This window comes from Mesorhizobium sp. Cs1321R2N1 (assembly GCF_037179725.1).
Classification (GTDB): Bacteria; Pseudomonadota; Alphaproteobacteria; order Rhizobiales; family Rhizobiaceae; genus Mesorhizobium; species Mesorhizobium salmacidum.
In genome coordinates this window covers 1-55,487 of sequence record NZ_JAPYKP010000010.1, presented here as the reverse complement: position 1 = coordinate 55,487, position 55,487 = coordinate 1, and the positions used below count along the sequence as shown (strand labels likewise).

57 protein-coding genes and 1 tRNA gene (1 of these 58 running past the window's edge) are annotated in these 55,487 nt (G+C 62.0%); 20 read left to right on the top strand and 38 right to left on the bottom strand.

Annotation, left to right across the window (positions count from 1 at the left end; genetic code table 11):
- The 14 genes from O7A61_RS04930 to O7A61_RS04865 all read right to left on the bottom strand — a co-directional run.
- Positions 1-189, bottom strand: the start of a protein-coding gene (locus tag O7A61_RS04930) for a glycosyltransferase family 2 protein (protein WP_337128734.1). Its footprint begins 894 nt before the window's first position; 189 of the gene's 1,083 nt are visible here — the first part of the coding sequence; the start codon lies at positions 187-189; its stop codon lies off the left edge, out of view.
- A gap of 92 nt (positions 190-281) precedes the next feature.
- Positions 282-1,277 carry a glycosyltransferase family 2 protein gene (locus O7A61_RS04925; protein WP_337128731.1) on the bottom strand — a complete coding sequence of 332 codons (996 nt, stop codon included), beginning with the start codon at positions 1,275-1,277 and terminating at the stop codon, positions 282-284.
- A gap of 227 nt (positions 1,278-1,504) precedes the next feature.
- A complete protein-coding gene (locus tag O7A61_RS04920) occupies positions 1,505-1,759 on the bottom strand; it encodes a cytochrome C oxidase subunit IV family protein (protein WP_337128728.1) in 255 nt (84 codons plus the stop codon).
- Entirely contained in the window at positions 1,756-2,394 is a 639-nt protein-coding gene (locus O7A61_RS04915) for a cytochrome c oxidase subunit 3 (protein ID WP_337128725.1), read from the bottom strand. Before O7A61_RS04915 ends, O7A61_RS04920 begins: the two co-directional genes overlap by 4 nt.
- A complete protein-coding gene (gene ctaD, locus O7A61_RS04910; RefSeq protein ID WP_337128722.1) occupies positions 2,394-4,034 on the bottom strand; it encodes a cytochrome c oxidase subunit I in 1,641 nt (546 codons plus the stop codon). The genes O7A61_RS04915 and ctaD overlap by 1 nt, the downstream gene beginning before the upstream one ends.
- Complete coding sequence (gene coxB / locus O7A61_RS04905) at positions 4,031-4,990, bottom strand: cytochrome c oxidase subunit II (RefSeq protein WP_337128720.1); 960 nt, start codon at positions 4,988-4,990, stop codon at positions 4,031-4,033. The genes ctaD and coxB overlap by 4 nt, the downstream gene beginning before the upstream one ends.
- Positions 4,987-5,742, bottom strand: coding sequence for an SCO family protein (locus tag O7A61_RS04900; protein WP_337128718.1), 756 nt, complete (start codon positions 5,740-5,742; stop codon positions 4,987-4,989). Before O7A61_RS04900 ends, coxB begins: the two co-directional genes overlap by 4 nt.
- Positions 5,739-6,236 carry a hypothetical protein gene (locus O7A61_RS04895; protein WP_337128717.1) on the bottom strand — a complete coding sequence of 166 codons (498 nt, stop codon included), beginning with the start codon at positions 6,234-6,236 and terminating at the stop codon, positions 5,739-5,741. The genes O7A61_RS04900 and O7A61_RS04895 overlap by 4 nt, the downstream gene beginning before the upstream one ends.
- Positions 6,229-7,368, bottom strand: coding sequence for a hypothetical protein (locus O7A61_RS04890; RefSeq protein WP_337128716.1), 1,140 nt, complete (start codon positions 7,366-7,368; stop codon positions 6,229-6,231). Before O7A61_RS04890 ends, O7A61_RS04895 begins: the two co-directional genes overlap by 8 nt.
- Positions 7,365-7,904 carry a c-type cytochrome gene (locus O7A61_RS04885; protein ID WP_337128715.1) on the bottom strand — a complete coding sequence of 180 codons (540 nt, stop codon included), beginning with the start codon at positions 7,902-7,904 and terminating at the stop codon, positions 7,365-7,367. Before O7A61_RS04885 ends, O7A61_RS04890 begins: the two co-directional genes overlap by 4 nt.
- Entirely contained in the window at positions 7,901-8,428 is a 528-nt protein-coding gene (locus O7A61_RS04880) for a DUF3341 domain-containing protein (protein ID WP_337128713.1), read from the bottom strand. The genes O7A61_RS04885 and O7A61_RS04880 overlap by 4 nt, the downstream gene beginning before the upstream one ends.
- Positions 8,425-9,804 carry an NrfD/PsrC family molybdoenzyme membrane anchor subunit gene (gene nrfD, locus O7A61_RS04875; protein WP_337128711.1) on the bottom strand — a complete coding sequence of 460 codons (1,380 nt, stop codon included), beginning with the start codon at positions 9,802-9,804 and terminating at the stop codon, positions 8,425-8,427. Before nrfD ends, O7A61_RS04880 begins: the two co-directional genes overlap by 4 nt.
- A complete protein-coding gene (locus O7A61_RS04870) occupies positions 9,797-12,775 on the bottom strand; it encodes a TAT-variant-translocated molybdopterin oxidoreductase (protein WP_337128709.1) in 2,979 nt (992 codons plus the stop codon). The genes nrfD and O7A61_RS04870 overlap by 8 nt, the downstream gene beginning before the upstream one ends.
- Complete coding sequence (locus O7A61_RS04865) at positions 12,759-13,415, bottom strand: cytochrome c3 family protein (protein WP_337128707.1); 657 nt, start codon at positions 13,413-13,415, stop codon at positions 12,759-12,761. The genes O7A61_RS04870 and O7A61_RS04865 overlap by 17 nt, the downstream gene beginning before the upstream one ends.
- 371 nt (positions 13,416-13,786) lie before the next feature.
- On the opposite strand from O7A61_RS04865, the gene O7A61_RS04860 reads away from it, so the two are divergent.
- Positions 13,787-14,905 carry a branched-chain amino acid ABC transporter substrate-binding protein gene (locus tag O7A61_RS04860; protein ID WP_337128706.1) on the top strand — a complete coding sequence of 373 codons (1,119 nt, stop codon included), beginning with the start codon at positions 13,787-13,789 and terminating at the stop codon, positions 14,903-14,905.
- Positions 14,906-14,940: 35 nt separating this feature from the next.
- Here the strand turns inward: O7A61_RS04860 and O7A61_RS04855 are convergent, their stop codons facing one another.
- Positions 14,941-15,861 carry an NADP-dependent oxidoreductase gene (locus O7A61_RS04855; RefSeq protein ID WP_337128785.1) on the bottom strand — a complete coding sequence of 307 codons (921 nt, stop codon included), beginning with the start codon at positions 15,859-15,861 and terminating at the stop codon, positions 14,941-14,943.
- Positions 15,862-16,359: 498 nt separating this feature from the next.
- On the opposite strand from O7A61_RS04855, the gene O7A61_RS04850 reads away from it, so the two are divergent.
- Positions 16,360-17,013, top strand: a complete 654-nt coding sequence (locus O7A61_RS04850) for a hypothetical protein (protein ID WP_337128704.1) — start codon at positions 16,360-16,362, stop codon at positions 17,011-17,013.
- Positions 17,014-17,110: 97 nt separating this feature from the next.
- Here the strand turns inward: O7A61_RS04850 and O7A61_RS04845 are convergent, their stop codons facing one another.
- Positions 17,111-18,286, bottom strand: coding sequence for an acetate/propionate family kinase (locus O7A61_RS04845; RefSeq protein WP_337128703.1), 1,176 nt, complete (start codon positions 18,284-18,286; stop codon positions 17,111-17,113).
- Positions 18,283-20,694 carry a phosphoketolase family protein gene (locus O7A61_RS04840; protein WP_337128701.1) on the bottom strand — a complete coding sequence of 804 codons (2,412 nt, stop codon included), beginning with the start codon at positions 20,692-20,694 and terminating at the stop codon, positions 18,283-18,285. The genes O7A61_RS04845 and O7A61_RS04840 overlap by 4 nt, the downstream gene beginning before the upstream one ends.
- Positions 20,695-20,738: 44 nt before the next feature.
- On the opposite strand from O7A61_RS04840, the gene O7A61_RS04835 reads away from it, so the two are divergent.
- Both O7A61_RS04835 and O7A61_RS04830 read left to right on the top strand, forming a co-directional pair.
- On the top strand, positions 20,739-21,299 hold the full coding sequence (locus O7A61_RS04835) for a hypothetical protein (RefSeq protein ID WP_337128699.1): 561 nt from the start codon (positions 20,739-20,741) through the stop codon (positions 21,297-21,299).
- A 65-nt stretch (positions 21,300-21,364) separates the two neighbouring features.
- On the top strand, positions 21,365-22,555 hold the full coding sequence (locus O7A61_RS04830) for an NADH-quinone oxidoreductase subunit D (protein ID WP_337128697.1): 1,191 nt from the start codon (positions 21,365-21,367) through the stop codon (positions 22,553-22,555).
- A 174-nt stretch (positions 22,556-22,729) separates the two neighbouring features.
- On the opposite strand, the gene O7A61_RS04825 is transcribed toward O7A61_RS04830, so the two are convergent.
- Positions 22,730-22,951, bottom strand: coding sequence for a hypothetical protein (locus tag O7A61_RS04825; RefSeq protein ID WP_337128695.1), 222 nt, complete (start codon positions 22,949-22,951; stop codon positions 22,730-22,732).
- Between the two features lie 200 nt (positions 22,952-23,151).
- On the opposite strand from O7A61_RS04825, the gene O7A61_RS04820 reads away from it, so the two are divergent.
- Positions 23,152-23,640, top strand: coding sequence for an Hsp20 family protein (locus tag O7A61_RS04820; RefSeq protein ID WP_337128693.1), 489 nt, complete (start codon positions 23,152-23,154; stop codon positions 23,638-23,640).
- A gap of 76 nt (positions 23,641-23,716) precedes the next feature.
- Positions 23,717-24,223: an Hsp20/alpha crystallin family protein gene (locus O7A61_RS04815; protein WP_337128692.1), complete on the top strand. Its 507-nt coding sequence runs from the start codon at positions 23,717-23,719 to the stop codon at positions 24,221-24,223.
- A 161-nt stretch (positions 24,224-24,384) separates the two neighbouring features.
- Here O7A61_RS04815 and O7A61_RS04810 read toward each other — a convergent pair whose 3' ends face one another.
- Genes O7A61_RS04810 through O7A61_RS04800 form a run of 3 tightly spaced genes read right to left on the bottom strand, consistent with a single transcriptional unit; the run spans position 24,385 to position 28,116 of the window.
- Positions 24,385-26,595, bottom strand: coding sequence for an amylo-alpha-1,6-glucosidase (locus O7A61_RS04810; RefSeq protein ID WP_337128690.1), 2,211 nt, complete (start codon positions 26,593-26,595; stop codon positions 24,385-24,387).
- The gene (locus O7A61_RS04805) at positions 26,576-27,691 is read right to left on the bottom strand and encodes a glycosyltransferase family 4 protein (protein WP_337128688.1); all 1,116 of its coding nucleotides are present in this window, start codon (positions 27,689-27,691) and stop codon (positions 26,576-26,578) included. The genes O7A61_RS04810 and O7A61_RS04805 overlap by 20 nt, the downstream gene beginning before the upstream one ends.
- Entirely contained in the window at positions 27,688-28,116 is a 429-nt protein-coding gene (locus O7A61_RS04800) for a phosphoribosyltransferase family protein (protein ID WP_337128687.1), read from the bottom strand. Before O7A61_RS04800 ends, O7A61_RS04805 begins: the two co-directional genes overlap by 4 nt.
- 110 nt (positions 28,117-28,226) lie before the next feature.
- Here O7A61_RS04800 and O7A61_RS04795 point away from each other — a divergent pair, with 110 nt between their 5' ends.
- Together O7A61_RS04795 and O7A61_RS04790 are read left to right on the top strand one after the other, a co-directional pair.
- Positions 28,227-28,694, top strand: a complete 468-nt coding sequence (locus O7A61_RS04795) for a YbhB/YbcL family Raf kinase inhibitor-like protein (RefSeq protein ID WP_337128685.1) — start codon at positions 28,227-28,229, stop codon at positions 28,692-28,694.
- Positions 28,691-28,840 (top strand): hypothetical protein, encoded by a 150-nt coding sequence (locus O7A61_RS04790; RefSeq protein WP_337128683.1) that lies wholly within the window; start codon positions 28,691-28,693, stop codon positions 28,838-28,840. Before O7A61_RS04795 ends, O7A61_RS04790 begins: the two co-directional genes overlap by 4 nt.
- Before the next feature lie 12 nt (positions 28,841-28,852).
- Here the strand turns inward: O7A61_RS04790 and O7A61_RS04785 are convergent, their stop codons facing one another.
- From O7A61_RS04785 to ehuB, 5 genes are read right to left on the bottom strand one after another with little or no spacing between them, the layout of a single operon-like run.
- On the bottom strand, positions 28,853-29,584 hold the full coding sequence (locus O7A61_RS04785) for a GntR family transcriptional regulator (RefSeq protein WP_337128681.1): 732 nt from the start codon (positions 29,582-29,584) through the stop codon (positions 28,853-28,855).
- The gene (ehuA, locus tag O7A61_RS04780) at positions 29,581-30,360 is read right to left on the bottom strand and encodes an ectoine/hydroxyectoine ABC transporter ATP-binding protein EhuA (protein ID WP_027146715.1); all 780 of its coding nucleotides are present in this window, start codon (positions 30,358-30,360) and stop codon (positions 29,581-29,583) included. Before ehuA ends, O7A61_RS04785 begins: the two co-directional genes overlap by 4 nt.
- A complete protein-coding gene (gene ehuD, locus O7A61_RS04775) occupies positions 30,357-31,016 on the bottom strand; it encodes an ectoine/hydroxyectoine ABC transporter permease subunit EhuD (RefSeq protein WP_337128680.1) in 660 nt (219 codons plus the stop codon). Before ehuD ends, ehuA begins: the two co-directional genes overlap by 4 nt.
- Positions 31,013-31,741, bottom strand: a complete 729-nt coding sequence (ehuC, locus tag O7A61_RS04770; RefSeq protein ID WP_337128679.1) for an ectoine/hydroxyectoine ABC transporter permease subunit EhuC — start codon at positions 31,739-31,741, stop codon at positions 31,013-31,015. Before ehuC ends, ehuD begins: the two co-directional genes overlap by 4 nt.
- Before the next feature lie 52 nt (positions 31,742-31,793).
- Positions 31,794-32,663, bottom strand: a complete 870-nt coding sequence (gene ehuB, locus O7A61_RS04765; protein WP_337128678.1) for an ectoine/hydroxyectoine ABC transporter substrate-binding protein EhuB — start codon at positions 32,661-32,663, stop codon at positions 31,794-31,796.
- A 370-nt stretch (positions 32,664-33,033) separates the two neighbouring features.
- Here ehuB and O7A61_RS04760 point away from each other — a divergent pair, with 370 nt between their 5' ends.
- The 5 genes from O7A61_RS04760 to O7A61_RS04740 are packed head-to-tail and all read left to right on the top strand — an operon-like array spanning position 33,034 to position 39,185.
- The gene (locus O7A61_RS04760; protein WP_337128676.1) at positions 33,034-34,182 is read left to right on the top strand and encodes a M24 family metallopeptidase; all 1,149 of its coding nucleotides are present in this window, start codon (positions 33,034-33,036) and stop codon (positions 34,180-34,182) included.
- A gap of 9 nt (positions 34,183-34,191) precedes the next feature.
- On the top strand, positions 34,192-35,448 hold the full coding sequence (locus O7A61_RS04755; protein WP_337128675.1) for a sarcosine oxidase subunit beta family protein: 1,257 nt from the start codon (positions 34,192-34,194) through the stop codon (positions 35,446-35,448).
- A 14-nt stretch (positions 35,449-35,462) separates the two neighbouring features.
- The gene (locus tag O7A61_RS04750) at positions 35,463-35,729 is read left to right on the top strand and encodes a sarcosine oxidase subunit delta (RefSeq protein WP_337128674.1); all 267 of its coding nucleotides are present in this window, start codon (positions 35,463-35,465) and stop codon (positions 35,727-35,729) included.
- Entirely contained in the window at positions 35,726-38,680 is a 2,955-nt protein-coding gene (locus O7A61_RS04745; protein ID WP_337128673.1) for a sarcosine oxidase subunit alpha family protein, read from the top strand. The genes O7A61_RS04750 and O7A61_RS04745 overlap by 4 nt, the downstream gene beginning before the upstream one ends.
- Entirely contained in the window at positions 38,673-39,185 is a 513-nt protein-coding gene (locus O7A61_RS04740; RefSeq protein WP_337128672.1) for a sarcosine oxidase subunit gamma, read from the top strand. The genes O7A61_RS04745 and O7A61_RS04740 overlap by 8 nt, the downstream gene beginning before the upstream one ends.
- Positions 39,186-39,759: 574 nt before the next feature.
- Here the strand turns inward: O7A61_RS04740 and O7A61_RS04735 are convergent.
- From O7A61_RS04735 to O7A61_RS04705, 7 genes are all read right to left on the bottom strand, one after another.
- The gene (locus O7A61_RS04735; RefSeq protein WP_337128671.1) at positions 39,760-40,572 is read right to left on the bottom strand and encodes a 3-methyl-2-oxobutanoate hydroxymethyltransferase; all 813 of its coding nucleotides are present in this window, start codon (positions 40,570-40,572) and stop codon (positions 39,760-39,762) included.
- A gap of 9 nt (positions 40,573-40,581) precedes the next feature.
- Positions 40,582-41,364, bottom strand: a complete 783-nt coding sequence (locus O7A61_RS04730) for a hydroxypyruvate isomerase family protein (protein WP_337128669.1) — start codon at positions 41,362-41,364, stop codon at positions 40,582-40,584.
- A 1-nt stretch (position 41,365) separates the two neighbouring features.
- A complete protein-coding gene (locus O7A61_RS04725) occupies positions 41,366-41,677 on the bottom strand; it encodes a MocE family 2Fe-2S type ferredoxin (protein WP_337108742.1) in 312 nt (103 codons plus the stop codon).
- Between the two features lie 109 nt (positions 41,678-41,786).
- Entirely contained in the window at positions 41,787-42,611 is an 825-nt protein-coding gene (locus O7A61_RS04720) for an ATP-binding cassette domain-containing protein (protein WP_337128667.1), read from the bottom strand.
- Complete coding sequence (locus O7A61_RS04715) at positions 42,608-43,612, bottom strand: ABC transporter permease (protein ID WP_337128783.1); 1,005 nt, start codon at positions 43,610-43,612, stop codon at positions 42,608-42,610. Before O7A61_RS04715 ends, O7A61_RS04720 begins: the two co-directional genes overlap by 4 nt.
- A gap of 171 nt (positions 43,613-43,783) precedes the next feature.
- The gene (locus O7A61_RS04710) at positions 43,784-44,764 is read right to left on the bottom strand and encodes a sugar ABC transporter substrate-binding protein (protein ID WP_337128666.1); all 981 of its coding nucleotides are present in this window, start codon (positions 44,762-44,764) and stop codon (positions 43,784-43,786) included.
- Between the two features lie 96 nt (positions 44,765-44,860).
- Positions 44,861-45,880, bottom strand: coding sequence for a sterol desaturase family protein (locus O7A61_RS04705; RefSeq protein WP_337128665.1), 1,020 nt, complete (start codon positions 45,878-45,880; stop codon positions 44,861-44,863).
- Between the two features lie 286 nt (positions 45,881-46,166).
- Between O7A61_RS04705 and O7A61_RS04700 the strand changes: the two genes are divergently transcribed.
- Entirely contained in the window at positions 46,167-47,204 is a 1,038-nt protein-coding gene (locus tag O7A61_RS04700; protein WP_337128664.1) for a LacI family DNA-binding transcriptional regulator, read from the top strand.
- Positions 47,205-47,842: 638 nt separating this feature from the next.
- Here the strand turns inward: O7A61_RS04700 and O7A61_RS04695 are convergent.
- Positions 47,843-47,918: transfer RNA gene (locus O7A61_RS04695), tRNA-Ile, on the bottom strand.
- A 133-nt stretch (positions 47,919-48,051) separates the two neighbouring features.
- On the opposite strand from O7A61_RS04695, the gene O7A61_RS04690 reads away from it, so the two are divergent.
- Entirely contained in the window at positions 48,052-48,762 is a 711-nt protein-coding gene (locus O7A61_RS04690) for an SIMPL domain-containing protein (RefSeq protein WP_337128662.1), read from the top strand.
- A gap of 373 nt (positions 48,763-49,135) precedes the next feature.
- Here O7A61_RS04690 and O7A61_RS04685 read toward each other — a convergent pair whose 3' ends face one another.
- The gene (locus O7A61_RS04685; protein WP_337128660.1) at positions 49,136-49,510 is read right to left on the bottom strand and encodes a hypothetical protein; all 375 of its coding nucleotides are present in this window, start codon (positions 49,508-49,510) and stop codon (positions 49,136-49,138) included.
- A gap of 148 nt (positions 49,511-49,658) precedes the next feature.
- Positions 49,659-50,105: a YcgN family cysteine cluster protein gene (locus tag O7A61_RS04680; RefSeq protein WP_027146015.1), complete on the bottom strand. Its 447-nt coding sequence runs from the start codon at positions 50,103-50,105 to the stop codon at positions 49,659-49,661.
- Between the two features lie 196 nt (positions 50,106-50,301).
- On the opposite strand from O7A61_RS04680, the gene O7A61_RS04675 reads away from it, so the two are divergent.
- The 3 genes from O7A61_RS04675 (at position 50,302) to O7A61_RS04665 (ending at position 53,544) form a co-directional block, all read left to right on the top strand.
- The gene (locus O7A61_RS04675; RefSeq protein WP_337128659.1) at positions 50,302-52,560 is read left to right on the top strand and encodes an OmpA family protein; all 2,259 of its coding nucleotides are present in this window, start codon (positions 50,302-50,304) and stop codon (positions 52,558-52,560) included.
- A 457-nt stretch (positions 52,561-53,017) separates the two neighbouring features.
- Complete coding sequence (locus tag O7A61_RS04670; RefSeq protein ID WP_337128658.1) at positions 53,018-53,251, top strand: type II toxin-antitoxin system ParD family antitoxin; 234 nt, start codon at positions 53,018-53,020, stop codon at positions 53,249-53,251.
- Entirely contained in the window at positions 53,251-53,544 is a 294-nt protein-coding gene (locus O7A61_RS04665; RefSeq protein WP_337128656.1) for a type II toxin-antitoxin system RelE/ParE family toxin, read from the top strand. The genes O7A61_RS04670 and O7A61_RS04665 overlap by 1 nt, the downstream gene beginning before the upstream one ends.
- On the opposite strand, the gene O7A61_RS04660 is transcribed toward O7A61_RS04665, so the two are convergent.
- Positions 53,541-54,407, bottom strand: a complete 867-nt coding sequence (locus tag O7A61_RS04660) for an SDR family oxidoreductase (protein ID WP_337128654.1) — start codon at positions 54,405-54,407, stop codon at positions 53,541-53,543. The two genes, O7A61_RS04665 and O7A61_RS04660, sit on opposite strands and share 4 nt — an antisense overlap.
- Positions 54,408-54,584: 177 nt before the next feature.
- Here O7A61_RS04660 and O7A61_RS04655 point away from each other — a divergent pair, with 177 nt between their 5' ends.
- Both O7A61_RS04655 and O7A61_RS04650 read left to right on the top strand, forming a co-directional pair.
- Positions 54,585-54,851, top strand: a complete 267-nt coding sequence (locus O7A61_RS04655; protein ID WP_140505177.1) for a type II toxin-antitoxin system VapB family antitoxin — start codon at positions 54,585-54,587, stop codon at positions 54,849-54,851.
- A complete protein-coding gene (locus O7A61_RS04650; protein WP_337128653.1) occupies positions 54,848-55,237 on the top strand; it encodes a type II toxin-antitoxin system VapC family toxin in 390 nt (129 codons plus the stop codon). Before O7A61_RS04655 ends, O7A61_RS04650 begins: the two co-directional genes overlap by 4 nt.
- Positions 55,238-55,243: 6 nt before the next feature.
- Here the strand turns inward: O7A61_RS04650 and O7A61_RS04645 are convergent.
- A partial coding sequence (locus O7A61_RS04645) for a response regulator transcription factor (protein WP_337128652.1) occupies positions 55,244-55,487 on the bottom strand: 244 nt, incomplete at its 5' end.

Genomic DNA, 55,487 nt, shown 5'->3' with positions numbered 1-55,487 from the left:
GACCACGCTGGCGCTCGGCAGGTCCAGAACCGGTGCAATCAGGCTTGAGTCTCGAGCGGTCGCCATTGGGGCAATGCGGCACTCCCCGTCGCTCGCCCTGAGCAAATGCCCGACCGGCAGTCCGCCGCGCCACAAGACGATCATGCCGGCATCGCAGCCTTCGGGAGCATCTTGGATGTCCAAATCCACATGGCGGACACCCGCGCAGCCGTCCACGCCAAACATCTCGCGCAGTTCCGCTTTCAGTATATTCGCGTGCCCGTCTGGGGTGGATGACATCTTCACCAGCTAATTTCGCCGTAAACAGGCCGAAACTCGGCGTCCGTGCGTAGCATCCGTTTCATGCCAACCTTGATCCAGCGAGGAACCAGCCTGGCCCGGCAATATGAGTTTACCATGTCGGGCAAACACGAAATCGTCGTGCGCGGGTCCAGGGTGACTGACGTCTTCAACAGGCTGCCGGCCGCGCGAAACCGTCCCTCAATCAAAGCTCTTGTGGCAAGCCACTGGATCATGTCGATCAGATGGGCATCGAGATCGCTTTCGAATTGCGGATATTTTCGACGAAACTCGGCAAGGACGATTTCACAGGAACGAAGCATCTGCATGACATCGCTCGACATGTTGAAATTCGTCATCCGGTAACCCACGAGGTACTGGGGCACGACGCGGAACTCGTAACTTTCCGCTATTCTCAGACACATCAGAAGGTCCTCGCAGCCTTGTGCGCTCCTGGCTCGCAGCGACGGATCGAATTGTCCGGCTCGCTCGAATGCGGAGCGGCGGACAAGCATCGAACTTCCGTTACCGACAAAATTTTGTCTGCACATGCGCTGGAGAACGTGACCTTGGGCATCGGGCTGATTGTGCAGCGAGAACACCCGATCGTCCTCGTCGATATGCGCAAACCAACAATAGGCCAGGCCTGCTGACGAGCCACCGTCCCTCAAGGTGCCCAACTGAAGTGCTATTTTGGATGGAGCCCAAAGATCATCCGCGTCGACAAACGCCAGAAACTCTGCGTCAGTAGAAGCGGCACCGCTGTTGCGAGCGTGCGCGACACCGCCATTTGACTGCCCTATGAGGCGTATGCGCCGATCCCTCTCGGCGCAGGAGGCCACGATCGATGCGGACCCGTCCGTCGATCCATCGTCGACCACGACGATGTCCAATGTCTGGTAGCTCTGCCGGCAGATGCTGGTCAGGGTAGAGCGAATGGTTCGCTCGGCATTGAACATCGGCACCACGACGCCAACTGTGGCTTTGTCCGAGATCATCGGGACTTTGTTTTCTCCGCAAGGGTTGAAAAATTATGCGGGCATGGTCGTCGGTACCGCTCTCGTCAAAGATCGGGGCGAATTCGCGGCGAAACCGCCAGTCCATTAGCTTTTCCTTAACAAGCCAGTCAACCGGAAGGCTCCGGTCGCCGAGTCCTGACCGGTAGCGAATATCCTGGTTGCGCTGTGATTGCGGCGTCGCTGAATCAAATTTGGCAGGCTCGGCCTTATTGTCCGATCAACGTCAAGCCAAACAGAACGGCTAGCCACAGGCCTGTCGCCGCCACCGCCAGCCGGGGCAAGATGCCCTCGCTGGTCAGGCGCATGAACAGAGTGGCGATGATCGCGGCCTTGGCCGCGGCGATCACCAGGTTGAGCGCGGAGTTCAATCCGCCGAGGTCGAGGAACGACGAGCCCACCGTCAATGCCAGCAAGGCCAGCAGCCCGAGATAAGCGACTATAAGTTTGCGGATGTGGCTCATCGGTTGATCAGATAGAGAACGGGAAACAGGAAGACCCAGACGATATCGACGAAATGCCAGTAAAGCCCGATTGCCTGGACACGATGGATGCGGCTGGCCTCCGTGGTTCCTGGCCAAAGCAGCAGCATGCCGGCGATCACGGCGATGCCACATATCAGGTGCAGCGCATGCAGCGATGTCATGGCGAAATAAAGCGCGAAGAAGAACTCGGCGTGGGTCGGATCGGGGCCTGTGAAACTGAACGGCGCCCCAAGAACCGGCGCCAGGCCCTCCTTGAATTCCCTGCCGTACTCGACGGCCTTGACGAATAGAAAAACAATTCCAAGCAGGCTCGTGCAGATCAAGGCCCAGACAGCCGGGCGCCAACGCCGCCTGGCCGTGAACATGTGAGCAAGCACCATTGCAAAGCTGCTGGTCAAAAGAACGGCCGTGTTCAGCGTGCCGAGCGGCAGCGACAGGCGTTGTGAAGCAGCGGCAAAAGCCGTGCCGTAGCTGGTCCTTGCGATCAGGAACACCAGCAGGATCGCGCCGAACAGCATCGCCTCGGACCCGATGAACACCCACATGCCGAACGTGTCGGCGGCCTTCTCGCGGGCCTTTGTATCGAAGGCGACACTTTCGGTGGATGAACGCATCAGGCTTTGTCCTTATGCGGACTGAACGTCTCGTGCTGCAACCCCTTCATCGCATAGTCATAAGCGGGCCGGCTGACGCTCGGCATGGTGTCGAAATTATGTGGTGGCGGTGGTGAAGCCGTCTGCCATTCGAGCCCGGTCGCGCCCCACGGATTGGCGGGCGCTCGCGCACCTCGAAACGTCGACCAGCCGAGATAGAACAACGGCATCAGGTAGCCAAATGCCAGCACCACCGCGCCGGCCGACGACAGGACATGCCAGAATTGAAATTCGGGCGGATAGGTATGATAGCGCCGCGGCATGCCGATAAAACCGAGCACGAATTGCGGGAAGAAGGTCAGGTTGAAGCCGAGGAAGGTGACGGTCGCCGCGATCCGCCCCCACGTCTCGGAATACATGCGGCCGGTCAGCTTCGGCCACCAGAAATGCAGCCCGGCCATGTAGGCCGTCACCATGCCGCCAACCATGATGTAGTGGAAATGCGCCACGACGAAGTAGGTGTCGTGGACGTGGACGTCGATGGCGAGGGCCGCCAGGAACAGACCAGCCAGCCCGCCGAAGGTGAACAGCGCCAGGAAGAACAGCGCGTAAAGCATCGGCGTCTCGAAGGTGATCTCGCCCTTGCGCAGCGTCAGGCTCCAGTTGAACACTTTTATGGCTGAGGGGATGGCGACGCAGAACGACAGGAAAGAGAACAGCACCCCGGCATAGGCCGATTGGCCGGAGACGAACATGTGGTGGCCCCAGACGAGGAAGCCGAACACCGCGATTGCCATTGAGGACAGGGCAACGGCCTTGTAGCCGAACAGCGGCCGGCGGCTGAAGCAGGGCAGCACCTCCGAGACCACGCCCATGCCTGGCAAAATCATGATGTAGACGGCCGGGTGCGAATAGAACCAGAACAGATGCTGGAATAGCAACGGGTCGCCGCCGAGCGCCGGGTTGAAGATGCCGATGCCGAACACCCGCTCAAGCACGATCAGGATCAGCGAGGCCGCCAGCACCGGCGTTGCCAGCACCATCACCAGCGCGGTGGCGTACATCGTCCAGACGAAGATCGGCAGCCGGAACCAGGTCAGTCCCGGCGCGCGCAAGGTGTGGATGGTGACGATGAAATTGATGCCGGTCATGATCGTCGAGAAACCGACGATAAAGACGCCAAGCGCCGCCATGGAGACGAAGCCGTTGGCGTAGAGCGTCGAGAGCGGCGTGTAGAACGTCCAGCCCGTGTCGACGCCGCCGGCGAGCACCGAGGCCAGGGCAAAGGCACTGCCGAGGATGAACACATACCAGCTGGCGAGGTTGAGGCGCGGGAAGGCGAGATCGCGCGCGCCGATCATCAGTGGCAAAAGGAAATTGCCTAATGTCGCCGGGATCGACGGCACCAGGAAAAACCACACCATGATGATGCCGTGCAGGGAGAACAATCGGTTATAGGTATCGTCGGAGACGAGGTCGCCGGCAGGCGTGGCAAGTTCCACGCGCATCAGCACGGCAAAGGCGCCGCCGAGGAAGAAGAAAGCCGTAAGCGACATCAAATAGAGCCAGGCGACGCGCTTGTGGTCGGCGGTCAACAGCCATGCGGCGGGACCGGCGCCCTCGCCAAGATAGCTCGAAGGCCTCAGCGCTTCGGTGCTCATTGGGTCGCCTCGTTCCTGGTTGCCGCCCGCGGTGAAAGCGATTTGAGATAGGCGAGCAGCATCTGCATCTCGCCCTCGTCGACAATTCCATCGAAGCTCGGCATCACCGGATCGTAACCGGCGGCGATTTCCTTCTTCGGCTCGAGGATGGAATCGCGCAGATAGCGTTCGTCGGCGATGACTGTCTGCTGGTTCTCCAACGCCACCGGCCGTCCGAAGATGCCGGCAAGATCCGGAGCCCTCACCTTGCTGGACTTTTCATGGCAGCCGGAACAGCCGAGCGCCCGAAACAGTTTTTCACCATCGGCCGCGAGCGTGTCGCCCTTGCCCTGGTTTCCCAGCCACGCCGCATAATCTTCCGGCGGCATCGCCGTTACCCAGCCACCCATTTCCGAATGCTGCGTGCCGCAATATTGCGCGCAGAACAGATGATAGCGCCCGGGCTCGTCAGCTATGAACCAGACATGGGTGGTGCGCCCCGGCACGGCGTCCTGCTTGACCCGGAAGGCGGGCACGAAGAACGAGTGGATGACATCCTGCGATGCCAGCGAAACGATCACCGTCTTTCCGACCGGCACATGCAGTTCGTTGATCTCGCGCTGGCCGCCGGGATGGCGGAACTCCCACATCCATTGCTTGCCGAGCCCGGCGATTTCGAGCGCGTCGAGCGGCGGATGTTCGCGGCGCAGGAACAGCACGGCGCCCCACCCGAAGATGACGAAAGCGATCAGCAGGCTCGCTGCTGTCCAGGCCACTTCCAGGGGCAGGCTGCGCGCGCGCTCGCCGGTTCGTTCCGCCTTGGAGCCGGCGCGATACTTGATGGCATAGAAGACGACGAGGCTGGCCAGGAAGATCCCCAAGGCCGCGGTGAATGCCAGCAAGGTGTAAAACAACATGTCGACGCTGCCGGCGATCGACGAGGCCTCGGGCGGCGTGAAGGGGATGCCGAAGCTCAAACCCGCCTCCCCCGCGTCAGCATGAAAAGGCTCGCACAGAGCCCCAGCAGCGTTGCCAGCCCCGCTATCTTCAGAACCGCCTGTATCGTCGAGGTGTACTGCCCTTTGGAGCTATCGAAGCCGGCGCAGAGCAGGAAAACATGGTCGGCGATCGATCCCAGCCGCCCCGCCGACGCCTCGACCAGAGCAAGCCTCAAATCGCGCGGCTCGAAAGTCAGCGCCGGCAGCACCTGTGCGATCCGCCCTTGCGGCGTCAGCGCGATGACGGCGATCGGATGGACGTATTGGGCGATGCGGTCACGTCGGTCGAAGGTGATGCCGGCCTCCGATGCAAGGTCGGCACCGCCGCCATCGGCACTGGTCAGAAAGCGCCAGGCCGACAAGCCGGCCTCACCGGCGGACCGCGCGACCTCGCTCCGGACGGAGGCCGCGTCTGCAACGGCCTCGGAAGGATCTATCGAGACGAAAAGCGCGTGATAGGTCGAAGGATCCAGGCCGGTCTTGTTCAGATCCGAGGCCACCGCCTGCTGTGTTACACCGCACAAATTGGGACACTTGTCATAGCCGAAGATGACGAGCGCCGGCCGACCGTCGAGGATAGCAGACAACGGCGCCAGCTTGCCGGAGCTATCTCTGAAAACCCGGTCGAGATCGAGCTGGGCGCCGATTTGCGGATCGAAAGACGGCCGCGCCGAAGCGCTGGCGGCAGCTGGAAGAAGCAACAAGAATACCAGCAGCCCCAAACGCGTCATGGGCTCGCCTCCGGAGCCGGTGCGGCTTGGCTCGGCTGGGGTGCCTTGTCGTTTGGCTGCGCGGTGAATGATCCGGCGTGGCAATCGCTGGCCTGTGGCGCGCGTGGGACCTGGTCTTCGAGCAAGCCGCAATCCTGACCTGGCGAAGCGGCCGCGCCTGCCCAGTCCGGCAGACCTTGCGCTGCAACCAGCTTCATCGCGTCTTGGATTGGAATGCGCGCTATGCCGGCACCGCGATCAACCCAGGCAAGCCTGCCGAGTTCCTCATCTTCCCGCTTGCGGAACGCCGCGAGGTCGGCTCCCGGCAAGCGTTGTAATGCGGGACCTGCTTGGCTGGTCTTCTCGGCATTCACCAAGGGCCAGTATGGCGCCGTGTCGAAAATCAGCTTCAGCGCCAGCGCCGCAAGCGCCAGGAAGACCAGCAGGGCGACCCCGAAGAGCAGCAGGGCGCGTGGCCAGACATCACGCGTTTCGGGATGCGAGGCCTTAGCCACGGACCAGCCTCCTGCGCCACACAGCAATGCGATCTGGCCTCGCCCAGAGATAGAGGAAACACGCGCACCACGCGCCACCCGCCCCTGCAAACGCCGCCAGGTCCGGCCAGGACATCGGCGCGCCTGCTGCCGACAGCGACGGGCGAACGCGCCAGACGACGTCAAGGAAATGTCCGGCAAGAACGGCCGCGCCAAGCCCCAGCAGGCCGCGATGGCTGCGCTTGACCGAACGTATGAGGAAGGCGAAGAAGGGCACCACGAACTGCAGCGCGATCAGCAGCCAGAGCAGATATTGCCAGCCGTTCCGGCCACGAAGGACGTACCAATGGATTTCTTCCGGCAGGTCGCCGGCCCAGACGATCAGCCACTGCATGAAGGACAGGTACGTCCACATCAGCATGAAGCCGAACAGCATGTTGGCGACGTCTTCGCCAAGCGCCACGTCCTCCTCGCCACCGGGCATCGTCTCGATCGCGCGGCTGGCTGCCAACACCACCAGAGCCAATGCACACGCGCCGACGACTTCGGCAGCGGCTTCGAGCAGCGCGTAGATGGTCGACGTGAACTCCGGCTCGATTGACAGCATCCAGTCGATGGCAAGCACTGTTGCTGCCAGGCCGTGGACGACGAGTCCGATCGCATAGCCGGTAGCGGTCCCGCGGCTGGATCTGTCGCCCTCAGGCGCTGTCCAGCCGACGACGAGCCAGGCGAGCACCAGCCACGCCAGTGCACATATCAGGAAGCGACCGATGAAGAATGGCACGTTGAGATAGGCAAGTTTTTGCCGCACCGCTTCCGGCAGCATCGCAGGGTCCGCTCCCGCCCAGGGAAAGACCAGATCGAGCCGGGCGAGGACAGGTAGAAACAACAACAGCCCCACAGGCAGTGTCGCGACGATGGCGCGCAGGGGCGGACGCAGCGCGTCGCCCCAGCGGCCGCCGGTCAGGCCATGGACCATCAGGACAGTCATCGCGCCAAGCGGCAGTCCGAGCAGGAACAGCGCTGTCGTCAGCCAACCGGCAAGCGCTGCCTGCGGATTGAGAAAAAGCCCGATGCCGCAAAGCAGAAGTCCCGCGGCGGCCGCAACAACCATCGGAGCAAAAACACCATCGGGCCATGCGAAACGCCTCATCGCGCGGCCTCCGCATCTAGTTTCGCGCGAAGCGTATCCGGCAGCGCTTTGCCAGGTGCGTAGCGTGAATATTGCAAGGCCCTGATATAGGCGACGATCGCCCATCGATCGGTCGGTGGCACCCGCGCGGCATAGGAATACATCGCGCCATAGCCGTTGGTGATCACGTCGTAGAAATGGCGATCGGATGCCTTGCGCAGCGCGTCCTGATGATAGCTCGGCGGCGCCGGGAAACCGCGCTGGACCACCATCCCATGACCGTCGCCGGTGCGGTCATGGCAGGGCGAGCAGAAGATGTCGAAGCGTTGCTGCCCGCGCTGGAGCAGCGCCATTGTGACCGGGTACGGAAATCGGTCCGGCGTTGCCGCGAGGTCGGTGTCGCGCGCCACGCTGCCATCGACCGGCGTCCGGGCCGACATGCCGTCGGCGAATTGCTTGCTGGCCTCGAGCGGATTGTAGCGTGGCTGGTCGGCCATGTCCTGTTTGCAGCCAGCGAGCAGCAGGATGAATGGCAAGAGCGGCGTCCGCCATCTCATGCCTCCACATCCTCGACTGTCTCCGCGCCAAGCCGGGTCAGCTGCCGCCTGGTGATGCCCTTGCGGTATTTCGGATCGGCGGCTTCGACGAGAAGGTAGAACTTGCCGCCCTGCGCGTAGGTGAACGTTTTGGCGTTGAACACCGGATGGTAATATTGCGGCAAACCGTTCGCGCGGAGCATGCCGACGAAGCCGGCCAGAGCCGCGCCCAGTATGGCTGCCTCGAAGGCGATCACCATGAAAGGCGGCCAGGAATGCAGCGGCCGGCCGCCGACATTGACGGGATAGTCGATCTCGACCGAATAGAGGATCAGTGCATAAACCAGCAGCCCGCCGGCAATGCCGCCCGCCAGCACCGCCCATGGCAGCCGCGTCTTTGGCATGCCCAAAATTTCGCCAAGGCCGCGCACCTCGAAGGGCGAGAACGCATCCATGCGCCGGTAACCCTTGTCGCGCATCGTCCGCGCCGCCTGCGTCAGCGCATCGGGATCGGCGAATGCCGCGATGACGCCATGGAGGCTCATGCGGCCCCGCTTTTCTCTTCGACCAATTCCTCGACCTCGAAGATGGTGATCGCCGGCAGGATGCGGATGAACAGGAAGACCAGCGCGAAGAAGGCACCGATCGAACCGAACAGGATGCCGAAATCGAGCCAGGTCAGAGACTGCTCGCCCCAGGACGACGGCAGGTAGTCACGGCTCGGACCGGTCACCACGATGACATAGCGCTCCAGCCACATGCCGATGTTGATGACCAGCGCGATCGAAAACAAAACCGGCATGTTGAGCCGCACGCGGCGCAGCCAGAGCAGCTGCAGCACGATGCAATTGCAAAACAGCATGATCCAGAACAATGGCGCGTAAGGACCGACTGCGCGCTGGGCCATCATCGCGCGCTCATAGGGCTGCCCGGAATACCAGGCGAAGAATGCCTCCGAGGCGTAGCCGTAGATGACGATCATGCCGGCCGCGATCATCAGCTTGGCGGCGTTCTCCATGTGGCGCAACGTGATCAGGTCTTCGACCGCGAAGGCCCAGCGCAAGGGAATGGCGATGGTCAGCACCATGGCAAAGCCGGAGAGCAGCGCGCCGGCAACGAAGTAAGGCGGGAAGATCGTCGAGTGATAGCCCGGCGTGATGGCATAGGTGAAATCGAGAGCGACGATCGAATGCACCGACACGACGAGCGGTGTGGCAAGCGCCGCCATCAGGAAATAGACGGTCCGATAGCGTGCCCAATGGTAGGCCGAGCCGCGCCAGCCAAGCGCCAGGATGCCGTAGAAGAGTTGGCCGGCGCGCGATCTGGCGCGGTCGCGCAGCACGCCGAGATCCGGCAGCAGTCCCATGTACCAGAACAGCAGCGACACGCTGGCGTAGGTGGAAATCGCGGCAAAATCCCAGACCAGCGGGCTGCGCCATTGTGGCCAATGCATATGGGTGTTGGGCAGGGGCAGCAGCCAGTAGAAGAACCATGGCCGGCCGAGATGCAGGATCGGGTAGAGCCCGGCCATTGCCACGGCAAACAGCGTCATCGCCTCGGCGAAGCGGTTGATCGAGGCACGCCAGGGCTGGCGCAGCAAAAGCAGCACCGCCGAGATCAGCGTGCCGGCATGGCCGATGCCGATCCACCAGACGAAGCTGGAAATCATCGTGCCCCAGACGACAGGAATGTTGACGCCGTAAGCGCCCACGCCGACCGAAATCAGGTAGGTGATGGAATAGAGGAACAGCAGCACGAAGGCGAAGCAGACGAAGAACGCCGCCCAGAAGAAGCGCGGCAGCTTACCTTGCAGGACGATCGCGCTGATACGGCCGCTGATCTCGGGAAAATCATGGCGCCCCCGCAGCACCGGCGCTTGCGGCTGGGCTTTTCCGGCTCTGACGGCGACCGCTTCAGCCATCGCCGGTCTCTGTGCCTGGCTTGCCGCCGATCCCGGCGTTCGGATTGGTGATCTTGCCGAGATAGGTGGTGCGCGGCCGGGTGTTCAGCTGTTCGAGCAGGGCATAGTCATGCGGCGCGGCTTTCTCGCGCGATACCTGAGAACCCTTCCTGTTGAGGTCCCCAAAGGTGATGGCCTGTGTCGGGCATGCCTGCTGGCAAGCGGTGACGACTTCGCCATCGGCGATTTCGCGGTTCTCGATCTGTGCGCGGATGCGCTTTTCGGCAACGCGCTGGACGCAATAAGTGCATTTTTCCATGACGCCGCGCGAGCGCACGGTGACGTCAGGATTATGCACGGCCTGCTGTGGCCCGGCGCTGTCCTTGTCGAACTCCTGGTACTCGAGGAAATTGAAGCGGCGCACCTTGTAAGGGCAGTTCTGCGAACAGTAGCGCGTGCCGATGCAGCGGTTGTAGACCTGCGCGTTCAGGCCGTCATGGGTGTGGATCGTCGCGTTGACCGGACAGACCGCCTCGCAGGGCGCCTTCTCGCAATGCATGCAAGGCACGGGTTGGAAGAAGGTGTCGGGGTCGTCGACCGCGCCGGCGTAGTAACGATCGATGCGCAGCCAATGCATTTCGTGACCGCGGGCGGCTTCATCCGGTCCGACGGTCGCGATGTTGTTCTCGGCCTGGCAGGCCGATACGCAAGCCATGCAGCCGATGCAGGCCGAGAGGTCGATCGACATGCCCCAGGCTTCCTGGTCGTAGGTCCAGTCGCGGTACAGCGATTCCGTCTCCGTCGGCAGCACACCGTCACGCACGAAATGCGGATCTTGCCTGAAGGCGTCGAGCGTCGCGTGCCGCACGATCGCCCTGCCTTCCATCGCCTGGTGGTGCTGGGTCGTCACCACCCGCGCCGACCCGTCGCGCGCGGACAACACGAGGCCATCGGCAAACCACGGAGCCTCTGTGGTACGCAGGATCAAGGCGTCGTAGCCACCGGACAACGCGGCGACCGAACCGATCTTGCGCCCGAACCCGAGCGACAGCGTCACCGTGTCGTCAGGCTGTCCGGGCATGATCCAGGCCGGCGCGTCGAGATCCTTGCCGCCTCGCGCCAGATTGACGATCTGCCCGTTTTCGAGCCCCAGGCGCTGTGCGGTCGCGGGCGAGATCAGGGCCGCATTGCCCCAGACGAGCTTGCTCAGCGGGCGGGGCAACTCCTGCAGCCACGGCGAATTGGCGTTGCGGCCGTCGCGAAGCCAGGGATCGGCCTCGAAGCGAACCTCCAGCCGATTGGCAACAGGAGCATGCGGCGCGGGATCGCCGATATCCGCAGGCATCGAGACGACGACAGGAGCAGTGACGCTGTTCGGCACGACGCCATCGCGCAATGCCTTTCGCCAGCCTGCCTCGTCCATGTCAGCCCATGTCGGGCGCACCAGGGCTTGCATATCGGCATCGAACTCACCGCCGAGCGCCGCCAGCAGTTGATGCAGGCTCTTGCCGCCGAACAGAGGCTGGATCAGCGGCTGCACGATCGAGACCGTGCCGTCATAGGCACGGATGTCGCTCCAGCTCTCCAACTCGTGCGCGGCGGGAATGTGCCACTGCGCCAGAAATGCGGTCTCGTCGCGATAGAGTCCCCAGTGGACGAGAAGCTTCAGCTTCGAAAAGGCGTTGCGCACATCGACGTCCGACGGCGCCGTGTGCAAGGGATTGGAGCCGAGCACGATGGCGCTGTCGACCGATCCGCTCGTGGTGGCCTGGCAAAGCGCGGCAAGATCGCCGTCGATCGGCATGGCGTGCGGCGGCTCGATGAAATCCAGCGTGTTGCCGACGGCTCCAAGCCTGGCATTCATGGCAAAGGCCACGGCATGCACGAACGGCGTCTGGTGCGTGCCGGGCACCACCAGGGCATTGCGGCCGGCCTCGCGGAGATCGTCGACAAGCGCGTATTCCATGCCGAGCGACGGCAAACTCGCCGCATCGTGCCCGCCTTCGAGAGCTGCCTTGATCGCCGCCGCAATGCCTTCCACCAGACTCGGTCTGACGGCACGGCGATGATCCGCCGCCGCACCCGTGATTGTGGGCGTCGACTCGACGACGTAGAGACGGTTCATCGTGTCCGTCGGCTTGCGCACGCGCCGCCGCTGCGCGAAATCGCGGGCATAGGCCAGACGTCCCGGCCCTTCGCCGAGGAAATCGGCATCAAGGCTGACGATCACATCGGCGCGGTCGAAATGGTAGATCGGTGTCAGTGGCCTGCCGAACAGTTTGGCCGTTGCCTGCTCTTTCGCGCTGGCCGCAAGCGGGTCGTGCCTGAAGACGCGAAGTTTGGGGTAGCGCTGCTTAAGCGATCCGATCTGCGCCTTGGTCGTCGGCGATGTTGTCGCCTCGATCAGCAGTGCCAAACCTTGCCCGCCCGAAGCGGCCAATCCCCCGGCAAGCTTCGCCATGTCTTTGAGAAAGTCGCCGTAACTCGCAGGTTCGCCTTGCCTGAGCGGGGTGCGAGACCGTTCGGGATCGAACAGCGACAGCACCGCCGCCTGCATGATAGCGTCGGTAGCGCCGCGCGAGGCCGGATGATCCGGATTGCCCTCGACCTTGGTCGGCCGCCCTTCATGGCTCTCGACAACCGCGCCGATGCCGTAGCCATCGCTGGAAAGGGCCGTCGCATAATAGAGCGGCTTTCCGGGAACAATGTCTTCCGGCTGGCGCACGTAAGGCACGATGCGTTCGGCCTCGCTGCAGGCGGTCAGACCGGCCAGCGAGAGTGACGCGCCCATCAGCTTCAACAAGGTGCGTCGGTCGAGGCTGAACGGCAGGCGTTCGGCGATGGCCGGAAATTCCGCCTCGACGAAGCGCCGGAACTCGGCCGTATCGGCCAGTTCATCCAGGCTCCGCCACGGCTCGCGTCCCGTCGCTGCCCGCCGCAATGCCGCCAGATCGGAGGCCGAGACTGGCTTGATGTCAGCGATGGCAGACATAGCAATCCGTCATCGTCTCGGGGTGGATATCAAGGATGCTGATCAGGGAACGCCTGACCTGTTCGATGTCCTGCGGCGGATTCCAGTGCAGCAGGAAAACGTCCTGCGGCGGACGGAGATTGGGGCCGGGATCGCGATGACAGCCCAGGCACCATTCCATCGACAAAGAATGCGCGCGCTGCATCAGCGGCATGTCGTCGACATCGCCGTGGCAGGTCTCGCAGGCGACGCCCTTGGCGATATGGATGGAGTGGTTGAAGTAGACGAAGTCCGGCACCGAATTGACGCGCTGCCATTGCAGCGGCCGTCCTGAGGCAAGGCTTGCGCGCACCGGCGCCAGCATGTCGGCATTGGTGAATATCTGCGAGTGGCAGGTCATGCACACCTCGGTCGCGGGCAATCCCGCGGACGCCGATGTCTCGACGCCATTGTGGCAATAGCGGCAGTCCAGCCCGATATCGCCGACGTGGTGCTTGTGACTGAACGGGACTGCCTGTGCCACGGGACGGCCAACACCGGTGATGAACCCCGAACGCAAAAGTGCCGTGCCGCCGATGGTCGCGAAAATCGCGAAGAAACAAAGTCCCCACAGTATGAAGCGGGCAATCCCGTTGGCATTACTGGAAAAGACCTGCGGCATCCCCTCGCCGGTTTTCACTTCATTTTTTGAATCGAGCGCCTAACGGCTGCGACGTGACAAAGGTTCCGCAGGCGCGGACTGCTCACAAAATGGTGACCCTCGAGCACGCAGCCGAAAACCGCCGGGAATAGCAACCCTGCGCAATCCCCGGCGTTCGAAATCATCACGATCGATGCCACGCGGGGATGTTGCCATGAAGCCGGATGGGAACATAAACGCCGTACTTCGGTTAGACCGACAAACGCGCCACCACAGAGGCGACAGCCCATGAGACAGGACATAGTGCCGGGAGCGGCATTGCCTGACCATATTCTTGCCGACCATACAAAGGCGTCTCGTGTCGCTCGGTACGCAGGCCGGGCCGACGAGAGTTGACCACTTTGGCCAACACACCACTGAAGATTGGCGTCGGCGTGCCGCTCGGCGGGATGGGCGAGACGCTCGGTCGCGAAATGGCCAACGCCACTCAGCTCGCCGTCGATGGCGCGAACGAGGCCGGTGGCATCAACGGCCACCGGATCGAAGCGGTCGTCCTCGACGACAAAGGTCGCGAGGAAGACGGCGAGCGGGTCGTGAAGGAATTCGTTCGCAATTCCGCCGCCGTCGCAGCGATCGGCCATTACAACAGCAATGTTACCTTGCAGGTCGCGCCTCTCTATGCCGCGGCCGGTCTGCCGTTGATCGGTCCGATCGTCTCCAACCCGGCACTAACGCACTCCGGATGGAGCAACGTTTACCGTTTCACCAACAGTGACGATGCGACGGGGCTCGCCATCGCCCAGTACATGGTCCGCCAGTTAGGCAAGAAAACTGTTGTCGTCATCCAGACCGACACCGTCTATGGAAGGAGCATGAGCAAGGAGTTCGCCGCCGCATTTGAAACTGCCGGCGGCTCCGTTCTGCGGCGGCACACAGTTCAGGAAGGCGAAAGAAACTTCGCGGATCTCGTGGCCTCCTTGCCTCGGGAAGCGAGCGCCATCTTCTATGGCGGGACCTTCGAGGGCGCCCCTCTGGTGAAGGAAATGCGGACCCGGCAGGATGATCGCCTGTTCGCCACCGGCGATGGTTGCTGGGACGTCGGAAATTTTCTTGAGCCGGCCGGAGCCGCCGCCGAGCAGGGCGAAGGCGTCCTCGTTCTTTCAGCATGTCCGCAACTGGGTGAAATTGCCGGATCACTGGAAATGGCCGATCGATACGAGCGGCGTTTCGGACGGATCAGGAATTATGCCGTCAATGCCTTTGACGCCGCGGCGACGTTGATAGATGCCATCCGGGTCGCCTCCAACAACGGCGACCCGACCCGGGATCGCGTCGCGGACGCGCTGCGCGGGATACATCGCCAGGGAATTGCATACGAACAAAAGATTTCCTGGGATGCCAACGGCGATAATCGCGCTGCGGTTACGGCCTTGCACAGGATCGAGAGCGGTCGATTCCGACAGGTAGCCGTTGTGAAGAAGGAGGGCAGCCAGGACAGCACAGTAGGCTGAGGCGCTTGTGAAGGACAGCCCAGGCTACCTCGAAATCAAGGCGCAACTTCGAGCACGATCTTTCCGCGCACATGCTTGTTTTCCAGCCAGGCTTCGGCGGCAGCGGCGTCCTGCAGCGGAAAGGTCGCGTCGACGTGCGGCCGCACTTTGCCTTCGTCAATCAGGCGACCGATTTCGCCAAGCTGGGCTGCATTCGGCTTGGCCATGTAATGAATGCCGCGGGCGCCGGCTTTGCGTGCGCTCTCAATAGAAGGTTCCGCCAGCGTCGACACGATTATCCCGCCAGGTTTGACGACGGCCCAGGAGCGATCCTGCGTCTCGCCAGCGACCAGATCGAAGACGAGATCGACCTTGCCGATAATATCCTCGAACCGCTCGTTTTTGTAATCGATGGCCTGGTCGGCCCCCAGTGAGCGCGCGAATTCGAGATCCTCGCCGGAAACGGTGGTCGCAACGAACGCGCCCTTTGCCTTTGCCAATTGGACAGCAAAATGGCCGACCCCGCCAGCCCCGCCATGGATCAGGACGCGCTGCCCGGCCGTCAGTGCACCATGGTCGAAAAGCCCCTGCCAGGCGGTGAGCGCTGCAAGCGGCACCGCCGCCGCATGCAGGTGGTCCACGGACTGTGGCTTGGCGGCCATTTCGATTGCCTTCACCACAACATATTCAGCTTGGCCACCGCGATCCGGTCCCAGCATCGCATAGAACGGATCGCCTTTTTTGAGCGTGTGCGCCCGCGTGCCGCAGAGTTCGACGGTGCCGGAAACGTCACGGCCAAGCGTCATCGGCAGTTGGTCCTTCTTTCCGCCTCCGGATCTGATTTTGTAATCAACCGGATTGACGCTGCTGGCATGGACCTTCAGCAAGACCTCATCATCGTGCGGCTGCGGAAACGGAGCGTCCTCGAGTGAGAGAACGTCTGGTCCGCCAAATTCATGTATGCGAACGGCTTTCATGGTCGCCATCATCGTACTCCCGTGTCGGCTTTTTCTTCCCCCTCACCGCGAGCTATGGGCATGCGGAGAGCCGGGGCATGTGACCAAACAGCTGAGATGGCGGAAGGTTCAACTCGATCGCTGTTTTTGGAAGCCAGGCAAGGTCCTCGAAGCCGTCTGGAGGGGCGACCACTCATTGCCAAGGGGCTCCGCTTCCAGGCCGAACTCCTGACAGCAAGCCGGAGTTCCCTCTCCGCCTGCCATATGCGCGGCAGGTCAATCTTGGATTTGGAACCGATCCAAACGGCGCGACGTTGGGTCAAATCATGATTGGCAAGATCGGAACCCGAGATCTCCACATCACCCTTGAAGAGATCGGCCCCGCGGCTGGGCGGCCGATCGTCTTGGTGCATGGCCGGCCGACAACATGCGCTGCTGGGTCGGCGTCACTTCTTCTGATCGGAGCGATAGGGACCTCCTTCTGAAGGGACGTCGCCGCGCGGCATCCAGGAGGCTACGGTGGCGAAGGTGGATGAAAGCGATCCCCAAATCCTGCAGATCATGACCACAGAGCATTTTGTTCTGCAGACCGCACGGGCGGCCACGATTCAGGAAGCGAGCCAGCGTGCGAACCTGTTCCTGACCACCGTTTCGAGCGCCGCGATCGCCCTCGGCTTCGTCGCCCAGGTCACCCGCATGGGAGGGCCGTTCGTGCTGTTCAGCCTGATTTTGCTCCCTTGCCTTTATTTCCTGGGTTTGGTCACTTTCGTGCGTGCGGTGCAAGTCGCCATCGAGGATATGGTGCATGCGCGCGGGATGGCCCGGATAAGGCATTATTACGTCGAGCATGCGCCCGTCATGGAGTACTATCTGATCCATTCCACCCATGACGATCAGTCGGCCGTGCGCGTCGACAAGGGTCTTAGATCTTCGCCATGGCAGTTCTTCGTGACTGCCGCAGGAATGGTGAGCGTGATCAGCAGTGCCATCGCCGGGGTTTTTTCCAGCGTGGTCGTGACATCGGTGATCGGCCCGGCGATCCCGCTCAGCGTGATCGTGGGTCTGTTGATATTCGGCGCGAGCATCCTTTTGCTGCGGCGCTACCATCTACAATCCTGGGCGGCGGCGGAGCAAAAATTGGTGGTGCGTTTTCCCGACGATTCAAAAGAATGACTTCTTACCTGACCTTTCGGATGGATCGGCCGGACGTTCACTCGGGCGGGACCAAGGTTGAACAGGCCTCCAGCTCGCTCACTTGAAGTCGCGGATCTTAGACCTGCATCACCGCGCGGCTGTGGCGCGCGATGACGTTCTCCTCGTCGGTTGCAACCACGCGCACTTGCACCTTGCTGTCCGGACGGCTTATGATTTCGGCATGGATGTCATTGGCCGGCTCGTCGAGCGCCATGCCGAGCCAAGTCAATTTCTCGCAGATCGTCTTGCGGATGGACGATGAGCGTTCGCCGATGCCGGCGGTGAATACGAGACATTCGAGACCACCCATGGTGTTTGCGAGCGCGGCTGCTTCCCTCGCGGCACGGAAGGCGAAAAGCTCAATCGCCTCGTGGGCGCGAGGATCGCTGCTTGCCTCCAGCGTGCGCATGTCGCCCGAAATGCCGGATACCCCGAGCAGTCCGGATTTCTCATAGAGCATTGTCTGCAACTCGTCCGCTGCCATGCCTCTCTCCAGCAGGAGGTACAACAGCACGCCGGGGTCGATGACGCCGCACCGAGTGCCCATGACAAGACCATCCAGTGCCGAAAAGCCCATGGTGGTATCGACGCTTTTGCCCTCGCGCAGAGCGCAGAGGCTTGCCCCGTTTCCGAGATGAGCGACGATTGTCCGCTTCGCCGCGAGCGCGGGCGATATCTCGCTCAGCCGCCTGGCGATATATTCGTAGGAGAGGCCATGAAATCCGTAGCGCCGCAGTCCCTCCCGTTCATATTCTTGCGGAATGGCAAAGCGCCGCACCAGCGGCTCGATCGTCTGGTGAAACGCGGTGTCGAAACATCCGACCTGTGGCAGATCCGGTTGCAATGCAGCTATCGCGCGAACCGGCGCGATACTGCGAGGCTGGTGCAAAGGCGCGAGTGCGGTCAGCCCGTCCAGTGCATCGATGGTGGCGGGCGTCAGACGGACAGGTTTGCTGAACTCCTTTCCGCCATGCACGATACGGTGGCCGGCGCAGATCAGCTTTCTTCCACCAAGTTCCCCCTGCACCAAACTCAGTATTTCGCCTATGCCTGCCCCATGCGGATCGTCCGCGGTGAACTGCCTGTCGCACTGCACTGTTCCATCGGCCGCTTTCGCCGTGAGCCTGGGCTCGTCGCCCAAATCCAGAGTGCCGCGCGAAACGAGCTGCTGGCCGTCTGGCGAGGCAAGATCGTATAGGGCGAACTTGACACTGGACGAGCCGGCATTCAGCGCCAGGATCGATTGGCTCATCGACCAGCCTTTCCCCCGCTCGCAGCCGGCCAACTCCATTTCTGGATCTCGGGCATGTCTTCGCCGTACTCGCGGACATAGGCCTTGTGCCTTGCCAGCCTGCCGTCAAGGTCCGCGGCGAGGCTTTCCGCCCGTTCGGCCAAGCCCGGCACGCGTGCGATCGCGGCAAGTGCGAGGTGGTAGCGATCGAGTTCATTGAGCACCACCATGTCGAACGGCGTCGTCGTGGTGCCCTCCTCGCGAAAGCCGTGCACATGCATGTTGTCATGGTTGGCACGACGGTAGGTCAGGCGATGGATGAGATAAGGATAGCCATGATAGGCGAAGATGACCGGCCTTGTCTTCGTGAACAGCGCATCGAAAGCCTGGTCGGTGAGGCCGTGAGGATGTTCGGTGTTCGACTGCAACGTCATCAGGTCGACGACATTGACGACGCGGATTTTCAGATCGGGAATTGCGGAGCGAAGAAGGTCCGTCGCAGCCAGCGTTTCCAGCGTCGGAACATCGCCGGCACAGGCCAGCACCACATCCGGCTCCTCGCCTTTCGAAACAGTGCCGGCCCATTCCCAGATGCCTGCGCCGGCCTTGCAGTGCGCTTCAGCGTCTTCGATGGACAGCCATTGCGGCGCCCGCTGCTTGCCGGCGGTGATGACATTGATGCGGTTGTAGGTTCTCAGGCAATGGTCGGTAATCCACAGCAGCGTGTTGGCATCCGGCGGGAAATAGAGCCTGACCGTGTCAGCCTTCTTGTTGGCGACAAAGTCGGCAAAGCCCGGATCCTGATGGCTGAAGCCATTGTGATCCTGCCGCCATACATGAGAGGTCAGCAGGTAATTGAGCGAGGCGATCGGCTTGCGCCAGGCAAGCTCGCCAGAAGTTTTCAACCATTTGGCATGCTGGTTGACCATGGAATCGACGATGTGAATGAACGCCTCATAGCATGAGAACAGACCGTGTCGGCCGGTGAGCAGATAACCTTCCAGCCATCCCTGGCAGAGATGCTCGCTCAGCACTTCCATGACGCGGCCGTCGCGGGAAAGATGGACGTCGTAAGGTTCGATGCGCTCCATCCATATCCGATCCGTGGCCTCGAACACTGCGTCAAGGCGATTGGAAGACGTCTCGTCCGGTCCCACCAGCCGGAAATTCCGCGCTTTGGCGTTAAGTCGAAAGACCTCGCGAAGATAGCCACCGCAAGTCCGTGTCGCTTCGGCAATGACGCCCCCGGGCCGAGGCACTTCGAGTGCCAGGCTTTTCCAGTCCGGTAGCACAAGGTCGCGCTTCAACAGCCCGCCATTGGCGTATGGAGTTGCGCCCATGCGCCTTGTTCCAGCTGGGGCAAGGGCCGCGAGTTCCGGCAGCAGATGTCCATCCTTATCGAACAGTTGTTCCGGTTCGTAGCTTCGCATCCAGGTTTCGAGGATCTTGCGGTGCTCGTCATTGCCGCGGGCGTTCGATACCGGCACTTGGTGCGAGCGCCAGAAACCCTCGACTTTTTCGCCATCGACCTCTTTCGGCCCAGTCCAGCCCTTGGGGCTGCGCAGGACGATCATCGGCCATCGTGGGCGTTCGCCATGCCATCCTGAACGTCGGGCCTGCTCTTGAATGGAATGGATCCGATCGAGCACCGTGTCGAGCGTCCCGGCCATCGCCTGGTGCATGGCAACCGGCTCATGGCCTTCGACAAAGAACGGTTCGTAGCCGTAGCCGGTGAAGAGGTCGCGCAGCTCCTCGTCGTCCATGCGGCCGAGGATCGTCGGGCTGGCGATCTTGTAGCCGTTGAGGTGCAGGATCGGCAAGACGGCGCCGTCCGACGCCGGGTTCAGGAACTTGTTTGAATGCCACGCCGCGGCGAGTGGACCGGTCTCGGCTTCGCCATCGCCGACGATGCAGGCGACTGTCAGATCCGGATTGTCGAATGCGGCGCCGAAAGCATGGACCAGCGCATATCCGAGCTCTCCACCCTCATGAATGGAGCCGGGTGTTTCTGGCGCCACGTGACTTGGCACTCCACCTGGAAAGGAAAACTGCCGGAACAGTTTTCTCAGGCCGTCTTCGCCTTGGCCAATATCGGGGTAGATCTCGCTATAGGTGCCCTCGAGCCAAGTGTTGGCGACCATTGCCGGACCGCCATGCCCTGGGCCGCAGATAAACAGCACATCGAGATCACGCTCGCGGATAATCCGGTTGAGATGCAGGTAGACGAAATTGAGCCCCGGCGTCGTGCCCCAATGGCCAAGCAGTCGCGGCTTCACATGCTCGGCCTTCAAGGGTTGGCGCAGCAGCGGATTGTCGAGCAGATAGATCTGGCCAACCGAGATGTAATTCGCGGCGCGCCAGTAGCGGTTCATGAGATCGATCCGTTCGAGGCTGATCACCTGCGTCGTCGCGGCGGTCTTATTGTCCATCACCCAGTCTCCAGCCTCGGTTCGCTGGATTTAACTGGAGCGGCTTGGCGCCCGAGCAAGGCCAAATTGGCAGCAAGCGGAAACGATTGAACACTTGGAAACGGCTGAAATTGCCCAGCGGCCGTCGTGCGTACGGAACCATCGCCCGGCACAAGGGTTGTCTTCGACGTTTCGAAATAATCCAGGGAACGACGATGCGGATGTTGATGATAGTTGCCGCGCTTTCCGGAGCGGCCGTCACGCAGTCCCTCTACGGGCAAGCCATCAACCCGCAGATTCCCCGGATGACGCCTGTTCCTCAGATAACACCCTTGGAGCCCCAGCCGGACCAGATACCGCAGCCCGGGCAAGGGGCTGCTGACCAGAATTTCACTAATATTGCCGTTGTCGCCGTCGAGGATCTGCCTGCGGAAATCAAAGCGCAGGCGGAAGCCGTGATTACCCAGACCAGTGCGGGAGATCTGCTGCGGCTGCAGAACTCCATCGATGCATCGCCCCAGGCAACAACGGCGCTGAGGGCGAACGGGCTCAACTCTTCACAGGTCGTGGCCGCCAACATCGATGGCGATGGCACGCTGACCCTGATCATCCAGACCACAACCTGATCGGCACCCCGAACGATGCGGTCGCGCCGTGAAGCAATGAAACGCAGATATCGCCGAGAGCCGCCATGGCCGAAGCCGCTGTTCGCAACTTCACCATCAATTTCGGACCGCAGCATCCGTCGGCCCACGGGGTTCTGCGGTTGGTGCTGGAACTGGATGGCGAGATCGTCGACCGTGCCGATCCACATATCGGCCTGCTCCATCGCGGCACTGAAAAGCTCATAGAGTACAAGAACTATCTGCAGGCCCTGCCTTATTTCGACCGGTTGGATTACGTCGCGCCGATGAATCAGGAGCATGCCTTCTGCCTCGCCGCCGAGAAATTGCTCGAAATATCGGTGCCAAGGCGTGGGCAACTTATCCGCGTTCTGTTTTGCGAAATCGGCCGGCTTCTGTCGCATCTCCTCAACGTCACGACCCAGGCCATGGACATAGGCGCCCTGACGCCGCCGCTCTGGGGTTTCGCGGAGCGTGAGAAGTTGATGGTCTTCTACGAGCGCGCCTCCGGCGCCCGTATGCATGCGAATTATTTCAGGATTGGAGGCGTGCACCAGGACCTGCCTGCCGCGCTTCTTGACGACATCTGGGATTTTTGCGACCCGTTCCTCAAGGTCTGCGACAATCTTGACGGCCTGCTCACCAACAGTCGTATTTTCAAGCAACGCAATGTCGATGTTGGCGCGATTGGCCTCGATGACGCCTGGGCCTGGGGCTTCTCCGGCGTGATGGTACGCGGGTCCGGGGCGCCATGGGACCTGCGCAAGGCACAGCCATACGAATGCTATCCCGAGATGGATTTCGATATTCCCGTCGGCAAGAACGGAGACTGTTACGATCGTTACCTGGTTCGCATGGAGGAAATGCGCCAGTCGGTCCGGATCATGAAGCAATGCCTGGAAGAGCTGCGCTCACCGGAAGGCCAAGGGCCTGTGGCAATTCCGAACCAGAAGATCACACCGCCACCGCGCGCCAAGATGAAGCGATCGATGGAAGCGACCATCCACCATTTCAAGCTTTATACCGAAGGCCTTCGTGTGCCGGCAGGAGAAGTCTACGCCGCCGTCGAAGCGCCGAAAGGGGAATTTGGCGTCTATCTGGTTTCGAACGGAGGCAATGTTCCCTATCGATGCAAGATACGTGCGCCGTCCTTTGCCCACCTGCAGGCGATGGATTTCCTATCCAGGGGTCACATGATCGCCGATGTCGCCGCAATCATTGGATCCCTCGATATCGTCTTCGGCGAAATTGATCGCTGACCAATGCGCGGATCCGATGGATTGCCAATCTCCGATTTCGGCCGGGGCAAGGGCTTCCTTCATCTCCCGGCGGAATTGTTCGGAGGCCGGAAACGCGAATGCTCCCGCATTGTGCCGTTTCGTCCCGGCGCTCCTGATCCTACCATCGATGGCTTCATCGCACGCTTCGGATCCCTACTCCTCGTCATCCGGCTCCAGCAGCTCGATCAAGGCGGCCACGCGGGTCCCGGGCAGCGGCCGTCCTTCGCTCATCAACGCCTCGTCCCCGTTAAGCCACGCCCAGGCTTCGCGAAGCTCCTCGGCGGAGGCGCCGGTTGCAATGATTTCCGCGACGGTAGCCTCCTCGATCGGACCGAGCACTGAAGTCACGTCTTCCTTTGTCAAAGCCGTGCGCATGTACGATTTCCTCCGGGAGTGATCCAGGATCAACGCACGCGAACCATCTGCCGTTCCGAGGGAACAAATTTTAACGAACAGCTCTTGACGGAAAAAAGGCGAATTACCAAATCGATTTCGCCGACGCCCAACGGGTCGGCAAGTCAAGGGGCGCCGCTTCCTTGGCGCTCCTCCTATGTTGCTCAATGGAGGATATAGTCATGAGAACCGCTTTCGACTTTTCTCCCCTGTTCCGATCGAGCATCGGCTTCGACCGGATGTTGAACGCTCTGGATGCCGCCAGCCGCATCGAAACGATCGACAACTGGCCTCCCTATGACATCGCCAAGACAAGCGAGGACGATTACCGCATTACGATGGCGGTGGCCGGCTTCTCGCAGGAAGAACTGACCCTCACCCAGGAGCAGAACATGCTCGTGGTGTCTGGTCAGAAGACTGGCGACGATAAGGGCGGCGACAACAGCCAGTACCTGCATCGCGGCATCGCCGGGCGTGCCTTCCAGCGTCGCTTCGAACTGGCCGACCACGTCAAAGTTGTGGGCGCTGCCCTGGTCAATGGTCTGCTGACGATCGATCTCAAGCGCGAGATTCCTGAAGAGATGAAGCCGCGCAAGATCGAGATCGCAGCCGACACGACGCTGCCCAAGGGCGCGACGAAGCAGATCGAGGCCGAGAAGAAGGTCGCCTGAAATCTCCGCACGGTGCCGGGCAATGCCCGGCACCGTCGGGATGACTTTGTCACCGAACGACCGAAAGGAGAAAATCATGAGTGTCCGTGATCTGATCCCTTGGGGCCGCGGCAATGGCGACCGGGCCCCCAGCCTTTTCCGCGACGGTGAGCGCGACCCGTTCCTGTCGCTGCATCGAGAAGTGAACAGGCTGTTCGACGATGTTTTCCGCGGCTTCGGCACAGGCATGCCGCCGTTCGGCAGGACCGCGTTCGACCGAAATTGGCCGAGCGTCGAGATCTCCGACAGTGAGAAACAGATAAAGGTCACCGCCGAGGTGCCCGGGCTGGAGGAGAAGGATATCGAGGTACTGCTCGAAGACGGTGTGCTGACGCTCAAGGGCGAGAAGCAATCCGAAACCGAAGACAAGGACAGGCAGTTCTCGGAGCGCTACTACGGCCGCTTCGAGCGCCGCATTCCGCTCGGCTATGAAGTCCGCGGAGACCAGGTCGAAGCCCGCTTCAAGAACGGCGTGCTGACCGTGGCCTTGCCCAAGACGGAGAAGGCGCAATCGCAGGTCAAGCGCATCGAAATCAAGAGCTGATTGGACAGAAACTGACAAGCTGAGGCGGTAATGAAAGCGGGTCCGGAATTCTTGCCGGGCCCTTTCAGAAATGAACAAAACCGCCGCCGCTCCAGACGGCTAGTTCCCGAAGCCTCCGACGTAGTGAGTTGAGCGAGAGGGGCCTGGTGAGAGGCCGTTGGTCAGCTCTTCGTCACGACTCTAGTCGATCCAGTGCGGCCAAGGACGTCAACGACTACCTGAGAGCCGGTACGACGGAGCGCCACGTCCACCGATCCGGCACCCAGAGAAAGCCGCCTCAGGACGATTTGGTCCAGGAAGTTCGGCAAGACAGGGGCGTCAAAAATGACAAACTGCGATTTCGGATCGAATTCGAGGCCGAGGCAAGCTTGCACGAAAAGCAATGGCGCAGCTGCCGCCCACGCCTGGGGATTGCATGCGACCGGATAGAAGGTCGGTGCTTGGGCACTTTGGCGCGGGAAGCCGCAGAATAGTTCTGGCAACCGGCGCAGATCGAGATATGTCGAGGCGGCGAACAGACCTTCGAATATCTTTGCAGCTTCATGTCGGAAGCCATAGCGAGCGAAACCGGCGGCGATCAGCGCGTTGTCATGGGGCCAGACTGAGCCATTGTGATAGCTCATTGGATTGTAGCGGGCCTCTGTCGCAGCGACGGTTCTGATACCCCAGCCCGTAAAAAAAGCACGCTCCGTGAGATTCTGCACCACAGCCTTTGCTCGCTCGGCACGCGCGAGACCGGTGAAAAGTGTATGACCGGCATTCGACGAACGTACCCTGCAGGGGCGCTTGTCTCCGTCGAGCGCAAGCACATAGGTGCCGAGTTGCTCGTCGAAAAAGCAGACGTCGAAGCGATCGCGAAGGTCCGATGCCTTGGCTTCGAGCTTGTTGGCTCGCGCCGAATTGCCGAGCCGACGAGTGATCGCGGCCGCCGCGCACCACGCTCCGTAGACGTATGCCTGCACCTCGGCGAGTGCGATCGATCCCTTCGCAAGCGTTCCGTCCGCGTGAAAAACAGAATCGCTGCTGTCCTTCCAACCCTGGTTTGCCAAACCATCGGGCGTCAACCGCTGGTACTCAACGAAGCCGTCTTTGTCGCGGTCACCGTAATCGTCGATCCAAGCGAGAGCAGCTTCGATATTGGGCATCAGACGCTGCAATGTGTCGAGATCGCTTGTCCTCTCCAAATAGGCACCTGCCAACATGATGAAGAGGGGCGTCGAGTCGACGCTGCCATAGTATCGACGGAACGGCACCTCCCGAAGCACCGCCATTTCGCCATGTCGCAACTCGTGAAGGATTTTGCCAGGTTCCGCATCCGACACATGATCTAGCTCGGTTGCTTGGTTGGCTGCGAGATAGAGGAGTACGCCGCGTGCTATCGAGGGGTCCAGCCAAAGCATCTCCATGGCAGTGATGAGAGCGTCACGCCCGAACACGGTGCTGAACCATGGAATGCCAGCATAGGGATAGGGTCCCTCAGGTGTTTGTGTGATCAGCATGTAGAGGTCCGACACACTTCGGTGCACCGCCTCATCAAAGATTTCGTTGGAGGTCGTTATGGCGGCGGCCTTCGATGTGGAATGACGCAGTGCCCGCCGCGCATCGCGAAGCGCAATAAAAAAGGTGCGGCGAGGCGACTCGTCGCCAATTTCCTTCTTGTCACAGCCGACATCCAGGAAAAGCGAATGTGTCTCGTGAGGTGCGAGTTCTATCACAAACGTGGCCTGTTCGCCGGTGAGCGTCGCCGGCACGGGATCGAAGGACAAAATGGTAGCGCGTCGCACGCCATCCAAGCCCACGTAAGCAAGCGCGACCCGGTTACCGGCCACGTCCGGTTGACAATCCTCTCCGCGCTGGGGCCGCGGCGTGCCCCGGACTTCGAATAGGTCCGCGAAATCGGATGCGAAAACCAGCTCAAGCTGGAGACGATGCCGAACTTCATCGAAATTGCGCACAGCCAGCCGCTCGAAGCATCGGGCGCCCCACAGTAATCGTGACCGGCGGAGATGAATTAAGTCGTGCTTCAGCACGCGAACGCCTTGAGCATCGAAAATGTCTGGATTGGTTAAATCGCAAGTCAAGGTCGCATTGTCGTCGCGCAATGTCGAACTGAGCAGCATAGGCCTGGCGCCATTGATTGTCAGACCAAGATGCGAGAGATAGCGTGTGTCGCGATAATAAATCCCGTCTGGACTACCAGGTCCTGAGAGGACGTCGCCGTTACGGTCGAAGACGCCGAAAATGTCGTCATGCTTGAGTGTTCGGGGCCGGCGCTCCTGCAGTGAGGGGACGAAAAGCTGGGCAAGATGCGTAACGCCAGATCCCCCGGGAAAAGGTGCATGGGAGATCGCTTCAGCACTCACGGATTGCATCGCTGAGACCTCTAACTTCAGCTGACACTTGAGCGCCCCTGGCGCGAGCCATCGCAGCGCCTGATGATAGCGCGACAAGGCAATCATAAATCGACACGTAGTCGAATGCCATACGCTCGGCCGAGAACCGTTCTTCGAAAACAGCCCGGATCCGTCGCCGATCCAAATTGCCGGCCGATCTTATCGCCTCAATTCCCTCGTCGACAGTTCTTACGACAAACCCCGAGACCCCATGGTCAATCACCTCGGATACCGCGCCTCGATCGAACGCGATTACGGGGGTTCCGCACGCCATAGCTTCGATCATCACCAACCCAAAGGGCTCGGGCCAGTTTATAGGAAAAAGCAGTGCCCGGGCGTTGCCAAGGAAATCAGCCTTGTGGTGTTCATCTATTTCGCCGAGGAATTCCACATTGGGATGTGTGGCGATCATGGGCGAGATTACGTTTTCCCAAAATAACCTGTCCTGCTTGTCGATTTTGGCCGCGATCTTCAATGTCATGCCAGCACGCGTGGCGATCTCGATCGCTGTCTCTGGACCTTTTTCCGGAGAAATACGGCCGAGAAACGCCAGATAATCGCCCGAGGGATGCATCGTCATCGGCAGTAGGTCGCGCGGTAGTCCATTATAGACTGTTCCGGCCCAGTTGACGGGCGGCATCGGGCGACGTTGTTCTTCAGATATCGATACCAGCGGCACGTCGGGAAAGCTTTGATAGAACGGATGCAGGTCAGGAAGATCAAGACGTCCATGCAGGGTCGTGAGCGCAGGAGTTTGGAGGGTATTGAGCAGAGGGAACTGCAACAGGTCAGTGTGAAAATGAATAACATCGAACTCGTCGGCAACCCGCCGAACGCGATCGAGCATTACAATGTGATGAGGAATGGGATCCAAAACGGTCGGATCAAGCCTCAAGGCCCGGTCGCAGCATTTTACCAGCCGCGCCGAGGTATGCGAATCCCCACTTGCAAAAAGCGTGACCTCATGACCGCGACGGACAAGCTCCTCGGCAAGATAGGACACGATCCGCTCGGTACCACCATAGAGTTTTGGGGGAACGCTTTCTGTTAAGGGTGCGACTTGGGCAACCCTCATCGATCCAGTCCATTTGTATCGTTCACCCAATTCGGTGCATCCACTTCGGCTTTTCCGGGAACCGAACACCGCAGAATCCAGATTGTTCCGGCGCTGAGCGCGCCTGTCAGAACGCGCACGCCGGAGGTCGCGATCGCGCCCATGGCCAGTTCCTCGCAGCCTGGTACACCTAGCTTGCGAACGACGAAGACATCGAGCGGCGCCTTCAACGCACGAGCGACTTCATAGGCGACTGGAACGCCGCCACGTGGAAGCGCCAGTACGATGACATCGCGGCGCCCGGCATAATCTTTCAGTTCGGTTGCAAGTTTTCGCCCGGCCTCGCGGCGGTCTGAAAATACGACGGTCATGAGCTTCAGTCCAAAATGCGCGGTTTCCGCCTCGACCGACTTCGAGGCAATCCCGAGCTGGCCGAGAGAGGCCACCGCCTGGAGCTTTTGTCGATCCTACTGGAACTCGCTCCAGGCCCCGGCGTTCCGAGTAAATCCAAGGACGACGCGAACGCTCAAAAATCACCACGATTGAGGTGAACGTCATGGCATTTTCGATTGAAAGTCCGGCCTTCCGGAACGGCGACAGGATTCCGGATGAATATGTGCGGGACGGGGAGAACCTGTCGCCCCCGCTGACCTGGAAGGAAGCGCCTCAGGGCACTCGAAGCTTCGTCTTGGTCGTGGAGGATCCCGACGCTCCCTCCGGGATCTTCCGCCATTGGGGCGTTTACGACATCCCTGCGGAACGCGACCGCTTGCCGAAGGGTACGGCGGCCGGCGCCAAGACCGAAAGCCTTGGCCATGGCGTCAATGATTTTGGCAACCCGCGCTACGATGGACCGCAGCCACCCAAGGGCCACGGTGTCCATCACTATCATTTCCGCCTACCGGCCCTCGATGTCGAAACGCTGCATTGTGGCGAGAAAGCCAAGGTCGCCGACATATTGGATCGGGCAAAGCCACATGTGATCGCACAGGCCGAACTTGTCGGCACTTACGAGAGGGCGTGATGCATCGCATTCCGAGGCAAGTCCTGTTCATTAGGGTAATCGCATCGCTCCGCAGCAATGCTGGTTCCGCAGCTGTTCAGATGATCGCCGATGTCGCCGCGATCATCGGGTCCCTCGACGTCGTGTTCGGCGAGATCGATCGCTGACCAATGAGCGGATCACTTGGCGCTGTCCAAACCGGTGGCCTCACCGACATGGCGCATCATGCGACGAAAGCTCATCGAGATATGAGCGCGCCTTATGTGGCCGATCGATTCCCAATCTCCGATTTCCGCCGCGGCAAGGACTTCCTCCATCTCCCGGCGGAAGGCAGTGAATTCTTCGACAAGACCCAATTGCGGCATCATCTTCAGGACGACCCGCGCCACCTGAAAATACAGGCGCTCGCTGATCTCGCGCAGTGGCTGATTGCCAGTCATCGCGGTAAGTTCATAGAAGAAATCCATGTTAAGGCGAAGGAAGGCGCGCTGGTCGGGGTTGAGAATATCGGAATCACAGCGCGTGATGAGCGCTCGAATCCGATCGAGATCCTCCGCCGTGCGCGGGATCGGCGAAAGCTTGCCGACGAGGAGCGCCAGTTCCAGCCTCAGGTGATAAACCTGTTGCAATTCCTCGATATCGACATCGGTGACGATCGTGCCGACGCCGTGGACGGATTGGACGAGACCCTCGGATTCGAGGCGCGCCAGCACACGTCGAACCGGTGTCCGGCTGATCTCGAATTCCTGAGCCAGCTCTTCCTCGGAAAGATGGCTTCCCGGTGCATAGTCAAGCAGACAGATGCGGTCGCGCAAGATGCGGTAGATGCGCTCGAACCGCTCGCGCGCGGAAAGCGGGCGCGGCTGCGGGTCGGCTGCTACCATGGGCGCGGCATCCGTCTCAAGCGTCATCCAGCCTCCAGGACAGCGTGCAGGAACTGCCGTGTTCGTTCATTCTTCGGCGCTCCGAACAGTTCGCCTGGCGGCCCCTGCTCGCAGATCTTGCCTTGGTAGAAGAAGCAGACGCGATCGGAAAACTCCTTGGCGAAGCCCATCTGATGGGTGACCATCAGCATGGTCAGATCGTGCTCGCGACCGATCTGCCTTATCACCTGCAGCACTTCGCCGACAAGCTCCGGGTCGAGCGCCGACGTTACCTCGTCGAACAGCATGATCTTGGGCCGCATGGCCAGCGCCCTGGCGATAGCCACGCGCTGCTGCTGACCACCAGACAACTGAGACGGGTAGTGGTCCTTCTTCTGGGATAGACCGACCAGGTCGAGAAGCTCGGCCGCCCGTGCCTCTGCTTCCGTCCGCTTCATGCCGAGCACCGTCATCGGCGCCTCGATGCAGTTGGCCATTGCCGTCATATGCGGGAAGAGATTGAAGGACTGGAACACCATACCGATCTTCGCCCTGATGCGGCGAATATGGGCAAGGTCGGCAGGCACAAGTTTGCCGTTCTTTTTCATGTGGGTCAGCGGCTCGCCCTCGACCCAGATGACGCCATCGTTGATCGTCTCCAGCGTCATCAGCATGCGCAGCACGGTCGTCTTGCCGGAGCCGGACGGGCCGATGACGGAGACTTTTTCGCCACGCGCGATTTCAAGATTGAGCTCGTCGAGAACGGTCAGCGCGCCGTAGCGTTTCGAGACATTTTCGAAACGGACCATCGGTTGTTCGGTCATCGCATGGTCCTCCGGTTGAGCAGGCGTTCGAGAGCGCGGATGAGCGCGGCTGAAACCAGGCTCATGGCAAGGAAGAACAGGCCGACCAGCGTTATCGGCTCGGTGTAGCGGAAGGTGTCGGAGCCGATGATCTTGGCGGTCTGCATCAGCTCCATCACGGCGATCGCGGAGAGCAGCGGCGTCTCCTTGAACAGGGCGACGAGGTAATTGCCAAGAGCCGGAACGATCGGCGGGATCGCCTGCGGGACGATGATGTCGCGAAACGTCGTCCAGGCCGAAAGATTGAGCGCGATCGAGGCCTCCCACTGGCCGCGATGGATGTTGTCGAAACCGGCGCGATAAACCTCGGAGCAATAGGCGGCGTAGTGGATGCCAATGGCAAGCACCCCGGCGGTGAAGGCATCGAGCACCAGGCCAAACTTCGGGAAGACGAAATAGATGAAGAATATCTGGATGAGCAGCGGTGTCGAACGGATCAGCTCGACCAGCACCGAAATCGTCCAACCGGTCCATGGCACGGCTATGCGCACGACTGCCAGCACCAGGCCGAGGGTGGCGGCGAGAACGAAGCCGATCAGCGTCGCCTCGACGGAAACGATTGCCGCGTGCGCCAGCACCGGCAGGATTTCGAGGGTGAAGCTCCAGTCCCAGATCATGCTGCCTTCCCCCGCGCCAGACCGGCCGATGCACGTCTTTCGAGAAGCCGCATACCGATCGTGAGGACCAGCGACATCACGAGGTACATCAACAGGACGAGGGTGAAGATTGGGATGGTCTTGAACGTATTCTGGTTCATCTGCTGCGCCTTGAAGGCGAGGTCGGAGAGCGTGATCAGCGAGACCAGCGATGTCGATTTGAGAAGCTCGATGAACAGATTGCCCCAGGGCGGGATCATGGCGACGAAAGCCTGGGGCAGAATAACCCGCCGCAGCATCTGGGCCCGGCTCATATTCAACGCCGTGCATGCCTCCCACTGCCCGCGAGCGACGGACAGGATCGCGCCGCGCACCACCTCCGACCCGTAGGCGCCGACGTTCAGGCCAAGCGCCACGACCGCCACCAGAAACGCATTGAGCGTGACGCCGAATTGCGGCAGCACGAAAAACAGCCAGAACAGTTGCACCAGCGCCGAGGTGCCGCGAAAGATCTCGACATAGACCGTTGCCAGCCATCTGAGCGGCGCCGGGCCATAGAGCCGGGCGAGCGCGGCAAGCACCCCCATGACAACCGCGAGCAGGCTGCCAAGGATGGCGATCTCGATCGTCAAGGTCGCGCCCTGCAGCAAGCCGGGCAGAAACAGGCTGTAGCTTGCCTGTGTCGCCAGGATACCGATGACGGCGAGCGCAATCGCGAGCATCGCCACAAGCGTGCCAATTCCCATCTGCCTCTCCGAAAAAAGGGCGGCGCCTTCACGCCGCCCAGCAGTTGGGACCCTATTTCCCGGCGCAGAGCTCGGCGGTGGTCTTGTTCGGCAGGTAATCCTTGCCGAAGCCGAGCGGCTCGACCAGGGCGATATGCTCCGGCGAGCCAAGGAATTTCTTCAGCTCGGCATTGAAGGCTTCCTGCAGATCGGTGTCTTCCTTGCGGAAGCCGAAACCGCCATGACCTTTCACCGATTTGCCGGCCACCTCGCCGAATGGCTTGGTCGATTCCACGCCGTCGGCCTTTTTGGCCATGTCGGCGATCGAAAGCGCGGTCAGCGCGGCAGCGTCGGCGCGGCCCGACTGGACCGCGGCGACCAGGCTGGACTGGTCGGGCAAAGCGACGATCTGCCCGGCGGCGACGCCGGCGTCCTTGGCATAACCGCCTTCGACGGCGCCGGCCATCACAGCCAGCTTGAGATCCGGATTGTCCTTGATGCTGGAATAGTCCTTCACGCTCTTGGGGTTGCCTTTGGCCACCAGCATGGCCTGGCCAATACCATAGGACGGCTCGGAGAAATTGATCTCGGCGCAGCGCTTCGGGGTTATGAACATGCCGGCCGCGATGATGTCGAAGCGACCAGCCTTGAGACCCGGGATGAGCGAGCCGAATTCGGTCAGCACGCCGTCGACCTGCGGGATGCCCATCTTGGCGAGCACCGCCTTGGCGACTTCCGGCGCCTCGCCGGTCAGCTTGCCGTCGGGCGTGGCGAAGCCGAACGGTGCCTCGTTGGCGAAGCCGACGCGGATGTAGCCGTCCTTCTTGGCCCGTTCGAGGGTGGTCTCCGCATGGGCGGGCAACGACGCCAGTGACGGGGCGGCAAGTGCAAGACAGGCCGCCGCCTTGACGACGACACGACGCGATATCGATGATTTGAACATGCTTTTCTCCCGTTGAACAACCGATGATGGTTCCCAGCGCAACGACCTTCTTCGAGGCTGAAACGCGCTTGACCAGACGTATACAACTGCAATAGAGATTGTGCAAGCAAAGACACTAAATTCAACGAAACTTGGCCGAATACAGGCCAAGCTTCCGTCAAGATGTGCACAATTTAGGCAAATTTGGCCAACTCAGTAGGACGACAGCATACCTAGAAGGCAGGCGTGACGAGCGCGGGAACATTCACGCAGCCGGAGCAATCGCGGCGGCGAACGCGTCGTTGTCGACCAGCATGACTGGCGGGAAGCCGGGCCTGCCGAGAGACCACGACGGTGACAAGGCCGGCAACAGCACGCATGAGGATGCCCGATGGACCGCAATCCCTTCTCCGAAACCGAAATCGCCGGCCGCCTCGCGAGGATCCGCAAAGTCCTGGCCGAGCGCGAACTCGACGGCGCTGTCTTCGCTTCGCCGGAGAACGTCTTCTATCTTACCGGGCTCGACCACTGGGGCTATTTTGCCCCTCACCTGCTGATCGTGCCGCTCCAGGGAAAACCTGTCCTGGTCACCCGTTCGATGGAAAGGGTGACGATCGAGAAGCAGGTGACGGCGGCGGAATTCCGCGGCCATTCCGATAGCGAAACAGCGGCTGATCTTGCCGCGCGTGTGCTGGCGGAACTCGGCCTCACCGGCAAGCGGCTCGGCCTTGAATGCTGGACGGCGGGCTTGAGTCATGGGCTTGCCGTGGCCTTGCAGACGCAAGTCGATGCCAAGTGGAGCGACGTTTCCGGCCTGGTCGACAGGATGCGGCGGGTGAAGAGCGCCGAGGAACAAGCCCTGATGCGGCTGGCCGCAAAAGTGACCGACGCCGCCGCCGGAGCCGCGATCGCGGCGATTTCGGAGGGCGCAGCCGAACAGGAGGTCGCCGCCCAATGTGTTTCGGCGATGATCCGCGCCGGCGGCCATGCGCCAGGCTTTGGCCCTTTCATCCGCCCGGCAGCGCGACTGGGCGAAGAGCACACGACTTGGGGCGACGGTATCTATCGCAAGGGCGAACCGGTCTTCGTCGAACTGTCCGGCTGTATCTCGCGCTACCACGCACCGCTCGGCCGGCTTGTCCGTATCGGCCACATCAGGGACGAGGACGCCAGGATGGCCGAAGTGACCGCCAGGGCGTTCGACGCGGTCGTCAAGGCGCTGCGTCCGGGGGCCAAGGCGCGCGATGTCTATGCCGCCTGGCAGGCTGTCGCCGACGAAGCCGGCCTTTCCCACTATCGCCGCCATCACTGCGGCTATCTCGTCGGTGCCGGCCAGCCGCCCTCATGGACCGGGGGCAATTCGGTGACCGGGCTCCGGCACGATTCTGATCTCGAAATCGAGACGGGGATGAGCTTCCACATCCTGTCCTGGCTGATGGGCACGGGGAGTGGCGACGACTTCATCTCCAACACCGTGCTTTTGACCGATGCGGGCGCCGAAGTGCTGACCCGCACTCCGACCGGCCCGATCGTTCGGTAGGCCGCGCGCATGGCACCCTATTCGGCATTCTCGATTTTCCGCAATGCGCTGTCCGGCCAGAAGAACTGGCAGCGCGCCTGGCGGGCGGCGGAGCCCAAACCGTCTTACGACGTGATCGTCGTCGGCGGTGGCGGACACGGCCTCGCCACCGCATTCTATCTCGCCGAAAACCACGGCGTCCGCAATGTCGCCGTCCTGGAGAAGGGTTATATCGGCGGCGGCAACGTCGGCCGCAACACCACCGTCATCCGCTCCAACTACCTGCTCGACGGCAACACCCAGTTCTACGAATTCTCGATGAAACTCTGGGAGGGCATGTCGCGGGCGCTGAACTTCAACGTCATGTTCTCGCAGCGCGGCCAACTCGTCACCGCGCATTCAGCCGACCAGCTCGACGGCTTCAGCCACCGAGCGAACATCATGCGTCTGAACGGCATCGACGCCGATATTCTCGATCGCGACGACGTGCGCCGGCTGGTGCCCTATCTCGATTTTTCCGACACGGCTCGCTTCCCGATCCATGGCGCCATCTTTCAGGGCCGCGCGGGCACGGCGCGCCATGATGCCGTAGCCTGGGGCTATGCGCGCGCCGCCGATGGCCATGGCGTCGACATCATCCAGAATTGCGAAGTGACGGACTTTATCCGCGATGGCAACGGGATCGTCGGCGTCGAAACGACGAAAGGGCGGATCGGAGCAGGCAAGGTCGGGCTCGCCGTCGCCGGCCATACATCCACGCTCGGCGCCAAGGCTGGCCTTGAACTGCCGATAGAAAGCCATGTCCTGCAGGCCTTCGTCACCGAACCGCTGAAGCCACTGGTCGACCATGTCGTCGCCTATGGCGCCGATCATTTCTACGTCAGCCAGTCGGACAAGGGCGGGTTGGTCTTCGGCGGCAATCTCGATGGCTACAATTCCTACGCCCAGCGCGGCAATCTCGGCGTCGTGCGCGAAGTGGCGGAGGCGGCGATCGCGCTGATGCCTTGCATCTCGCGCATCCGTCTGCTGCGTCATTGGGGCGGCGTCATGGACATGACACCCGATGCCAGTCCGATCATCTGCCCAATGCCGATCGACGGCCTCTATCTCAACGGCGGCTGGTGCTATGGCGGCTTCAAGGCGACGCCGGCTTCTGGCTGGTGCTTCGCCCATACCATCGCCACCGGCAAGCCGCATCCCTTGATCGCTGCCTACGGGCTCGACCGCTTCCGGACTGGCCGCACGCTGGACGAGGCCGGCGCTGGCCCCTCCGCCTGGCTGCAATAGGAGGCTGGAAGAAAATGCTGCGCTTCGACTGCCCGTGCTGTGGTCCGCGTGACCATGACGAATTCCGCTATGGCGGCGATGCTTCCGTCAGGCGTCCGGCCCATAACGATCCCGACCCGGAGGCCTGGTATGCCTATGTCTATATCCGGAAAAACCCGGCGGGCCTTCATCGCGAATTCTGGCAGCACGTGACCGGCTGCCGCCAGTGGCTGGTGGTCGAGCGCGACACGCGCAACCACGTCATTTCTTCGGTCGCCTTCGCCAGGACGTCGCAAGCATGAATGCTCGGAACAAGCGGCTGCCAGAGGGCGGCCGCATCGATCGCTCCCATTCCATCGAATTCAGCTTCGACGGCAAAGGACTAGCCGGATATCGCGGCGATACGCTTGCATCCGCATTGCTCGCCAACGGCGTCACCCTGGTCGGGCGCAGCTTCAAATATCATCGTCCGCGCGGCATTCTTTCCGCCGGGCCGGAGGAGCCGAACGCGCTGGTCACGCTCGGAACTGGCGGCAGGCGCGAGCCGAACCTGCCGGCAACGATGCTGGAACTTGGCGACGGCATGGCCGCGGAAAGCCAGAACCGCTGGCCGTCGCTCGCCTTCGACGTGCAGAGCGCCAACGGTCTGTTCGCGCCGTTCCTTTCGGCCGGCTTCTACTACAAAACCTTCATGGGTCCGACGCGGCGTTCCTGGAAGGTCTACGAGCATTTCATCCGCAGGGCGGCGGGTCTGGGCCGGGCCGGTACCGAGCCGGATCCCGATCGCTATGAGGTTCGTCATGCCTTTGCCGATGTTGCAATCATCGGCGCCGGTCCGGCAGGACTATCGGCGGCGCGCGCCGCCGCCGCGGCCGGCGCGCGGGTCGTGCTGATCGAGCAGGATTTCCTTCTCGGCGGCCAGCTTCTAGCCGAACAGTCCGACGGCGTAGCCGCCTCATGGCTGGGCCAGGTCGAAGCCGAACTGGAGAGCTTCGAAACCGTCACGTTGATGAAGCGGACCAGCGCTTTCGGCATCTACGACGGCAATGTCATAGGCCTGGTCGAACAACGCAACCAAGACCGTCCGCCGTATTCGGGGCAAGCTCGGCAGATAGTCACCATGCTTCGCGCCCGCTCGGTCGTTTTCGCCACCGGCGCCATCGAGCGTCCGATGGTGTTCCCGAACAACGACCTGCCCGGCGTCATGCTTGCCTCCGCCGCCCGAATATATCTCAACCGTTTCGCTGTTCTGCCGGGCAGGAAAGTTATCGTCGCCACCACCAATGACGGCGCTTGGCGCACGGCCTTCGACCTCGCCGAGGCCGGCGCGGAGGTGACGATATCAGACCGGCGCACCACTATCCCTCCGGCGCTTGCCGTGGAGGCCACACGCCTCGGAGTCGCGGTGCGGACCGCAACACGCATTCTCGACCTGCGCGGAGGCCATTGCGTGAAGCGCGCAACGCTCAAAGGACCGGACGGCCGATTCGAGGCTGCCTGCGATCTGGTCTGCGTGTCCGGCGGCTGGTCGCCGACCGTGCACCTCGCTTCGCATCTGGGCGTCAAGCCTCGATATCGCGAAGACATCGGCGGCTTTGTGCCAGGTGCGTTTCCGGCCAACCAGTTCGGCGCCGGCGCGATGATGGGAATCCATGCGACCGCCGATGCTAACGAGGACGGCCATCGTGCTGGCATCGAAGCGGCATCCTTCTGTGGCAAGTCGGCGCCAGTACCAGTTCCTTCGAAGCTCGATCTTGGCGAAACCGTCACGACCCCGTTTCGCGAAGTCCCGTGCGCCCAAGGCGGAAAAGCGTTCGTCGATTTCCAGATGGATGTGACGACAAAGGACATCGAACTCGCCCACCGCGAAGGCTATGAGTCGATCGAGCATCTGAAGCGATACACGACGCTCGGTATGGGGACCGACCAAGGCAAGACCAGCAATTTTCCGGGGCTGTCCGCGATGGCCGCCTTGCGCGGCGCAACAATCCCCGAGACCGGCACCACGACCTTCCGCCCGCCCTTCACGCCGGTCGCCATCGGCGCGCTCGCCGGTCGCGCCACCGGCCACCATTTCAAGCCGTTCCGCCGCACGCCGATGCATGACTGGCATTTGGCGAACGGCGCGGAGATGCTTGAAGTCGGTCTGTGGATGCGGCCCTGGTTCTATAGGCGGTCCGGGGCCGACGTGAACGAAGCCTATGTCGCCGAAATGCGGCATGTGCGCCAGGCTGCCGGCTTGATGGACATCTCTACCCTGGGCAAGATCGACGTCCAGGGCCCTGACGCCGCAACGTTCCTCGACCGGATCTACGCCAACGGCTTCGCCAAGCTTAAGATCGGCCGCGCCCGGTACGGCGTCATGCTGCGCGACGATGGCATTGTCTTCGACGACGGCACCACGACGCGGCTGGCGGAAAGCCGGTTCTTCATGACCACGTCGACCGCCAGGGCCGCCGACGTGCTGTCGCGGCTGGAATTCCTGCTGGATACCGCATGGCCGGAACTGCGCGTCGCGGTTTCCTCGGTGAGCGATGAATGGGCGGCAATGTCGATCGCTGGACCGGAGGCTCGTGCGATCCTTGCGGCGGCGTTTCCGTCGCTCGACGTTTCTAACGAAGCGCTGCCGCATATGGGCTCGTACGAGGGCGAATGGCGAGGCCGCGCGCTGCGTATCCTGCGTCTCAGCTATTCCGGCGAGCGCGCCTATGAAATCTATGTCGGCGCAACCGCCGGTGAACAGCTCTGGAGCTGCCTGCTCGAAGCGGGCGGGCCGCTGGAGTTGAAGCCCTACGGCGTCGAGGCGCTCGGTGCGCTGCGTGTCGAGAAAGGCCATGTCGCGGGCCCTGAAATCGATGGGCGCACGACGCTCGACGATCTCGGCCTTGGCCGTATGGTCGGCAAGCGCAGCGGCTTTGTCGGCGATGTGCTGCGGCGGCGCCCTGCCCTGCTCGCGCATGACCGGCAACGCCTGGTCGGACTGGAATGCATGGAGGACGGAAAGCGGCTGCGCGGTGGCTCCGTCCTGTTCCGGCCGGGCGAGAAAGCAACCGGTCATGGGTGGGGGCGCGTCACCTCGGTCACCTTCAGCCCCGAACGTGACCGCTATATCGGGCTGGCGCTGCTTGCCGGCGACCTCGCGACCGAGGGAAGCGAGGTCGTGGCCGTCTATCCCATGAAGGCCGAGACCGTGCGAGCCCGCGTCGTCTCGCCGATATTCCTCGATCCGCAAGGAGAACGGCTGCGTGGCTAGCTCGGATTTCACCCTTACCGTGGCCGATTGCCCGCTCATCCAGGTCGAAGGCTGGGACGGAACGCTGAGCCAATTCGAATCGAGCCTCTCGGCGTCGCTCGGTGCAAAACTTCCCGCCTTGGTCGGAGAGACGGTTCGCCACCAGAGCCTTCTCGTCATCCGCATTGCACCCCGCCGCCTGTGGCTGGCTCTCGACGACGGGACGCAGGCGCCGACTCTCGCCATCGATCCGGATCTCGGCTGTTCGGTTTGTCTTGGCGAAGGTCGCGTGCGGTTCGGCCTGGCCGGGGTCGACATCTCGAGCGTTCTCTCGACCTGCATGGCCGTCGACTGGCATGCGCCGGCCGCCGCTCCGGGCCGGGCCGTGCAGACATCCTTCCACCATGTACCAGTGCTCTTGCTGCGCACCGGCAAGACCGCATGCGACCTCATTGTGCCGCGAACCTTCTCTCGCAGTCTCCATGATTGGATTACGGACCACCAGGCCAGTCCTGCGGGGAGCTGACACGAAGGTGTGCCTCGCCCAAAGGTGAGGCTCAAGTCCAAGAAGAGCCGTGGTGACGCTGGGCGGCTTGCCTCGCGCATTGCCGAAAGGACTGTCAGCCGATAGCCGAAGTGGACCGAGAGGCCGTGTCCGCCATGGCTTTCCGATGCTCGAAATCTGAGGGGGTTCGAGGCCTAGTTACGAGGAAATCTCAAGAAAATTCAATAAAATCAATCAGTTACTCGACGACAATGGTGGGCCCGGAGGACGCTTGGAAAACGAACACAATCAACAAGTTAGAATCCGGTGGGGCCATCCGGCATTCAAATCTGTTCCAATGCTTTTCAATCTTTTGTCCCATCCAAGAGATTGCTACGCCCAGTCGACCAACTGCGCCTCGCTCAAAGGTGTCCCGATGGCTGGCAAGAAGCTTCTACTGTGCTGCCTGAAGGCGATGATAACGCCAGGGACGGGCATCTACGTCGAACTGCTGATTTCGTGAATGGGGCCGAAAACAGATCGTCCGCTTTTGTGGCCGTAGCGGAGATAGCTGACCTTCAAGAGAATCTCGCGGCCTGTTGAGTATCTTGGCTTCCTAAAGCCTGAGAGCGGTCCTGAAGGTGGAGAACTCGTCATCAGTGATCTGAACCACGTGCTGTGGCTCGGGATAGGCGCCGGTCTGGACGTCGGCGATGAATTCGCGATAGGCGGCGATGCGCTCGTGCTGCAGCCGCTCATACTCGGCGGCGAAGTTGCGGTAGGTCTTGGCATGGCGCGGCTTGTGGCCGGATGTGTGGCCGAGCACATCCTCGCTGAACAGATACTGCGCGTCGGCATGCGGCCCGGCGCCCATGCCCAGCATGATCATCGGCGTACTCCCAGTGACCAGTTCGGCAACGCGGTCAGGCACTACTTCCAGTTCGGCGCCGAAGCAGCCGATGGCTTCCAGCCGTTTGACGTGGTCCCACACCGCACGCGCGCTCTCGGCCGTCCTGCCGACAGCCTTGAAACCGCCGGTCCAGGTGCATTGCGATGGGATCAGGCCAACATGAGCAACGACAGGCACGGCGTTGTCGCAGAGCGTCTTCTGGATATCGAGCGAGGCGGCACAGTAGAAGCAGTCGCCGCCGATGCGCATGAAGTGGTAGGCGGTCTTCAGATAGTCCTCCGCCATGACCAGATTGCCGGATGGCCCGTAAGGCAGCCCGACCTGCACGAAGCAGCGACCAGCCGCCTCGCGCATCTCGGGCGAGAAGAAACGGCTCTCGATCGACAGCATGTCGACGCAGGCCGCATCCGCCGCCGCCGCCTCTTCGAGCGAGGTGACGTAGAGCATGGAAATCTTTTGGCCGCGGCTTTTCATGGCGCGGATATCGGCGACGGTTGGGCGAGTGCTCTTGGCGACCATTTTCGTTCCTTAGACGGTGAAAGCTTCGCGGAAGGCCAGCAGTGCTGCCTCGGGGTCCCCGGAGGCGAACGCCTCCATGCCCACCGGCCCGCGATAGCCCATGTCCTTCAGCGCACGGGCGATGCCCCGGTAATTGATCTCGCCGCTGCCGGGCTCCATGCGTCCGGGCACATCGGCCACCTGGATCTCGCCGATCCATGGTAGGCAGGCACGGCACAGTTCGATCAGGTTCCCTTCGCCGATCTGCGCATGGTAGAGGTCGAGGTTGAGGCGCAGGCCCGGCCGGTTGACGCTCGATACCAGCGCAAGCGTGTCTTCGGCGCGTGCAAACGGCACGCCGGGATGGTCGACCGGAAGGTTCAAATTCTCCAGCGTGAAGGTCACGCTTTCGGCCTCGGCAAGGTCAGCGATGCGGTTCAGCGTCTCGCGCGCCTTGAGCCACATCGCGCCGGTTACGGTCTCGCAGGGCGTGACCGGCAGGCCGCCTTCGCCCAGCCCGGTGCCGTGCAGGTTGAGCCGCGCGACGCCAAGGCGCTTGCCGACCGCCGCGGTCTCCTTCGCCGTCTTCAACAGTTCGGCAGCACCTTCGTCATCGGCCAGCCGGCCGCGCAAATAACCGTTCATGATCGAGAAGGTCGCGCCGGATCTTTCCAGCATTGCGAGATCGTGCTCGGGCCAGTTCCAGAGGCCGACCTGAAAACCCATTTCGGTGAGGCGCTTGACGCGCCATTCCATCGGCCGGTCGCGCCAGAGCATCTCGGCGCAAGCCGCAAGCGTAAAGGTATCGGACATGTCAGACCTCGATGTACACGCGGCCGTCCTCGACCTTCGTGGTGTAGGTTTTCAGGTTCACACAGACCGGTGCGCGCAACGCTTCGCCGGTCCGGTAGTCGAACACGCCGTTGTGCTTCGGGCATTCGATCCTGTGTTCCATAACCAACCCGTCGCTCAGATGCACCTTCTCATGCGTGCACAGCCCGTCGGTGCAGAAGAACGCATCATCGGGGCTGCGGTAGATGGCGAATGTCCGGCCTTCGTGGTCGAAGCGGATGACGTCCTCTTCTTCGATGTCATCGGTCGCGCACGCTTTGATCCATTTTGCCATTGTCACTCTGCCGTCTGTTCTTTGGTTGGTTGAAAAAGGCGGCCGGCGGACCACGCATTCCGCCGGCCGTACAGGAAGATGCCCGGGAGGAGATGGGCGTCTTCACTGGTCACGCATGGCTCGCGCCCCGCGGCGCATGGCCGTTGTCAGCCGCCGAGAAACTCTCGATCTCGGCTTCGAGCTCGGCCATCTGCTCGCCGCCCGCCATCAGGTCGGTAATGGCCTCGCGGCTTTTCTCACCCTTGCGGAAGTCGGCGGCCTTGGAACCTCTGATGAGGACGGCGAAGTGGTCGCCCACGGTCAGCGCGTGGACGACATTGTGGGTGATGAAGATGACCGCGATGCCCTTGCGGCGCGCTTGCAGGACGATGCGCAGGACATGCGCCGCCTCCTTGACACCGAGTGCAGCGGTCGGCTCGTCGAGAATCAGCACGCTGGCGCCGAAATGCACGGCGCGCGCGATCGCCAGCGCCTGACGCTCACCACCGGATAGTCCGCCGACCAGGCGATCACCGTCGTCGATGCGGGTGATGCCGAGCTGGCGCATCTCGGTGACGGCGATCTCGTTGGCCCGCTTGCGGTCGTAAATGGTGAGCGGTCCCCAGCGCCGCGTCGGCTCGGCGCCGACGAAGAAGGAACGGCCGATGCTCATCAGCGGGAACGTCCCGCCGAATTGGTGGACGGTCGCGATGCCATGGTCGCTGGCGTCGCGCGGGCTGTCGAAGGCGACGAATTTGCCATCCATGTCCATCGTGCCCGATGTCGGTTTGTGGACGCCGGAGAGGATCTTGATCAGCGTCGACTTGCCGGCGCCATTGTCGCCGAGCAGGCACAACACCTCGCCTCTGTTGACCTCCAGCGAAATGTCGTGGAGCACGTCGATCGGACCGAACGACTTGTTGATCCCGGTCAGCCTGAGCAGGGGCGTGGTCATGAGCGAACCCTCGATTTGGCGCGCGGCGCGTAGGTCAGCGCCATGGTGCGGAAGGTGTTGTTCATCAGCACGGCCGCCAGCAGCAGGACGCCGATGATCAGGCTTGCCCAGTTGGCGTCGAAGCCGGTGTAGAAAATGCCCTGGTTGACGATGGAGAAGGTCAGCGTGCCCAGCACGATGCCGACCACCGATCCGTAGCCGCCTGTCAGCAGCACGCCGCCGATGACCACCGCGATGATCGAGTTGAAGATGAAGGACTGGCCGGCGGCCACCTGGGCACTGTTGTAGAGGATGGCCTGCGACATGCCGACGAAGGAGGCGCACAGGCCGCTGCTCATGAACAGCGCGATGGTCACCCGGTCGGTCGGGATGCCGGCATTGCGGGCGCTGACGGCGTCGCCGCCCATGGCCAGGATCCAGTTGCCGAAGCGCGAGAAGTTCAGGATGAAGCCAACGATGAGGATGGCCGCGACCCACCAGAACAGCGTCACCTCGAACTTGCCGCCGAGATAATCGCCGAACAGCAGCTTGGCGGTGGAGCCACTCTTCAGCGCGACGCTGGTGCTGCCGGACAGGATGACCGAGAGGCCGAGTGTCAGGCCAGCCAATGCGAACAGCGTTGCAAGGGTGACGACAAAGGACGGCACCTTGGTGCGGATGACCAGGACGCCGTTGATGAGGCCGACGGCCAGGCCAAGGCCGAGCGACGCGAGAATGCCGACGATGATCGGCAGATCATAGTGGCCCGAGATGATGGCGACGGTCATCGAGCTGGCGGGGATCATCGACCCCACGGAGAGGTCGAGATGCCCGGCGATCATCAGCAACCCGATGGGAAGCGCGATAATGCCGAGTTCCGAGGCGACGTTGAGCCAACTCGCGGCGCCGCCGGCCGACAGGAAATTGGCGCCGCCGAAGATTGAGAAGAAGATCAGGACTGCGATCATGCCGATCAGCGAGCCGACTTCCGGGCGACGCACGAGGCTGCCGACGGAGGGCATCGAAGAGCGCGGAACGATCGGCACAGCCGTCGCCACGGAAGGTTGGTGATGGGCTTGGGATATCATCGAAGTGTCCCTGGCTTGAATAATAGCGAGCCTGGCGCGACCTTTCGGCGGCGGCGCGGGGCTGATGATGTCCGGCCCACGGATGGGCCGGACACTCCGAGCGAGCTATCGGGCACCGGCCGCCGCACCACCCATCGTCGCGCCGACGTTGGCGGCATCGACGATCCCCGGTCCGGTCAGCACCGGCTTCGTCGGCAGGTCGAGCCCATAGTTGACGAAGCCGTTGAGCAGCGACACCGCGAGATAGCCCTGCAGGTAAGGCTGCTGGTCGATCGAGAACATCTGCGTGCCGTCCTTGATACGCTGCAGGCCGGTTTCGTCCATGTCGAAGGAAGCGAGCTTAACCTTGTCGCCAAGATTGGCCTGGCTGATGGCGTTGGCCGCACTGTTGGCGTCGCCGGCGCTGATGGTGATAAGGCCGTCGAGGGTGTTGTCTTTCAGCACAGCGGCCTTGATCGCCTCGGCGACCGCGGTCGGGTTGCCGAAGCTGGATGAAGGCAGCGGCAGCTGGGTGGATTTGCCGCCGCTTTTGGCGATGGCGTCAGCTATGCCCTTGCAGCGGTCTTCCGTGTTGGTGGAGCCTGGCAAGGTGTTGACGCATAATACATTCTTGGCGCCGTGGCTGCCGAAATAGGTGCCGCCGCCGAAACCGGCCACGTATTCTTCGTTGCCGACATAGTTCATGGCGCCGAGCCGCTTGGCCGCATCCATGCCGCCGGAATTATAGATGATGAGCGGCACACCGGCGGCAACGACTTCCTTGAAGGCGTCATCCATGGCCTCGGGCACCCAGTCCGGCCCGACGATGGCGCTCGGCTTCTGGCTGAGCGCGGTGCGGATCAGCTTGGCGGCGTCCGGGCCGAGATTATCGTAGTTCTGCGGGCCGAGCCAGGTCACCGAGCCGCCGGTCAGTTCGGCGACCTTGCCGGCGTCGTCCGCACCCTTCTTGACCTTCGACCAGAACGGGTCGTCCGCCTTGCCGCCGATGACGAAGATCTTCGCGCCATCGGCCATGGCTGCCGTGGCCGATGTCGCCGCCACGCCCGCAAGCACGATCGCCGTCAACAGTTTCGTGATCGTTTTCATTTCATTTCCTCCCGGTTGCCGTCGTCAGACGGGTTTAGAAAAAATCGAATTCATCTGCAGGCGCGCACCTCTCCCGTTGCGCGTTGCGTCGCTTGATCAATGGTTCGCCGCGGCCTTGGCGTTCATACGTTCCTTCTTTTTCTGGAAGCGGGCGTCCATCATGGCGTCGGCTTGCTTGGTGCCGTCGTGCAAGGTACCGAACCATCGATCGAGCGGGATCAGACCGTCGCCGCCGTAGTTCACCTCAAAATATTTGTGATGCAGGTAGTGTGCGTAAGCGTGGCTCTCGACCGCTGTGTCCTCGGTCACCTCCAGCTTATCAAAGCCGAGATGGCCATTGACGGCGCCGAAGCCGGCTACATGCAGCTGGAATAGCGCGACGATCGGATTGGAAGGGATGACCAAATGCCAGAAGGCGACCGCGTGATAGAGGAACCCCTCCACCGGATGCATCGACAGCGACGACCACGGCGACGGGTTGATCGAATTGTGGTGGACCGAATGGATCCAGCGATAGAGCGGCCCCCAGTGGATCAGGCGGTGGATGAAGAAGAAATGCACCTCGTGGATGGCCGGCGCGACCAGCACCAGGGCAGCGAGGTAGACCGGGTGATCAGACCAGCCGATCCACGGCACGTAACCATTGGCAAAGCACCAGAGGAAAACGACTTCGACCACGGTCCACAACGGGATGGTGATCAAGAACGAGCGCAGGAAGTTGTCGATGTTCTGGCTCTGGAACCAGAACACGTCTGAAGGCGCGTCGGCAGGGAATTTGTGGTTGTACTTGAACCGCGTCGCCTGGGTTCGCTTGATGTAGTAGCGCAGCTCGAAGATGCCGTAGAAGACGAGGATCGCGGCTGCGTTGACGGCGTAGAGCCACAGCGCCCAGCCCCAGCCGATGGTCTTCATCGTCTCGACGCTCGGGACGATATAGAACCAGTAGAGCAGCGCGGTCGCCATGTGGAACGCATTCCACGGCCAGATATAGCCGGGCAGCCATGCCAGGATCTTCGGCAGCCTGGGCGGCCAGTTCCACAACGGCGCTCCCTCGATGCGTCCGTTCGGCTTCCAGTCGCCGCGCTTGTCGCGCATGCCGTATTTGAGATCGTCCATGCAATCCTCCACCCGCAATGCCGCACCTGCAGCGCCTTGGGACGGGCCGCACGCGCACGCTGCCTCACTCCGCCAGAGGGCGGTGGGCAAAAACCCGTCTGCGCTGTGCTGCTGCTATCCCTTGGGCTGGCGGTGCGTCCGCCTTGCTTGCTTTTGACGAGATAAACATCTTGATCCAAAATGAATCAAGAATAGAATGTTTGTTCCAAACTGATTGTGTCATTCATATCAATCTGGCATAATAAATGATATCTTCGTATCAATTGCCACAGGCGGATGAGACGAAATGGATCAGAACAAGCGGCCGACGATCAGGGATGTGGCCGCCGAGGCGAATGTTTCGGTGGCCACCGTCAACCGGGTGCTGAGCGGCACCGGCGCCGTCCGCCAAGGCACGCGCGAGCGCGTCAGGCTGGCGGCCGAGCAGATCGGCTTCTACGGCACGGGCGCGCTGCGCAGCCGCATAGCGGCCGCAAGGCCGCACTACCGCTTTGGCTTCCTGCTGCACCAGCCCGGCCGCGCCTTCTACCGCAACGTCGCCGAGGCGCTGCGCGCGGTGGCGCCGACCATGCCCGACTACGAGATTGAGCTGCGAATCGAGTTTCTTGACGACCTGTCGCCGCAGAATGTCGGAGCGCGCCTGCTGGCGCTCGGCGCCGAATGCGACGCCGTCGGCGTCGTCGCCGCCGTCCATCCGCTTGTCACCCAGGCGGTCGATGCGCTGCAGGCCCGCAACGTGCCGGTGTTTGCGCTGATCTCGCAGATATCGGCGACGGGTCAGGTTCATTACATCGGGCTGGACGGCTGGAAGGTCGGCCGCACCGCGGCCTGGGTGTTCGAGCATGTCTGCAAGGCGCCCGGCAAGCTCGGCATCCTTGTCGGCAATCACCGCTATCGCTGCCAGGAGATGAACGAGAGCGGCTTCCGCTCCTATTTCCGCGAGCACGCCCCTGATTTCACGCTGCTGGAGCCGCTGCTGACCTTCGAATCGAGCGCCATCGCACAGGAGATGACCGAAAAGCTGCTGAACGAAAATCCGGATCTGTCCGGCCTCTATGTCGCCGGAGGTGGCATCACCGGCACTATCGCGGCCCTGCGCTCCACAGGCCGCGCCGGCAGCATCGTCGTCGTCGGCTACGAGTTGATGGAGTCGACCCGCCCGGCGCTGCTCGACGGCACGCTGACCTTGATCATCTCGCATCCGCTCGCCCGTATCGCGCTCGAAGCGCTGACCGGTATGGTCCGCGCCGTTGCCGCCCCGAACGATGGTGGCAATTTGACCGCCATCTTACCCTTCGAGGTATACACGCGGGAGAATATTTAGAGCAAAGGTTACAGCACAGCGTTAGGAGCTTCATACGGAGGCTTCGACAAAGGTCCAACATGATCTTGCGCCCTTTGGAAAAACGCTGAGCCTATCCTCATCAGGGGCGAGATGGGGCACGACATTTCTGGCATCGACGCATAGCTTTCCACGGATGTCCGCTCTTGGACAAAGTCCAACACGCCGGAAAACGGCCGACTTCAGGCGCAAAGCCGTCGTTCAACAGGCGCAGCGAGAACGACGGCCATAAATAAAGGTTCGGCGGAAGCCTCTTCCAAGTCAGGATAACGCAGTTCCAATGACCATTGGGACACGGTTGCTGTTTTCACACCAGCTCGCTCACAGCCGCGGCCTATCGATGTAGCGCTCCAAACCATCCCGATCGCACGCCGTTACCGCCTTTCGCAGCCCCTATCGTCCAGTGGTCTTTTCAGCCTTGAAACAACTGCGCTATGAATGGCTGTGCGCAACCCGATCGACGAACCGGAGCAAGGGTAAAAGATAGAGCCAGCCATGGATTGTCCCCGCGCATGGATCATGTTCATGCCAGAACAATCGAACTGAGTCCTGCGCAGAACAAAGCGAATTGTCCCACTTCAGAGAGAAGTTGGCCATAACTGATTGATATTAAAAGGTTATGGTGGGCCCGGAGGGACTCGAACCCCCAACCAAGCGGTTATGAGCCGCCGGCTCTAACCATTGAGCTACAGGCCCCACGCGGGCTGGATTAATGTTTTTCGCATCGCGGCACAAGGCTTTACCGGCGGGCTTTCGCAGATCGCCCAAATCAACCCATAATCGCGCTCTACGCGACCCTGCGACCTGATCGCAGACCAAGGAGATTTTCATGACCAGACATCTTTTGCCCTTCGCGCTCGCCGCTGCAATCGCTTTTCCGGCGATGGCTGGAGCCACCGATCTGCCGACGCCGCCCCGCATCATCGTGTCCGGCGAAGGCGAAGCAACCGTGGCGCCCGATCTGGCGATCCTGACGCTCAGCGTCATGCGCGAAGCCAAGACGGCGCGCGCCGCACTCGACGCCAACAATGACGCCATGGCCGCCGTGATCGCCGCGATGAAGGCCGCCGGCATCAAGGATCGCGACCTGCAGACAGCGGGCATCCAGATTAACCCCCGCTACAACTACACCAACAAGCCGGACGGCAGCCAGGACGCCGAACTCGTCGCCTACCAGGTGACCAACACGCTCTCGGTGCGGGTGCGAGACGTCGACAAGACAGGCGAGATCCTCGACAAGGCGGTGTCGCTCGGCGTCAACCAGGGCGGCGGCATTGCCTTCACCAATGACAATCCGGCGGCCACCGTCACCGAGGCGCGCAAGAAGGCGGTCGCCGACGCCGAGGCCAAGGCCAAGACGCTGGCCCAGGCGGCGGGTGTCAGTCTCGGCCGGGTGCTTGAGATCACGGATCAGAACATCAGGCCGGCGCCGATGCCGATCAACGCCAAGGCGTTCGACGCGGCGGCCGGCGCGGCGCCGGTGCAGGCCGGCGAGAATTCCTACAATGTCCAGGTCACCGTTACCTTCGAACTGAAGTAACCGGCTGAGTCGATGGCCGGTCCTGCCGGCCATCGGTCACCCCTTGGCACGCACGAAAAACCCCGCGGGATCGCTCCCGAGAGGTTTTGTCGAGCCGCACCCGTCCGATAGACAGGGGCCCTGCTACCCCCAGGCTGATCTTCGCAGAAGATCATGCCCCCAGACCGACCATCGCAGATGGCGTGTCCAGATCGACCATCGCACATGCCGTGTCCAGACCGACCATCGCAGATGGCGTGTCCAGACCGACCATCGCAGATGGCGTGTCCAGACCAACCATCTAGAGGGTCCCGGCTAATCCTCGCCGAGGATTATGCCGCTGCTAATCCTCGCAGAGGATCATGCCGCTGCTAATCTGCGGAAGATCATGTCTTCAGCGATAGATGACCGGGCAACCGCGTTCGTTGGCGAACACGACGACGATGCGGTCGCCGTACTGACGGCCCATCACCTTGACCACGCGGCGATTGACATCGACGATGCGGGCACGGTGCAGCCCCATGCGCTCGGCCTTGTCGAGGGCACGGTCCGGCGAACAGCCGCGGCGCCAATCGTCGCGGCGCTCGTCGTCGCGGCGCTCGTCCCGGCGGTGGCGATAGCCGTCATCATCGCCGGTATAGACGCCGAAGCGCGGGTCGTTGTTGTTGCCGAAACCGAGATAGAGGCTGTCGGCGTGGGCGGGGATGGCCGCCAGCGTGCCGAGGCCGACCAGAGCCGAAAGCGCTGCCGTCTTGATGGTGGTGTACATGGTTCTCTCTCCTTGTTGCGGGCTCGCGCCCGTCCTCGTGAAACCGATGGCGGGAGAATGCACTGGCCTGTCTGAACTATTTACGAACTCGCTGTTCATCCGCGGTTCATGTGATGCCGCCGGCAAAGCGCCGGCCCCTCCGCGCGCGTCAGGGTTCGTCGTCGAGCATGTAGTCGAAATAGTCTTCCGGTTCGGCAAGGTCGGTCTCGCTCGCCTTGACCCGGCCGCGCATCGAGATGCCGGCCTCATGCACGGTTTCGGCACTGCCCGAGACCAACCGATGCCACCAGTAAAGGTCGTGGCCCTCGGCCACCAGCCGGTAGGCGCAGGTGCTGGGCAGCCAACTGATGGTGCGCACATTCTGCGGCGTCAGGCCGACGCAATCGGGAACACGCGCCAGCCGGTTGGCATAGTCGGCACAGCGGCAGCTTTCTGCGTCGAACAGCCGGCAGCCGACGCTGGTCCAGTAGATTTCGCCGGTGTCCTCGTCCTCGAGCTTCGACAGACAGCACTTGCCGCAGCCGTCGCAGAGCGATTCCCACTCCGTGGGGCTCATCGCTTCCAGCGTCTTGGTCTTCCAGAACGGCGTTTCCATTTCCGGCATGTGGCCCCAGCCGCTGCCAAGGTCAAGCGCGACAACAGCCGGAATAGGGCGGAACCCGGCCGAATGACATGAAGTTGCCTTTAAAAGGCCGGCCAATAGCCCTGTACGCCCCCTAACCATGGGCAACTGGAACCAATTTCGTCAAAAGCGGTTTCGGCAAGGATGGGACCCCACAAGGAGAATTTCGATGAAACGCCAACCACGGATTCTGGCAGGCACAGCCCTTGGCCTGTTGATGGCATCCGCGCCGTTAGGCGCGTCCCCGCTTCAGGGGACAGCCGCGTTCGGCCCCATGCAAAGCGGGGGGACACCGCTGATCATCCTGGCGCAGGACACGCCCACTGACCAGGGGCAGAGCGACGAGGAACAGCTCCGCAAGAAGAAGCGCGAGCAGAAACAGCAGACGGAATCCGCCCCGGCCGCCCAGCAGTCCGCCCCCGCGGCCGAGGAACAGCAGCCACGCAGGAAGAAGCGCGACCAGCAGCAGACCGAGCAGGCTCCTGCTGGCGAGGCAGCGCCCGCCACCGACGAGCAGCAGCCGCGCAGGAAGAAGCGCGACCAGCAGCAGCAGACCGAGCAGGCTCCCGCCGGCCAGGCGGCGCCCGCCACCGACGAGCAGCAGCCGCGCAGGAAGAAGCGCGACCAGCAGCAGCAGCAGACCGAGCAGGCTCCGGCTGGCCAGGCAGCGCCCGCCACTGACGAGCAGCAGCCGCGCAGGAAGAGGCGCGACCAGCAGCAGCAGCAGACCGAGCAGGCTCCCGCCGGTGAGGCAGCGCCCGCCACCGACGAGCAGCAGCCGCGCAGGAAGAAGCGCGACCAGCAGCAGCAGACCGAGCAGGCTCCCGCCGGCGAGGCGGCCCCTGCCAACGACAACCAGCCGACCAAGCCCGGCAGGAAACCCAAGCAGGATCAGCAGAAAGAGGCACCGGCCGCCGTGCCGGAGACCGCCCCGACACCGAAGCAGGCTCCTGCCGGCGAAGCGACGCCGAAGGTTGAACCGGCCCCGGCCGGCGAGCAGCCTCCCGCCCAGGGCGAACAGTCCCAGGACAAGACGAAGAAGCACGGCAGGAAACCGGCTGGCGAACAGCCTGCGACCGGCGAGCAGCCTGCGAACGGCGAACAGCCGCAGACCGGCAAACAGCCCGCCACCGGCGAACAGCCGGCGACCGGAGAGCAGCCCGCTACCGGTGGGAACGCCGCGCCTGTCCAGGGCGAAAACCCGGTCCAGGGCGAAGCACCCGCCGACAAGAACGCCGCCCCTATCCTCGACAGCCAGAAGGATGCTAGGCGCAAGAGTCGCGGCGAGAATGGCCAGGGTGGCCGGACGCCCGCCAACCAGCCCGCCAACCAGAATGGCGAAGAGCAGAATGGTGGGCAGCAGAATGGTGGCCAAAATGCCCAGCAGGGCGGTGAGCAGGGCCGCAAGGCGGTAGTGGCGCCGGTGGATCAGGGTCCGCCTCCAACCGACGATAGGGCCGCCCAGGAGGCGATCAAGCCCGAAAAGATCGTGCCGGTGACGCAGGAGCAGGGCAAGCGCCTCGAGCGCGCGCCCGACGAGGACATCCGTGAGCGCCGCCGGCCCAAGGGCGTCGACGTGCTCAAGGAGATCGGTGACCGGGTCATCGTCCAGTTCAATAACCAGACGTTCGTCCAGAGCAATGACCGCCCGCGCCTGACCCGCGGCGCCAAGGATGTCTACTACGAGGACCTGCCGCAGGGCCGCACGCGCGAGACCGTCGAGCGCGACAATGGCTTCCGGATCGTCACCATCCGCAACCGCTACGGCGACATCCTGCAGCGGTCGCGCATCGCGCCCGACGGTCGCGAATATGTGCTGAGCTATGTCGACGAGCGCAGCTACCAGGACGAAGAGGACTGGCGCGATCCCGGCGATGACCTGCCGCCCATGCGGCTGACCATCCCGCGCCGGGATTACATTCTCGATTCCGAGGATGTCGAAAGCGACGACGACTACTATACCTTCCTCGAACAGCCGCCGGTGGAGAAGGTGCAGCGCCTCTATTCGATCAACGAGGTCAAGCGTTCGGCCCGCGTGCGTGACATTGCCAGGCGCATCGACCTCGACACGCTGAACTTCGAATTCGGCTCCTCTTCGATCTCCGACACCGAGGTGCAGAAGCTCCAGGGTGTCGCGGACGCCATGGAGAAGCTGTTGAAGAAGAATCCGGCGGAGACCTTCCTGATCGAGGGCCATACCGACGCCGTCGGTACGCCGGAGGCGAACCTTGCCTTGTCGGATCGCCGTGCCGAAGCGGTTGCGGAAGCGCTGACCAATGCCTTCGGCATCCCACCCGAGAACCTGACGACACAGGGTTATGGCGAGGAGTATCTGAAGGTCGACACCTCGGCGCCCAACCGCGAGAACCGGCGTGTCGCCATCCGCCGCATCACCTCTCTGGTGGCGCCGGTGGCGAGCAACAATTGACCTGCCTTTCCAGCGCCTTGCAGTACTTTCTGGAATCAGGTCGGCAACAAGGTCCCATCCCGGTCAACCGGGATGGGCTGGAACCAGGGGGAGCAGGACCGGGTCAACAAGAATTGTACAGCCATTAGGGCCAACTCATTGAATCCCAGGACTTCCCACCCCAGATTCTTCTCTGGGCGTTCCCTGCCCCGTCCCGACTCCAGCGGGACGCGATGAGCCCCGCCGGCCCTCTCCGGCGGGGTTTTTTTGCTTCAGATCCATCTTGCTCGCGGTTCTATTCGACGGACCAGTTGATGTGACTGACCATCATCCATCTCACCTTCGTCGTCTCAGCGCTGGTGCCGGCCTATATCGACCGGTTGATGGGCCTGAGCATAGAAAGACGAGATTCCAAACGTTCCCGATGCTTGTCAGGTTTCCGGGAAATTGATACCATCTATTGGTATCGGAGGGTGACATGCCAAAGAATACGTCTATCGTGCTAGGCGATCAGTATGACGCGTTTATCCAGAGGCAGATCGTAAGCGGTCGCTTCGGCTCCGCAAGTGAAGCCGTTCGCGCGGGGCTGCGCCTTTTGGAAGAGCAGGAGTTGAAACTCGAGCAGCTTCGAGCCGCTATCGATGATGGAGACATGTCAGGCGATCCCGAGCCATTCGACATTGAGGCTTTTATCGAATCCAAGAAACGCTGATGAAGCGAACCATCCGATTTTCGCCAAAAGCGAAGGGAGATCTGGATGACATATGGGACCATTCGTTGAACGAATGGGGAGCAGAGCGAGCGGAAGCCTACGTCCGTGCCATTCACGCTGTGATTGATCTGGTTGACCAGTTTCCGACGATAGCGAGAAGCGCCTCGACGGTCCGTCCAGGCTTGCTGAAATATGCCGCCGGGACTCATGTTGTGTTTTTTCGGATCGGCCACGAATCCATCACCGTCGTGCGCATATTGCATCAACGCATGGACTACCCAAGACATCTTTAGAAAGCTGTCCTGATCTTGGTGTCCGAATTCGCAAACACCTCATCCGGCACAAAGAAATCTCCCGCCAACGGCCCGGTCGCGCCTGGCGCATAGACCGAGAAATCGCTGACACCCTCGGCGCGCAGCACCTCCTCGTCGATGTAGAAATTGCCTGTCGCCTCGCGCGACGGCCGCATGAAGATCGCATGCGCGGCATCGGCCATGATGTCTGGCGACCGGCTCATCGCCGCCACCGTCGCCCCACCCAGCAGATTGCGCACCGCCGCCGTGTCGATGGTCGAGATCGGCCACAGCGAATTGACGGCGATGCCGTCCTTGGCGAATTCCGCGCTCATGCCCAGCGTGCACATCGACATGCCGAACTTGGCCATGGTGTAGGCGACGTGGTTCTTGAACCATTTGGCCTTCATGTCGAGCGGCGGCGCCAGATTCAGGATGTGAGGGTTTTTAGCCAACTTCAGGTGCGGGATGCACATTTTGGAGACGAGGAAGGTGCCGCGCGTGTTGATCTGATGCATCAGGTCGTAGCGCTTCATGTCGGTTTCTAGCGTGCCGGTAAGCTGGATGGCGCTGGCATTGTTGACGCAGATATCGATGCCGCCGAATTTCTCGACGGTCCTGGCGACCGCCTCGGCGACCTGCCTTTCCTCGCGGATGTCGCACAGCATCGGCAGCGCCTTGCCGCCCGCCTGCTCGATCTCTTGCGCCGCGCTGTAGATCGTGCCCGGCAGCTTGGGATGCGGCTCTGCGGTCTTGGCCGCGATCGTCACATTGGCGCCGTCACGCGCGGCGCGCAGCGCGATCGCCAGCCCGATGCCGCGCGACCCGCCGGAGATGAACAGCGTCTTTCCCTTGAGCGACATTTTTCCTCCGCGTCCTCATACTTCTTTGTACGATCCTTGCCCGCGCAGCAGGGGGATACAAGAGCTTGTGATGGCAAGCCATGGTGACGCTGCGGAGGCTGGCTGGCCGAGTGCCTGAAACATGTTGGATTGACCCGGAGTTTGGTGTATATTCTATATAGATAGGTAGAATATAGAATGGCACTCTCGATCAAGAACATGGAAGTCGAGCAATTGGCGCGTGAACTCGCCCGCCGCCGCCGCGTGTCCGTGACCGAGGCGATCCGTCAGAGCCTTGAGCGCGAGGTTGCGCGCGAACGGTTGGTGCCTCGTGATGAAGCAAGCGACCTATTTCAACGGTTGATGGCAATTTCCGATAGCGCCGGAAAAATCCCCAAGCGCGAAAATGCGATGACTGACGACGAAATCCTCGGTTACGACGAATTCGGAATCCCGACGAAATGATCATCGATTCCTCGGTCTTGGTCGCCATTTTGCGTGTCGAGCCGGGCTTCGAACGTTTCGTGCTCGCGATCACGCAAGCCAAGAGACGGTTGCTGGCAGCGCCAACCTTTCTTGAAACCACCATGGTGCTTGCGGGCGGCCGGCAGGATGAAATCCTGGATCGCCTCGACCGCTTCCTGCGCACCGCCTCGATCGAGACAATCGACTTCACCGCCGACCATGCAGCTGTCGCCCGGCAAGCCTTTCTGCGTTATGGCAAGGGCCGGCACCCGGCGGCGCTGAACTTCGGCGACTGCATCGCCTACGCCACGGCCCGGCTCGAAGCCATGCCGCTGCTCTTCAAAGGTGATGATTTCCGCCTGACCGATATCGAAGCGGCGGTCTGATCGATATCAGACCAGCACCAGCCCCTGTCGCATGGCAATGGCGATGGCATCGGTACGATTGGCGGCGCCGAGCTTGATCAGGATCGCGGCGACGTGGAACTTCGCCGTATGCACGGAAATGTTGAGCCGCCGCGCGATCACCTTGTTGGGCGCGCCTTCGGCGAGCAGCGCCAGCACTTCCGCCTCGCGTGGCGACAGCGCCGGCCGGGCGGCGTGCTCGTCCAGAACTTCATCCTCGAACGGCTCGCCA

Excerpts from the sequence above, each read along its gene's own strand:
- O7A61_RS04710 (WP_337128666.1), bottom strand. The coding sequence starts at position 44,764 with ATGAAAACGATCACGAAACTGTTGACGGCGATCGTGCTTGCGGGCGTG.
- O7A61_RS04855 (WP_337128785.1), bottom strand. The coding sequence starts at position 15,861 with ATGAAAGCCGTTCGCATACATGAATTTGGCGGACCAGACGTTCTCTCA.
- O7A61_RS04685 (WP_337128660.1), bottom strand. The coding sequence starts at position 49,510 with ATGTACACCACCATCAAGACGGCAGCGCTTTCGGCTCTGGTCGGCCTC.
- O7A61_RS04810 (WP_337128690.1), bottom strand. The coding sequence starts at position 26,595 with ATGCAATCCGTGAGTGCTGAAGCGATCTCCCATGCACCTTTTCCCGGG.
- O7A61_RS04885 (WP_337128715.1), bottom strand. The coding sequence starts at position 7,904 with ATGAGATGGCGGACGCCGCTCTTGCCATTCATCCTGCTGCTCGCTGGC.
- O7A61_RS04720 (WP_337128667.1), bottom strand. The coding sequence starts at position 42,611 with ATGACCACGCCCCTGCTCAGGCTGACCGGGATCAACAAGTCGTTCGGT.
- O7A61_RS04925 (WP_337128731.1), bottom strand. The coding sequence starts at position 1,277 with ATGATCTCGGACAAAGCCACAGTTGGCGTCGTGGTGCCGATGTTCAAT.
- O7A61_RS04760 (WP_337128676.1), top strand. The coding sequence starts at position 33,034 with ATGGACCGCAATCCCTTCTCCGAAACCGAAATCGCCGGCCGCCTCGCG.
- O7A61_RS04785 (WP_337128681.1), bottom strand. The coding sequence starts at position 29,584 with ATGACGCTTGAGACGGATGCCGCGCCCATGGTAGCAGCCGACCCGCAG.
- O7A61_RS04815 (WP_337128692.1), top strand. The coding sequence starts at position 23,717 with ATGAGTGTCCGTGATCTGATCCCTTGGGGCCGCGGCAATGGCGACCGG.
- O7A61_RS04680 (WP_027146015.1), bottom strand. The coding sequence starts at position 50,105 with ATGGAAACGCCGTTCTGGAAGACCAAGACGCTGGAAGCGATGAGCCCC.
- O7A61_RS04900 (WP_337128718.1), bottom strand. The coding sequence starts at position 5,742 with ATGACGCGTTTGGGGCTGCTGGTATTCTTGTTGCTTCTTCCAGCTGCC.
- O7A61_RS04830 (WP_337128697.1), top strand. The coding sequence starts at position 21,365 with ATGGCCGAAGCCGCTGTTCGCAACTTCACCATCAATTTCGGACCGCAG.
- O7A61_RS04890 (WP_337128716.1), bottom strand. The coding sequence starts at position 7,368 with ATGAGGCGTTTCGCATGGCCCGATGGTGTTTTTGCTCCGATGGTTGTT.
- O7A61_RS04795 (WP_337128685.1), top strand. The coding sequence starts at position 28,227 with ATGGCATTTTCGATTGAAAGTCCGGCCTTCCGGAACGGCGACAGGATT.
- O7A61_RS04660 (WP_337128654.1), bottom strand. The coding sequence starts at position 54,407 with ATGTCGCTCAAGGGAAAGACGCTGTTCATCTCCGGCGGGTCGCGCGGC.
- O7A61_RS04865 (WP_337128707.1), bottom strand. The coding sequence starts at position 13,415 with ATGCCGCAGGTCTTTTCCAGTAATGCCAACGGGATTGCCCGCTTCATA.
- O7A61_RS04745 (WP_337128673.1), top strand. The coding sequence starts at position 35,726 with ATGAATGCTCGGAACAAGCGGCTGCCAGAGGGCGGCCGCATCGATCGC.
- O7A61_RS04730 (WP_337128669.1), bottom strand. The coding sequence starts at position 41,364 with ATGTCCGATACCTTTACGCTTGCGGCTTGCGCCGAGATGCTCTGGCGC.
- ehuB (WP_337128678.1), bottom strand. The coding sequence starts at position 32,663 with ATGTTCAAATCATCGATATCGCGTCGTGTCGTCGTCAAGGCGGCGGCC.
- O7A61_RS04920 (WP_337128728.1), bottom strand. The coding sequence starts at position 1,759 with ATGAGCCACATCCGCAAACTTATAGTCGCTTATCTCGGGCTGCTGGCC.
- O7A61_RS04870 (WP_337128709.1), bottom strand. The coding sequence starts at position 12,775 with ATGTCTGCCATCGCTGACATCAAGCCAGTCTCGGCCTCCGATCTGGCG.
- O7A61_RS04675 (WP_337128659.1), top strand. The coding sequence starts at position 50,302 with ATGAAACGCCAACCACGGATTCTGGCAGGCACAGCCCTTGGCCTGTTG.
- O7A61_RS04705 (WP_337128665.1), bottom strand. The coding sequence starts at position 45,880 with ATGGACGATCTCAAATACGGCATGCGCGACAAGCGCGGCGACTGGAAG.
- O7A61_RS04670 (WP_337128658.1), top strand. The coding sequence starts at position 53,018 with ATGCCAAAGAATACGTCTATCGTGCTAGGCGATCAGTATGACGCGTTT.
- O7A61_RS04845 (WP_337128703.1), bottom strand. The coding sequence starts at position 18,286 with ATGAGCCAATCGATCCTGGCGCTGAATGCCGGCTCGTCCAGTGTCAAG.
- O7A61_RS04880 (WP_337128713.1), bottom strand. The coding sequence starts at position 8,428 with ATGAGCCTCCATGGCGTCATCGCGGCATTCGCCGATCCCGATGCGCTG.
- O7A61_RS04750 (WP_337128674.1), top strand. The coding sequence starts at position 35,463 with ATGCTGCGCTTCGACTGCCCGTGCTGTGGTCCGCGTGACCATGACGAA.
- O7A61_RS04700 (WP_337128664.1), top strand. The coding sequence starts at position 46,167 with ATGGATCAGAACAAGCGGCCGACGATCAGGGATGTGGCCGCCGAGGCG.
- O7A61_RS04755 (WP_337128675.1), top strand. The coding sequence starts at position 34,192 with ATGGCACCCTATTCGGCATTCTCGATTTTCCGCAATGCGCTGTCCGGC.
- O7A61_RS04820 (WP_337128693.1), top strand. The coding sequence starts at position 23,152 with ATGAGAACCGCTTTCGACTTTTCTCCCCTGTTCCGATCGAGCATCGGC.
- ehuA (WP_027146715.1), bottom strand. The coding sequence starts at position 30,360 with ATGACCGAACAACCGATGGTCCGTTTCGAAAATGTCTCGAAACGCTAC.
- ehuC (WP_337128679.1), bottom strand. The coding sequence starts at position 31,741 with ATGGGAATTGGCACGCTTGTGGCGATGCTCGCGATTGCGCTCGCCGTC.
- O7A61_RS04825 (WP_337128695.1), bottom strand. The coding sequence starts at position 22,951 with ATGCGCACGGCTTTGACAAAGGAAGACGTGACTTCAGTGCTCGGTCCG.
- nrfD (WP_337128711.1), bottom strand. The coding sequence starts at position 9,804 with ATGGCTGAAGCGGTCGCCGTCAGAGCCGGAAAAGCCCAGCCGCAAGCG.
- O7A61_RS04725 (WP_337108742.1), bottom strand. The coding sequence starts at position 41,677 with ATGGCAAAATGGATCAAAGCGTGCGCGACCGATGACATCGAAGAAGAG.
- O7A61_RS04840 (WP_337128701.1), bottom strand. The coding sequence starts at position 20,694 with ATGGACAATAAGACCGCCGCGACGACGCAGGTGATCAGCCTCGAACGG.
- O7A61_RS04915 (WP_337128725.1), bottom strand. The coding sequence starts at position 2,394 with ATGCGTTCATCCACCGAAAGTGTCGCCTTCGATACAAAGGCCCGCGAG.
- O7A61_RS04665 (WP_337128656.1), top strand. The coding sequence starts at position 53,251 with ATGAAGCGAACCATCCGATTTTCGCCAAAAGCGAAGGGAGATCTGGAT.
- O7A61_RS04735 (WP_337128671.1), bottom strand. The coding sequence starts at position 40,572 with ATGGTCGCCAAGAGCACTCGCCCAACCGTCGCCGATATCCGCGCCATG.
- O7A61_RS04690 (WP_337128662.1), top strand. The coding sequence starts at position 48,052 with ATGACCAGACATCTTTTGCCCTTCGCGCTCGCCGCTGCAATCGCTTTT.
- O7A61_RS04650 (WP_337128653.1), top strand. The coding sequence starts at position 54,848 with ATGATCATCGATTCCTCGGTCTTGGTCGCCATTTTGCGTGTCGAGCCG.
- O7A61_RS04715 (WP_337128783.1), bottom strand. The coding sequence starts at position 43,612 with ATGCCCTCCGTCGGCAGCCTCGTGCGTCGCCCGGAAGTCGGCTCGCTG.
- O7A61_RS04805 (WP_337128688.1), bottom strand. The coding sequence starts at position 27,691 with ATGAGGGTTGCCCAAGTCGCACCCTTAACAGAAAGCGTTCCCCCAAAA.
- ehuD (WP_337128680.1), bottom strand. The coding sequence starts at position 31,016 with ATGATCTGGGACTGGAGCTTCACCCTCGAAATCCTGCCGGTGCTGGCG.
- ctaD (WP_337128722.1), bottom strand. The coding sequence starts at position 4,034 with ATGAGCACCGAAGCGCTGAGGCCTTCGAGCTATCTTGGCGAGGGCGCC.
- O7A61_RS04655 (WP_140505177.1), top strand. The coding sequence starts at position 54,585 with ATGGCACTCTCGATCAAGAACATGGAAGTCGAGCAATTGGCGCGTGAA.